The sequence below is a fragment of the Luteolibacter rhizosphaerae genome (assembly GCF_025950095.1).
Classification (GTDB): domain Bacteria; phylum Verrucomicrobiota; class Verrucomicrobiia; order Verrucomicrobiales; family Akkermansiaceae; genus Haloferula; species Haloferula rhizosphaerae.
In genome coordinates this window covers 172,262-227,700 of record NZ_JAPDDR010000009.1, presented here as the reverse complement: position 1 = coordinate 227,700, position 55,439 = coordinate 172,262, and the positions used below count along the sequence as shown (strand labels likewise).

Below are 55,439 nucleotides of genomic sequence, written 5' to 3'. Positions count from 1 at the left end.
GGCATCGCAGAGGGCCTCGCGGGCGAGATAGCGGTTGGTTTCCCGCGAGCGGCTCTCCTGGCACTTGGTCTGGAGCCCGCTGGGCAAGTGCTTCAGGAAGACGCAGGAGTTGGTCTTGTTGATCTTCTGTCCGCCGGAGCCTGAGCCGAGGATGAAGCTTTCATGCAGGTCCTCTTCCTCGATGCCGAGGCGGGCCATGCGCTCTTCCAGCGCGGCTTGTTTCTCCGGGCTGCTCATGCCTGCGACGGGGAAGAGGGGTAAAAGGAGGTTTCGAAATCCACGCCCAATTTGCCGAGGTAGGCGCATTGACCTGCCGAAAGCTTCACCGAGCGACAGAAGGTATCCGGATCGCCGAAGACGCCGATATCCATGGAGCATCCCTGCAGCGAATGGCCGGTGGTGGCGAGTCCTTCGTTCAGGTCGTCGAGTTCGTAGAGCGCTTCTTCCAAGCATTCGGTCAGAAGGCTTTCATCCCTGTCCGACACGAGGCATAGATTGAAGCCGTAGGTTTCGTGCGTCCGGCTTTTGAGATAGCGATCGCCCGGAGCCCACTTGCGCTCCAACTCGTAGCCCAAGGACTCGACGGCGGCGATCAACCGATCCGAATCGCTGGAGTGGCGCAGAACGATGTTTGGCATGCCCCTCTAGCCGGGATGGGAGATCGGAACGCTCTGGACCCGCCGGCAATAGGCAGCGGCGGCGGCGGTGATCTGAGGTGCAAGATTGGCCTCCGGCTTGGCGAAGGGAGGCACGAACCAGGGAAAGGTGCCGATGAGGTCGGTCGCTACGGCCACTTCGCCATCGCAGGTGTGCTCACCGCTGCCGATGCCGATGGTGGGGATGCCGATCTGCGAGGTGATCCATTCCGCGGCGGAGGGCACCACGCTTTCCAGAACGATGGCGAAGGCGCCTGCTTGTTCGAGCGCGCGGGCGCCCTCCAGAATGGCGGCGCTTTGCTCGGGAGTCTTGCCCTTCTTTTTGTAGCCACCCTCCTCCAGAACGCGTTGGGGGAGCATGCCGAGATGCCCGCAGACGGGAATGCCGGCCTCGACGATTGCGCGGACCTTGGCTGCCTGGCGGACGCCGCCTTCCAGCTTCACGGCCTCCGCTCCGGCTGCAACGAGGCGGCGGGCGTTGGCCAGTGCGGTTTCGGGATCGGGATAGGTGCCGATGGAGAGGTCACCAATGACCAGCGCCCGTGGCTTGGCCCGGGCCACGGCGGCCACGTGGTGGAGCATGTGGTCCATGGTCACGTGGGTGGTATCCGGAAAGCCGAGTACCACCATCCCTAGCGAATCGCCGACCAAGAGCATGTCCACCCCGGCATCATCGAAGAGGCGGGCGGTCGGGTAGTCGTAGGCCGTCAGCATGGTGAGCGGCGGGCCTGAGGCTTTCCGGCGGGCGAGGGCGGCGACTTTTTCGGGACCGGTCACGGCAGCTTGGAATTACCACGTCGCTTGGACAGTCACCAGCGGCGGTTCGCTAGAGTCAAGGTGGCGGAGGTGTTCCGCAATCGAAACCTGATCGCCGGGCAAAATCAGGTCCGGCCGGATATCGGCGAGGGGCTGAAGTACAAAGCGCCGCGAAGTGAGGCGGGGGTGGGGGAGATCGAGGATTCCGCCGTCGTCGATCCGCTCATCCCCGAAGTAGAGGATGTCCACATCGATCACACGGGGCGCGTTCCGCTCCGGGACGGCGGAGCGACCGAGATGGAACTCGATCGCCTGGGTGGCATCCAGCAGATCATGAGGGCTGCCGGAGTAGGCGATCTCCACCACGGTGTTGTAGAAGTCCGGGGAGTCCGGCGGGCAATCGACGGGCTCGGTCTGGTAGATGGGGGCCTGGCGCAGGGTGTCCGGGGCCCCCAGCTTGCGGAGCATGTTACGGGCGTCCTGAAGGTGCTTCAGGCGATTGCCAACATTCGAGCCGAGCGCAATGCCGACGCGCGTTTCGCCGGTGGTCTTCACTTCAGGCCAAGCACGTCCTGCATGTCGTAGATGCCGGGCGGCTTGTCGTAGAGCCAGACGGCGGCACGCACGGCACCGGCGGCGAAGGTGAGGCGGGAGCTGGCCTTGTGGGTCAGTTCGACGCGCTCGCCATCGGCGGCGAACATCACGGTGTGGTCGCCCACGACATCGCCACCGCGCAGGGTGTGCATTCCGATCTCACGGGGCGGACGCGGGCCCACGTTGCCGAAGCGGCCGTGGGCGATGTCTTGATCGTATTTCGTCCCGGTTTCCTCATTGAGGATCTCCAGCAGGCGGCGGGCGGTGCCGGAGGGGGCGTCGATCTTGTGGCGGTGGTGCATCTCCGTGACCTCGATGTCGAAGCGATCCTGAGTGAGGATCTGCGCCGCGCGCTGGGTGAGCCAGAAGAGGGTGTTCACACCGACCGAGAAGTTCGGAGCATAGACGATCGGCAGGGTCTTGGAGGCCTCGCGGATCATCTCGCGCTCTTCATCGGTGTGGCCGGTGGTGCCGATCACGAGGTGTGTTTTGTTCACGAGGGCCGCTTCGATGAGCTCCTTTGTGAACTTGTGCATGGTGAAATCGATCACCGTGTTCGCTTCGGCGATGGCGGCGGCGAGGTTTTCGCCGGCGTCATGCGTGGAGGCGACGGTGACGGCCGGTTCCTGGCTGGCGGCTTGGAGGACGGCCTGGCCCATGCGGCCGGACTTGCCGGTGACGAGAAGTTGGATCATGGTGCGTTGCTGTCGGGCCGGTATTGGCCGTTGATGCCGGGTTCGTAAAGCTTGATGCCCAAAATCGGAGCCATCAGGGTGAAATGCCGGTCGGTGGCATAGATTCGGCAGGAGTGCTCACGGGCTACGGTAGCGATGAGGATATCATTCCAAGGTGCCGTTATAGCGTTAGAGCTGAGAAGCCGGTAGTTGGAAGCTGCGAGCTGCCATACTTGTTCTCCTCCCCGCAGATAGGGGAGCATCAAGAAGTCCGCCCTGAGTTGCTTGAGGTCTGGCTCGCGAGCTCCACCGAATATCTCCATTGTCACCGGTCCACAAACCGCTGCCATCATTTCGTCGCGCAAGTTTGCAACGGCGAGCTTTGCTCTGAGATCCCCGGTCTTGCGGAAAAACTCGATCCAAGCGCTGGTATCAATCAGCACCATGACGGTTCATGTCCGCGATTTCAGCGGCCTCAAGTTCGTCGTTGGTAACCGGGTAATCGAATTCCCCGGCCATGACGCGCCGGGTGAACTCCCTCACCTTCTCGCGCCGGACGAATTCCAAGGCCGCTTTCAGAACGGCTGGCCCTTTCTTTTTCTCGCCCGTCAGATCCATCAATTCCTTCAAATCCTCTTCTGCAACATCGATGGTGAGGCGCATGAAGGGATTCTAAAGTAGATTTGATGAAAATTCCAGGCGGGAAATCATCTTTCCCCCTCAGGATAGGAGTGAAAAGTCTGTCAAAAGAGTCTTGAGTTGAGCCTTGGCGGTGTCGGGAAGCGGGGTCAGCGGTAGGCGGAACTCATTGGTGCAATGACCTTGGAGCGCGACGGCTTCCTTGATCGGGACCGGATTGACCTCAAGCGACATCAGGCCGCGGAAGAGGGGATACCACTGCTTCTGCTGGGCGAGGGCGCCGACGAAATCGCCATCGAGGCAAGTCTGCACGAGCTTCACCAAGACCTCGGGGACGAGGTTCGAGGCGACGGAGACGAGGCCGACCGCGCCGCAGGACATGAAGGGCAAGGTGAGCGGGTCATCTCCAGAGAGAATCGAGAAGTCCGCGGGCAGGGCTTGGAAGAGCTGGTTCACGCGCTCGACGGAGCCGCCGGCTTCCTTGATCGAGACGATGTTCTTGCAGTCCGCGGCGAGGCGGGCGGCGGTGTCCACGCCGATCTCCACGCCGCTCCGTCCGGGCACGCTGTAGAGCATGACCGGGAGATTGGTGTTCTCCGCGACGGTGCGGAAGTGGCGGTAGATGCCTTCCTGCGGCGGCTTGTTGTAGTAAGGGCAGACCTGAAGGGTGCCGGTGGCGCCGACCTTCTCGGCGGCTTGGGTGAGCTCGATCGCTTCCTTGGTGGCATTCGCCCCGGTGCCGGCCACGACTTGGCAGCGACCGGCGGCGAATTCCACGGCGAGGCGGATTACCTCGATGTGCTCATCCGTATCGACGGTAGGAGACTCCCCGGTGGTGCCGACGGGCACGATACCGGTGATACCCGCAGCCACCTGACGATCGATCAAGGCTTTGAAAGCCGCAGTATCGATACGGTCGTCGCGGAACGGGGTAATCAGTGCGGTGTAGGTGCCTCGGAATGTCATGGCGCGCGGAGAATGAACATCCGCCGCCGCTCTTCAACCCCGTAACCGGTGATTGTGAAAATTCCCGTCACATTCGGTAGGGGAGGTGCACGTCGGCGGAATCCGCCGGAAAGTCCCGGGAATTTCGGGTGATGAGGCGCGTGCCCATCAGTCGTGCGGATGAGAGGATGATGGCATCCGGAAGCTTGAGGCGCGGCACGTGATGCTTCCGCAGGGTCAGGGCTCCTTCGGCCACGTCTTCGGTCAGTTCCACAACATCGAACTGGGCGAGAAAGGTTCGAGCGATGTCCTCGCCCGGGGTGTCCTTCACCCCGGCCAGCACTTCCATCCAAGTGATCCGGCTGATGCAGCGTCTGCCGTAAGGAGCGGTGGCGACCTGCGCCTCGGGAACGCCGTTGAGGAAATCGATCAGGATGTTGGTATCGAAGAAGCCGGTCATTCCCACTCAGAGCGAAGTTGGTCCTGATACGCTTGGGCCTCGCCATAGTAGCCCTTCAGCGCGCCATAGCCGGTCAGCGGCTTGGGTGCGGCCGGGGCTTTGCTTTTGCGGGTCACATACTCGGCCACGGCTTCCCGGAGGACGCTCGCGCGGGATACGGACTGCTGCTCGGCGACTTCGTCCAGACGGGCGAGATCGTCGTCGGGGAGGTCGACGATGGTGCGCTTGTTCGTGGCGCGATAGTTCGACTTGGCCATGCCCCATGGTGGAGCATGGTCAGGATGATGTCAAATTTTGATATCGCGTGATGTCAAATTTCGATATCGCCTTCGAAAACGAAATCGGCGGGACCGGTGAGGGTCACATTCGTGAAGGTGGAGTCTCCGGTCTTTTCAAAACCGATCTCCAAGGTATCGCCGCCTTTCACGTCGACCTTGATCGGGGAGGGGGCTCCATCGAGGAGGTGGTGCATGAGGGCGGAGGCGACCATTCCGGTGCCGCAGGCGAGGGTCTCATCCTCCACGCCGCGCTCGTAGGTGCGGATGGCGATGTGGCCGGGGGCGAGCACGGTGGCGAAGTTCGCATTCGTCCCGGCGGGGGCGAAGGCCTGATGATAGCGGATGGTCGCACCGTGGCGGACGACTTCCGTGCCCGGCAGGTCGGCCACGAAGGCGACCACATGAGGGACGCCGGTGTTGATGAAGTGAAGGGTGGCGTTCAGGTCCGGGATCTTCACGCCGGTGTCGATCTTCAGATCCTTCGGCTCGGACATGGCGATGCGGACTTCGTCCTCGACGAGTTCGGCGGCGAGTTTACCCGCGATGGTCTCGAAGGTCACTTGGTCCGGGCTGCCGTCCATGAGCGCGGCGGTGAAACGGCCGAAGCAGCGGGCACCATTGCCGCACATCTCGGCCTCGCCGCCGTCCGCGTTGTAGTATCGGAATCTGAAGTCTGCGCCGTTTTCCGCCGGCTCCACGGCCAGCAGGCCGTCGGCTCCGATACCGCGGTGACGGTCGCAGAGATGCTCGATCTGGTCCTTGCTCAGGTTGGTGGCGAGGTCGCGGTTGTCGATGACAACGAAGTCGTTGCCAGCACCGTTCATCTTGTAGAAATGGAGCAACATAGGGCGGGAAGGTCAGGAAAATATCAGACGGACTTGGTGGCCTCGATGAGGGGCGTGACGAATTCGCGGACGGCCTGTGCGGCGCGGTCCGGGTTGAGTTCGATCTGCTTCACGATGGCGGAGCCGACAATCACCCCATCCGAGGTTTTCGCAACCATCTCGGCCTGGTCGGGACGAGTGATGCCGAAGCCGACGCAGACCGGAATGTTGGTATGGGCCTTGATCTTGGCGACTTGGGCTCCGATGCCCTCCGAGGGCACGCCGTGGGCACCGGTCACGCCGGTGCGGGAGAGCGCGTAGATGAATCCATCGCCGCTCCGGGCCAGGAGTTGGACGCGCTCGTCGGGAGTGGTCGGGGCGATCAAGCGGATGTGCTTGAGTCCTTCACCCTTGGCGAGGTCGGCATTCAGCTTCGCTTCGTCCGGCGGGAGGTCGAGCAGCAGGATGCCATCGGCACCGGCGGCGGCGGCATCGGCATGGAACTTCTCGAAGCCGTAGGTGAAGATCGGATTGAGGTAGGTGAAGAGGACGATCGGGGTCTCGTGGGTCTTGCGGAACTCGCGGATGAGTTCGAGCGAGCGCGGGGTGTTCATCCCGGCTTTGAGGGCACGGTCGGCGGCCATCTGGTTCACGATCCCGTCGGCGAGCGGATCGGAGAAGGGCAGGCCGAGTTCGATCACATCGGCCCCGGCATCGGCGAGGGCTTTCACCACTTCCAAGGAGGCCTCGAAGGAGGGATCGCCTGCGGCGACGTAGGCGACAAAGGCCTTTTTGCCTTCCGAGCGGAGCCGTTCAAACGCGGCGTCGATGCGATTCATGGGGCGCGGAGATTCCGCGCTTCCCCCCGCCGTGACAAGAGCGGGTTTGGGAATGTGGGGGGAGTGATGGATGGGGTCAGGGGGACGGCGCGGTATCGAAGAGCGGGTCGGCCGGCGGCGCGGAGAGGACGCCGGCATTCGCGAAAGCATAGGGTTTGATAGCGATGATGCTGTCGGATCTCTCGGGCAGCAGGAGGAACCGCATCTCGGCATTCTTGACCCACTCCGGCAGCGAGTCGCGGTTGGTGAATTCGATCTCGTAGCTGGTTTTCGGGATTTTCTGCCCGTCCAGCATGATGGTGGTGGGGTCTTCCTCGAGCACCTTGACCATGCCCTCGAATCGCGCTCCCCAAGTATGGATGACTACTTGCCCGTTTTCTTGGGCCGTCATCAGGGCCACCCAGTGGCCCCCGTCGTGCCCATTTTTCCTGCGGGTGGTGAGGTTCAGCATCGTCGCCGTTTCCCCGCGGGCGTATCGGGCCAGGTTTGCGGGGCGGACGTCGTAGTCCACCTTGAAGCGGAAGGTGGCCAGTTCACCGGCGTCTTTCCTGAAATACTCAGTGATCCCTTCGAGCGCTTCCGAGATGCCGGTGCCCGAGGTGTTGCGCGTGCCGCAGTAGCGGCCCAGCCGGGTATGGACCCACTCCGCCTTATCTTCGAAGTCTCCCCGCTTGGGGATCGGGAGGATGCCCTCTTGATCCCACCAAAGGAGGAAATTGCAGAACGAGCTCGGCACGCAATCGCTCTGTTTCTGGCCATATTCGCCTTGGCTCAGCAGAGGGAGCCGGGTGCGGTCTACCGGTCCCGGAGCCTTGAAATCGGCCGGATTGCCCGAGGCCGGTGCTTTTGGGTGGGCGGGCTTGTCCTTGGCCGCTGCGTGGATGAATTCCTGGTCTTCTTGGCTCAGGTTGGCGATGGCGATGCGTTGGAACTTGCCCATGACCAGCACGTCGATGGCGAGTCCGTCGGGGGTCACCATAGCGTCGGAACCCCGGATTTTTCTTCCGTTCTTGCCCGTCCAGATCCGCTCGCCGTTGATGGGATACGCGACGGCATTTGCAGCCAGCGCGAGCCAGAGAAGCAGCCGGAGACGGGCCATCCGGGAGCCCAGCGTAAACCGGGGCTCGCCGCAAGGCTTGAGCGCACCGGCCTGGGGCGCTTGTGAAAAATTTCACAAACGGGGCTTGAGAGCGGGGCGGGGGAGGGGCATCGTCCCGCCGCAGCCTTATGGTCAGCGATTCCACCCAGACCGCCCACGCCGCCTACGATTCAAAGATCGAGGGCAACATCATCTTCACCCGCGTGGACGCGGCGATGAACTGGATGCGCAAGAACTCCATGTGGCCGATGCCGATGGGACTCGCCTGCTGCGCGATCGAGATGATGGCCGCCGCTTGCAGCCGCTTCGACCTCAGCCGTTTCGGCGCCGAGGTGATGCGTTTCTCGCCCCGCCAGGCCGACGTGATGATCGTGGCCGGCACGGTGACCTACAAGATGGCGCTGGCGGTGAAGCGGATCTGGGACCAGATGCCGGAGCCGAAGTGGTGCATCGCGATGGGTGCCTGTGCTTCTTCCGGCGGCATGTATCGCTCTTACGCAGTGCTGCAGGGGATCGACCGCCTGATCCCGGTGGACGTTTATATTTCCGGCTGCCCGCCGCGGCCCGAGGCCCTGATCGAGGGGCTGATGAAGCTTCAGGCCAAGATCGAAGCCGATCCGGCCCTGCAGAATCAGAAGAAGGAGTTCATCGAAGACCTCGCCTGATATTTTCCCATGTCCGCCGCCCAGGATATCGAAACCTTGTCCGCCAAGTTCGGCGCGGATGTCGTCGGGACCAAGGAGTTCCGCGGCGAGCACACCATCTCGGTGAAGCTCGGCGTGCTGCATGATCTGCTGGCCACCGCGAAGACGGACCTTGGCTATGAGATGATCATCGACATCTCCAGCCTCGACCACTTCGGTGAGGAGCCGCGCTTCGAGATGGTTTACGAGCTGGTGACGGTGGACGACTCCAAGCACCTGCGGGTGAAGTCCAAGGTCTCCGAGGACGAGGAAGTGCCCACGGCGACGGACATCTGGCTCGGTGCCGATTGGCACGAGCGCGAGGTCTACGACATGATGGGCATCCGCTTCAGCGGTCACCCCGATCTGCGCCGGATCCTGATGTGGGAGGGCTATCCCTTCTACCCGCTGCGCAAGGATTTCCCGCTGGCCGGTCGTCCGAGCGAGATGCCGGATGTGGCGTTCACCGGTATCGCCCCGCTTGAGGGCGGCCCCTTCGTGACCTCCCCGGGCACGAGCGATGTGGTGAAGCGCGAGCCGCGCGCCCGCGTGGTGAAGTAAGGCGAAGCTGGAGTGGTGGGATCGTTTCCTGCTTGGAGCAGCTCTTACCGATAGAAAGACTGCGGCAATGGAAAGGAGCCGCTGGCAACGCATGGGCAGGGATCTGCTTGGCGAACTGGTGACCCGATATTTGGCTCTTGTGCTTATCGCGGTTCAAGCCGGAGTGACGGTCGCGGGACAGCCCGACTGGATCTACGACATCTTCGGGCTATCCTGGGATGGAATTCTCGCTGGCAGACTGTGGCAGCCATTCACCCACGCGCTGGTTCATGGTCCATGGTGGACCTATTGGTGGCATCTGGCGCTGAACCTGATTTGCCTGATGATGGTAGGGGGGCGAGTAGAACGGATCGGCGGCGCAAGGATCCTTCTGAAAACACTAGGTGCAGGAGTTCTCGGCGGGGCGGTCCTGCAAATGCTCTCGTCATCCGTTCCGTTTCCGCTGATCGGTGCTTCGGGCGGACTTTTCGCGGCGATGTTCTGGCTGCTCACCATCCATGCCGACGACCGAATGTGGCCTGTTCGACTAAAGGGGCGGAATCTGGCTATCGGAATATTCATTGCCGAGGCCGGGATCCTTGCTGCCGCTTGGATGCTGCCGGGATCGGGTTTGGAGAAAATCGGTAGCGGATGTCATCTGGGCGGAGCAGCGGCGGGCTGGTATTTGGGGCGAAAGAGCTTGGGCCCGCGGTTGACCAAGGAAGATCTGATGAGGGAAAGGGAGCGTCGCGAAGGAGCGTCTTAGGAAAAAGAGAAGGGCCCGTCCGCGCATGGCGAACGAGCCCCGTGAATTGATATCCGGCAGGATCAGAAGCCGCCGCGCTGGCGCTGCTCGATCTGCCTCTGGCGTCCGCCGCCGCCGCCTTGCTGCTGAGGCTGCGGTTGGCGGGCAGCGCGTTGCTGCATGGCAGCCTCGCGTTGTGCCTGCTGAGCGGCAGCGCGACCGGCTCCCGGATTGCGGCCAGCGGTGTTCACCGGTTGGTCATAGGGATTCCTCTGCTGCCGCTGGATCTGCTGGCGCTGCTGTGGATAGCCACGCTGCGGGTTCGGCTGTTGGCGAAGCTGCTGTTGTCGCGGCTGCTGCTGCGGTTGGGGGCGGCCCCATGCGTTCTGGTTGAACTGCTGCTGGCGGTCGCGGAGGTTATCCATGCGCTGGGCCTGGTTGGCGCGCATGTTCTGGTTCCGCTCCTTCTGGTAATACTGGGCGTCCTTGAACTTCGCAGCGGCGCGGGCGCGCTGGTTGCGAAGGGCATCGGCAGCGCGGTCGTTCTGCTCGCGGACATTGTTCGCCCAGCGGTAGTTCCGGTCCTTCAACTGCTGGACCCGGTTCTGGTAGTTGCTCAGGAAGCGGTCCCGGAAACCGGTGGGCGGAGCCAGAGTGCCATGGCCCGGGCGCCAGCCGTGCGGGTGGTAGGCACCGTAGAGCGGGCGCGGGCAGTAGCCAGCAGGGTAGTAGCCGTAGAGGTAGGGATCGTAGTAGCAGCCGCGATAGCGGTCGTAGTAGCAATAGACGAGCGGGTCGTAGAGCCAGCGATCATTGCTGGTGTAAACGAAGGTGGTGCTGATTCCGCCTCCGCCGCCGGAGTAATATCCGCCGCCAGCGTAGCCGCCACCACCCCCTCCGTAATAGGGATCATAGTAGCAGGAAGTGGCTCCGAGAGTGAGGGCTGCGAGTGCGGCAGCTTGAATCCAACGTTTTGTCCGGATCATGGCGATGTGACGGTTGCTAGAGAGGATTATTCAACCGTTTCCCATGAAGTCCAGCGGCGGCTTGGATCCCACCGGCTCCTTCTTGTCCCATGTCGTGACGAGCCATGGATTACCTCCGGTCCACGCCAGACCTTAGGTTCCGGCATCCCTGCCGTTGACACGGCCCCACCAAATCCGTTTTCTCCCGGCATCACGCTGCCCCAACCTGATTTCATGAGTTTGCCTGTACTCGTCACCGGCGGAGCCGGTTATATCGGATCGCACACCGTTCGTTTTCTCGCCGCCCAAGGATACAAGGTGGTGGTGCTGGACAATCTGGTCTTTGGTCATCGCGATGCGATCGTGGATGCAGGGGTGGAATTGGTGGTCGGCGATATCGGAGACAAGGCGCTGATTTCGAAGCTTTTCGATCAATACGGCTTCGGTGCGGTGGTGCATTTCGCAGCCTACGCCTACGTCGGCGAGTCCGTGACCAACCCGCTGAAGTACTACCGCAACAACACCGCGGAACCGCTGGCCCTGCTGGAGGTGATGCAGGAGAAGGGCTGCAAGAACTTCGTCTTCTCCTCCACCTGCGCGACCTACGGGGTGCCGGAGAGCATCCCGATCGTGGAGAGCAATCCGCAAAATCCGATCAATCCCTACGGCCGCAGCAAGCTGATGCTGGAATGGGTGCTGAAGGATTGCGACACGGCCTGGGGCCTGAAAACTGTGGCGCTGCGCTATTTCAACGCCAGCGGCTCGTCCGAGGACGGGAAGATCGGCGAAGATCACAATCCGGAAACCCACCTGATTCCGCGCGTGCTGATGGCCGTGACCGGAGAAATCTCTCATCTCGACGTCTTCGGCACCGACTATCCGACGCCGGACGGCACCTGCATCCGCGATTACATTCACGTGAACGATCTGGCCTCGGCCCACGCGAAGGCGATCGGTCACCTGAGTGCCGGAGGAGATTCTTTGGCCTGCAACCTCGGCACCGGGGTGGGGGTCTCCGTGAAGGAGATCATCACTGCCACGGAGGAAGTCACGGGGCGTCAGGTTCCGGTGAAATACAGCCCGAGACGTGCGGGCGATCCGCCGCAACTGCTTGCGGATCCGACTTTTGCCAAGGAAAACCTTGGTTGGGAGGCAGAGCACAAGGACGTCCGCGATATGGTTCGTTCGGCTTGGGCATGGATGTCCGGGCCCCGGAAAGGCCGATACGAATCGTAATCAGGAAATTGCCGGTAATTGCGATGTAAACACATTCTCGCTTGCATCGCGGCACAGGCAGGACCATAAATTCATAAACCAAAACCCCGTCATGATCCCGTCACAAAAACGCCACCTCGCAGGCTTCAGCCTGATCGAGTTGCTCGTGGTCATCCTGATCATTTCCATGCTGCTTACCCTCGGGGCCGTTGGCCTGCGGGGGATTTCCGGCGGGAATGGCATCGGTGCCGCCGTAGCGACCTCGGAAGCCCTCTTTGACGAAGCGCGAGCCATCGCAGTGGGCAAGGGCACGAAGTCCCGTGTCCTAGTCGATGTAAACGACCCGCAAGACGAAGAAAACTATCTGCGCCGCCTGCTGGTCGCTTATCAGGAACTGGACGAGGAAGGGGAGCCTACCGAGAAGTGGGCGCTTTCCAGCCGTGCCCTGACGCTTCCCGAGCGGATCTTCTTCAGCAAGGAGTATAGCAAGCGCGAGCACGAAGGTGGCGGTGGCGACATCGAGGAGGACAGCTTCGAATTCGGCAAAACCGCTTTCGACGGAAACTATCTCTACTACGAGTTCAACTCCGAAGGCATCTGCACGACGCCGGGAGCGAGCTTCGTGATGGGTTCCGGGGTCCGCCCGCAGGGGCAAGACCCGCGTGCCACGGCTGATGGCAAACGTGATTTCGGTGGTTTCGTGGTCTGGCGTAACGGGCGCACCTCGCTCTTCCGCGGTCCCGACCAGATCGGCATCCCTTCAACAGTCAACGAATTCTGATCCCGCACATGAAGTCCACTTTCAACCGCATGCGACGCGGCTTCACCCTGATGGAGACGGTCATCGCCATTGGCGTGCTGGCCCTGCTCCTCACGGCGTTCCTTGCCGTCTTCGGTCCTGCCACCACCGGTCTGCGCAAGGCCATCAGCGTGCAGGAGGCCGACCGTCTTGCCGCCGCCTTGGAGCGCGAGCTGGTGACCCTGCGCCCCGGCACGACCACGGAGTATAAGACCGGCTTCGACAAGGCCTACCAATGGATTGAAGAAGCCTCCTCGGACGCCGACGCATCCATTTTCCTCTACCAGTATCGCGGCACGCCGAACGAGATCCGCGAAGACGGTTCGATGGAGCCGTTTACCCAGGGCGGTGGAGTCGCCGGCAAGGATTTCATTGTCCAGCCTTCGGTGCGCAAGCGCGACGATCCGCTTTTCTTGGAAGACTTGGAGGCTCTCGATGGCCGGATCTTCACGACGAAGCTGACCCAACTCGAGTTTGCCAACGGCCAGCTCGTGAAGCGTGAAGACGAAGGCATCAACAATGATCCGAACGGGACCGATGAAAGCCTGGGCGGCACGGGCTCCGACGCCTACGTGGAGGCTGTGATTGCGTTCGCGGCCGAATTCTTCATCGTGCCGAACAGTGACCCCAACTACGTGAGGCCCGGTGGCAAGTTCAACCCGGAGAACCTTACGAAGCCCGTCTTCACACGAAATCTCGCCGTCCGCCGCTGATTGCGGCTAGAACCTGCCCTCAATGAAAACCCCGAAAACTTCCAAACACAGCGGTGGCTTCACGCTGATCGAGCTGATGGTCGCGATGGCCATCACGACGGTCATCGTCACCGTGCTGGTATCCATCACCGGCATTGCACTGGATTCGTGGCAGCGTGGCCGCTCCGAGATCCGTGCGTCCCGTCAGGCGAAGTCGATGCTCGACACCATGGCGAAGGACTTCGAGTCCCTCGTTTCGCGCCGCGGTAACAACTTCGAGTGGCTCTACGCGAAGGTGGCGGATAACCTGCCGGGTCCCTCTGCCAACCAGAGTTCGAATGCGGCTGACCTGATCTTCTTCACGGCTGCCACCGACCGCTATCTCGGCCAGATCGGCACTGCTTCCGATCTGGGCGGCGATGTATCCTGTGTGGCCTACAAGCTCGAGTATCAAGATCCGGTGACGGGTGAGGAAGAAGCCGAGGGCGACTCCTCGACCTTCGTCTTCTACCGTTATCTGGTCGATCCGAAAGAGACCTTCGACGATCTGCTCGGCCAAGCCGATCTGGATGACGCCTTCTCGAGCAAGGACGACAAGATCAAGGAGCCCGAGAACTTCGTCTGCGAGAATATCTATCAGTTCACGCTGACCTTCCAAGTGGAAGTGACCCAGCAGCAAACGGGTGGGACCACCACGACCGTTCCGGTCCGCGTGACCCTCGGCGAGAACGGTGCCGGCAAGGAGATGCGCCTGCGCGGCAATGGCATCGTGACCGATGCCTCCGGCAGCGCGCTGAAGCCCAGCGTCACGGAAGACGAGCTCAAGGCTGGCCGACTGACCGGAGTGGAGATCGGTGTGACCGTTCTCTCCGATTCGGCCGTGATCCGTCTCAACAACCAGCAACTGCCGGACGCAGCCCGTGAGAAGATTCTTGCGGCGGAGTCCTTCCAATATTCCCGCACGGTGGAGCTGCCGGGGATGTGATCCGGTTTCCGTGTCATAGCATCTCAAGGGCTGCTCGCTTGCTGCGAGCGGCCCTTTTCTTTTGGAGCGGGTCAGCGAGGCATGCGCAGGTGCTCGATGGCTGCCTCCATATCGGACGTGGTGACGGCATCGCTGACGAAGGCATCGCCGGCATCGCGGAGGAGGACGAAGCGGACCTTGCCGGCCTCGAACTTCTTATCGCGGCCAAGCTTGTGAAGAACCCGCCCGGTGGTGATGGCGGGATCAAGCACGAGGGGGAGGTGGAAGTGCGCGAGCAGGTCGAGGATCGACTTGCTGGCGGAGGGAGAAAGGCCGGAGTGCTTCTCCGAAAGGAGGAGGGCCGCGCGGAGGCCGAGGCCGATGGCCTCGCCATGGAGCATCTCGCCATAGGGTACGGCGGCCTCGATACCGTGGCCGATGGTGTGGCCGAAGTTCAGGAGGGCTCGGATGCCTTTGGTCTCGTGTTCGTCGGCTTCGACGATGCGGGCCTTGATGGCGATGTTGCGAGCGATGAGATCGGCGGGCACGTCGCGTGTGGCGGGGTCGAGCTTCGCGATCTCCGCGAGCATGGCGGCATCGCGGATGGCGGCGTGCTTGATGACCTCGGCAAAGCCCTCGTGGTACTCGCGGGCGGGGAGTGTGGCGAGGACCGATGGGTCCACGATCACGAGCTTGGGCTGGTGAAATGCGCCTAACAGATTTTTTCCCTCCGCGAGATTCACGCCGGTCTTGCCACCCACCGACGAGTCGACTTGGGCGACGATGGTGGTCGGAACCTGAACGAAGGGGATGCCGCGATAGAAGACCGAGGCGACGAAGCCCGCGAGATCGCCGACCACGCCGCCACCGAGAGCGACGACGAAGGAGCGACGATCGTGACCGGCGGCTGCGAGTGAGGAGCAGACCTCTTCCGCCCGCGACATCGACTTGGAGGCTTCGCCTGCGGGGACGAGATGAAGGGTGGGGTTGAAGCCGACGGCTTGGAGCGAGGCTTGCAGGGCCTCCGCGTGGTACTTGGCGACGGTCTCGTCGGAAACGATGGCGGCACGTCCCTTCAGGCCCGCTCGGGCGATGGTTTCACCGGCGCGCGCCAAGAGACCGGTTTCCACCAGAACCTCATAGGAGCGCTCACCCAAATCAACGTGCACCGTCGGCATGGCGCGGAGCATGGACAACGGCGCGGCAAGGTCCAACCCTGAAGCGTGGCTTGAGTGTCTGCTACTCCAGCATCTTCAGCAGGGCCGGGTAGTCGATCTTGGCATTGTGGCGACGGTCGAGCGGCAGGGCTGCGACGCGGAAGACCCGGGTGATGCCGAACTCGGCGGCGTCCTGCTCCAGACCCGCGGCAGCTGTGGCGAGGATGCGCTCGCCTCTCCAGCCGAGCGCGGCGGTGCGGGTGCCGGGGTGGCGGACGCGGAGGGCCGATTCGATCGCGAAGGGGTAGTCGAGTGCTCCTTCAGGGAGATCGGGTCGGGAGAGGGGGGCGGCGGGGAGCTTGGCGGCGCAGCGACCAAGGAGCCAGAGGCGGCCCTCGGTATCCAGCCATGCGGCATCGCCGGTGCGGTGCCAGACTTTTCCCGCGACATGGATCTTCGTTTCACTGTCGCCGATACCGCCGAGATAGCCGGAGAGGACGTGATCGCCGGTGACGACCACTTCACCGGGTTGGCCCGCCGGTTGGGCGAGGAGGTCGAACTCCTCGGGAGAGAGTTTCGTGAGAGCTTGGCCCCAGTGGTCGCGGATCACCCGGAGTTCCACTTCCGGAACCGGGGTGCCGGCGCAGAGACCGTGACCCGAGCCCGTGAGGGCGACGAGGGCTTCGTCATACTCGCGCGCGCCGAGATGGCTCATCGGTTCGGCCTCGGTGGAGCCGAAGACGGCGGTGACTTCCGACTGTGGAAGAGAGGCTTGAAGACGGTCTAACAGATCGGGGAAAACCGGGGCTCCGCCGGTGTAGGCCTTCGCCAGCTCTGGCAGAGGGCCCGGTCCTGCGAGGAGGGCCTCGAAGAAGGCGGGTGAGGCGGCACAGCGGTTCACGCCGTGGCGTTTGCATTGGGCTCGGATTGCCGCAGCGTCGGCCTTTCCGGGCGAGCGCAAATCGGTATCCGCGAGCACGCTGGTGAGGCCCGAGGCAAGGTTCGCGAGGACGAAGACGGGAAGCGTGATGAGGTCGACCTCGCCGTCCTCGAAGTCGAGGGCCTTCTCAAGTGCATGATGCTGGGCGAGTAGGAAGCCGTGCGTTCTAACAGCGGCCTTGGGCACGCCGGTACTGCCGCTGGTGAAGGTGATCAACGCGGGCTCTTCATCGGGGAGATCGGCGAGAGGCGAGGGGCTATCGTCCGTTTGCCAGATGGACGTGCCGGGGAAGTAGCCGCTGGAGCGGATCGCGCGCGGGATGCGGCGGAGGCCGGTTACGGCGAGACGGAGAAGGTGGGCTTTCCACGGGCCGAAGAAGGCATCCGGTGGCAGGCGTTCGCAGCAGAGGGAGAGGAATGTACGACCGGCGGAGGGATCGGCGAGCATGACCCGCAGGCCGCCGTGGAAGGCGGCGAGGAGAATCTCGTAGAGTTCGATCGAGACCGGCTGGAAGACAAGGATGGTGCTGCCGCGGGTGAGGCCGAGTTTCTTCAGGCGGGTGTTTCCGCTTTGGACCCGCTGCTGGAGTTCGGCGAAGCTGACGCTGCGGTCGCGGCCCTTGTGTCGGTCGATGAGGGCGGGTCGGTCCGGATGAAGAGCGGCGCGCTCGCGGAGAAGTGCCACCAGGTTCATAGCGATTTCGAGAACAGGGCGTAGCGGCGGATGGGTGTGCCTTGATGGCGGCCGGTGATTTTGAGCGACGTATTCGTCTCGTGCTGCAGCGCGTGGATTGCCTCGGTGAAGCCTTTCTCGCGGCCGAGGCGGTGGACTTCGTCGACGAGAAGACTGCCAAGACCGGCGCAGCGCGATTCGGGGTCGACGGCGAGGGTCTTGACGATGAGCGCGGGTTTCTCGCCGCGGGCTGCGGCTTCGAGATCGGCGATGGCGAAGACGAAGCCGCAAGGCTTGCTATCCTTCTCGGCGATGCGGACCAGATCCGGATCCACGCGGTCCTTCACCTTGCGATAGGCGTCGAGGAAACCCTCCTCTTCGAGCGGAGTGTAGAGGAAGTTGTTCGCGAAGCTGCGGAGGCTGATGGCGTGGATGGCGCGGAGTTCGTCGTCGTAACGATCCGCGTGGAGGGGGCGGATGATGAGGCCGGAGCGCTCCAATCTCGCTTTAAGGGCGGGAGCGACGACCGAAGAACCATCGAGCGGCATGGCGGAGGATGAGTAGCGCGAGAGTTCGCGATAGCCGGAGGCGCGCCACCAGCCGGGATAGTTTACGGGATTGCGCGGCTCCAAGAGGAAAGGGCCGCGGGCGCTGCTTTCGATCACGTAGCGGTGGCGTCGCCAGGTGTTTCCGTTCATCGGACCGATGGCGAGGGTGCAGCCGGCCTCGCGCAGACGCTGCTCCGCGGCTTCTAACAGAATAGCAGTGGCTTTGCCATCGCGTGCCGCGAAGCCACCGATGCAGCCGACGCGCTCGCCTTCGAGCGGCGGTGCTTCGGTCCACCACAGGCTGGCGCAGGCGATGGTGCGGCCATCTTCGATGAGGGAAATCCTATCGTCCGGATGCTCGCTTTCGGGAGCGAGGGCGGCAGGAGATTCCAGGCCTTCGGCGAGTGTGATTTCCGGTAGGCCGGGGCCGTCATGATGGAGGATGGTGGCATTCATCGCGTGAAAAGGACGGTGCTGGAACAGATGAGGGAAAGTATCCCGCGGGCCATCCACAGCGAGGTTTCCGAAACAAGGCGGCGGCACTCGATGCGATGGCAGCACCATGCGACAAACGGAGTGAGGAGAAGCGCGGCGAGGGCTGGCAATGCGATGCGGTCGAAGCCATGCCAAAGCCAGAGGAGTCCGGGCAATCCGCCGATGATCCAGCCTTTCAGGATGGCTCGTGCGAAGCGCGGGTGGCCGGGATCGAGGTGATGGCGTGTGGCGACATCGGCGATGGTAAGCTGGATCGCCATGGCGAAGGAAAGTCCGGCCAGCGCGATGGAGGGTTCCAGCGAGCCGCGGTCGACGGCCAAACACCAAGGGAGGCTGCCGAGGGCGTGGGAGATCACTGTATCCAGACGATGGTCGAAGGTCTGGCCCAGACGATGGCGTCGAGTGGTGACGAGATGGCAGATGAAGATGGCGACCAGCGGCAGGGCGAAGCGGGGATCGGCGAGGATCGCACAGCCGTAGCCGAGCAGGGCGGCACCGATGAGCGCGCTACCGCTCAAGGTGCTCCAGCGCGCCCCGGCGCTCACCAGGCCGAGGAGCAAGGAGGCGGCGGCGAAGCGGACGATCATTTCGGCATCGCTGCTGGCGAGAAAGCGGGCAAGCAGGAGATGGCAACCGATGGGGATGACGAGGTTGTCGAAGCCCCGGTCCGAGATGCCCTCCGCCATCATCGAGACAATGGCGAGGGTGAGTGCGATGAGGACGGTCTGGAAGGGCTCGGTGCGACCACTGAGCCAGAGCGGAAGAAAGGTGCACAGGAAGGCAACGGCGAGGAAGGCTGCGGAGCCTTCCACGCTTTTGCGGGATGTGCCGCAGACATACATCCGATGGCCCCAGCGGGTGCCTGCGATGGCACCTGCTGCGTCCGCCACGGTGAGGATGCCGACGGGGATGGCATGCAGCAGCGCATCGCCATTCGAGAGATCGAAGACAGCGGCAACGGCGGGCGCGAAAAGGATCTCGCCGTAAGAGATGCGCTTCACGCCGTGAAGGGTGGAGCCGATGCCTGAGCGAAGTGCGGGAACCCAGCGCAGCAGGGCCAAAGGGAGTGTCGCAAGAGCGGCGAGAATCCAGACCGGTAGCGGTCGATCGAAAATCCATGGGAAGGCCGCGCAGGCGAGACCCATGGCGACGTGGACCGATTTGCGGGAGACCTCGGCGGAGGCACCGCAGCGCCGGCAGAGCCAACGGAATAGCGGAAGCCCGAGCAGGAGGGCTCCGAGCACCGCGGCCACTGCCAGCCACTCGGCGGATGTCATCCCCGCACCTCCTCCACGACGAAGCGGCTGTAGAAGAAGGCGCGGTCTTCATGGAAGAGCGCGGTGGATTCACTGGCGCGCGGTTGCAGGACTTGAGCCATGCTTTCCGGGCGGGAGCGCGGGGCCAGCATGTTCCAGTAAGCCAGACGGGCGCGGGGATTAGAGGCGGCGACGAGGCGGCGGAGCAGCGCTTCCGTGTTCGCCTCGCTCATGTACTCGAAGATGTCGCTCAGATTGAAGGCATCGTAGCGCTTCTCCGGTTCTGATTCTAACAAGGCCTCGATGGACGAGCCGTGGACGCGGAAGCGCTCCTGCTGGAGACCGACCCGGATCATCTCGAAGTTCTCCTCTTCGAGCGCATGCGGGAGATGCTCGCCATGCGTGCCTGTGAGAATCCAGTGGAGGTAGGGATTGGCCGAGGGATCGAGAACGGCGAGGGCGTGCTCGGTGCGGGAGAGGATGCGGTCGGCCACGGAGCCTTCCACATACTTGAAGAACTCGGGATCGCGACCGAGGGCACCCATCATGGTGCGGGAAAAGAAGACCTGGAAGATGGCGCGCCAGCGGCGGTTGTTCCAAACCTCATCGTAGAATCGGCGTCGCTCGGCGGCTGTGCGAGGTTCCAAGAGGGAGAGGACGCGCTTGCGGGAATGTGCGATCGGCAGCACCCGGCTGCGGAAGAGCCGGAAGTAGTTCTCGAACTTACCGCAGCCGCCGATGCCGGTGGCGATGGATTCGGGACGAGTATCCCAGAAGGTGCGGGCTTCGTCTGGGAGCAAGAGGCGACACTCGGCGTAGAGGGCGGGCCTGCGGGTGGAGGGCCGGGACCCGTGGAGCTCGAGGAAGGCGGGATGATCAAGGGTCAGGTACGCCGCTTTGCGTAGTTCTATGCAAGCGACTTGGGTGGGGTTCATCTCCACCGCGGTGACGGAGGCTGCTCCGGCGGCGAGGAGGGAAAAGCTGTTATCTCCGGCCGAGCCGATGCTGAGGCAATGCCGGCCCGCGGGCTGGAGGGACTTCACGAGCAGTAGAGAGTCCTCCCAGCATTGGGCGTAGCGGACCTTGGAGAAATCGGCACGGTGCTGGATCTCGGATTTACTCATGGGGGGCTTCCAGAATGCGGACTTCGCCGGTCTTGCCATCCATCTCGACCAGGTCGCCGGTCTCGAGGATGGTGGTGATGCGGCTGAGGGAAACGATGCAGGGCAGGCGGAGTTCGCGGGAGACGATGGCGGAGTGAGAGAGCAAGCTGCCGCGTTCGACCAAGAGACCGGAGGCTGCGGGGAAGAGGACTACCCAGCCGGGGTCGGTTTGCTGGGCGACGAGGATCTCCCCGGGTTCGAGACGGGCATTGCGCGGATCCATCACCACGCGCACGCGACCGGTAACTTTTCCGGGGCAGGCACCGATACCCTTGATCCCGCTCGCATCCGCAGGGCCGGTTTCCTCCTGACGCGTGGACTCGAAGGCGGTGTAGCGATGGACCGGACCGTGGGTCTCGAAGCGATCGGGAGGGGCCTCTTCCTGACGATAGCCATCGAACTCCGCGCGGCGGAGAGCTGCCAGATCGGCCAAGCGGGCGGTGGTGCCGGTAGCCTCCCATGCGGACAGCACCTCGCCGAGCTCCAGATAGAAGACATCCTCCGGCGATTCCAAGCGGTCATCCGCATGCAGGCGTTTGCCAAGCTCGCGAAGGACGGAACGTACCCGCCCGAAAAGCCGTGTGCGCTCGAAGCGGAGATTCTCGCGGCAGCGGACGCGTTCGCGCGTTTGCTTGAGAACGTGGGTGAAGATGAGTTGCTGGAAGAATCCTTTGAGAGAGGGGGCTGGAGCCGGAAGCTGTTGCTGTTCCTCGTCAGGAAGATTGCCACGGAGGGCCAAGGCACCGATCGAGGACAGCAGGGTGGAGGCATCGTCCTTCACCGTGGGGCTTTCGAGCTTAAGCTCCTCCAGACAGCGATCGCCGAAGTCAGCGAGATAAAGTTCGAACTCCGCGCCGAGCGAGCCGTGGCGTTTCACCGCGGCGAGCTTCTCCTTTGCCGTGAGCTTAGGGTCCGCCAGCATGGCCGGAAGACCGGAAACCTCCATGGCGAGCCGGGCCATGCGGATGATGCGGCGGGGCGGCTCCGCGCTAACGATGCCACCGGTGTGGGCGAGCAGGTCGTTCTGCAGGGTGCCATCCGTATCTCCGGCCCACTTCGTGCACAAGCTACGGAGGACGCCGTAGTAGATCATGGCGAAGAAGTCGTTCACCAGAGGTGCGTCCCAGCGCTTAAGGAGCTTGCGCTCCAACTCGCGGTAGTGGGCGACGAGGTCTTCTCCGCTCATTTCGGAAAGCGGAATGGGAGTCGGAGCCAACGCGGTATCGAGTCGCACTTGGAAGGCTGCCACTTGCTTGCGAAGCCCGAGAAGCTGGCGGATCAAGCCGATGCAGGTGCCGACCAAGGCCCGCATGTCAGCGCTGCGGCTGACGGTCGATTCCGCGATGATCTTCTGCACCAGCGGTTCGGGCAGCGGTTCCTTCACGCCCATCATCTGCTCCATGAAAGAGCGGTTGAGCTGGAAGCCGGGCAGCAGGGCGAGCACGCGATACCAACTCGCAAGGTTGTAGTAGGTGCGGCCGCGGATGAGCCCCAGCATCTGCGGGAAGACATCATCGGCGCGCTCGATGCGGTCGGCGGGGACCGACATCAGGCGGCAGAACTCGCGATACACGGACTCATAGATCCGGCGGGCGAAGGAGAAGGTGAGGGGCGTGGTGACGCCACCGTAGCTCTCCGCGATGTTGCTGTTATCCCAGACCCGCAGGGTTTCATCCGGATCGGCGAGGTTTGCGAGAGTGGTGATGGGACGGGACTGCAGGAGCCAGAGCTTGCCGCCTGAATCGATGGCCCACTCGATGTCCTGCGGACGGCCGAAGTATTCGGCGCAATCGCGGGCGAGCTCCGCGATTTCGCGGGCTTCCTCTTCCTTGAGGAGCGCGTTGGCAGGCGGTTCAAGCGTTTCCACTCCGATCCGCCAGTTCTCGCCATCGACATCGCCGGATACCAGCTTCTCGCCGGTTCCTTCCACGGCGGATACCAGCGCGACACTGCGTCGGCCGGTCACGGGATCTGCGGAGAAGGCCACGCCCGCGGCGCGCGGCAGGACCATGTGCTGGACGAGCACGGTCGGTGGTTCAGGGAGCGGCAGGTTGCGTTCCCGGCAGTAGGTGAGGACAGAGTCGTGCCGGGCCGAGTCGCGGACCGCGTTGATCTTCCCCGCAATCTGATCCGCAGGGACCACAAGGAAGGTTTCAAACTGGCCGGCGAAAGAATGCCCCGCGCCATCCTCCATCGTGGCCGAGGACCGGACGGCGAAGGGGCCCTCGCCAAGCCGTGTGACAGCGGCGGCCAATTCCTCCTCGCTCCATGTGGCGGCAGGAGGCACGGCGAACCATGCGGGTACCTCGAATCCGGCCTCGCCGAGTTTGGCGAGTGCCGCGCCCTTGCCGCCGAGGCCCGGGATGTTGGAAGCGGGGAAGAGAAAGCTCATGAATCAGTGTTTCAGCCAGATCGGCACGAGGCCGAGAAGGAGGTAGAGAGCGAGGGTCCAGAGGGCGGAAACCGCCTCGATCTTCTTACCGGACATCCCGCGGTGAGCGTAGCCGAAGATCGCGGCCAAGGCGATCAGGAGCACCGCGCCAAGTCCGATGGCGACCGGCGTGATGAACTCGATCGAGCGGGCGGCCATGAGTGCGCAGGCGAGCGTGGCAAGCAGCGTGAAGAGCCACACGGTGACGCCGCGCCGCATGCCCCAGAGTGCGCTGTAGGTCTCCACACCCTCCTCTTCATCGGCGGGTTGCCGCAGCTTGCGTCCCAGCTCGATCACCACGCCATTGAAGAAGCTGGCCGCGAGGAACCATCCGAGGCCCTGCGGAGCGGTTCCCGCGCGCGGGAGCCATTCGCATGCGGTGCCGAAGAAGTCCACCAGGGGCATGATGCCCATGTGGCTGACGAGATAAACGATGGGGCGAGCCTTCAGCCATTCGCGACAGAAGAACTCCACGCTCATCAGCGCGAGGTAGGTCCACGCGATGCCGAGCACCCAGACGAGTCGCGGATCGAGCCACAGCACCAGGCCGAGCTGGATCGCAGCGGCGATGATGAAAAGGATGCGGAGTTCCGAAAGTTTTACCAGGCCCCGCGGGACCGGGCGGTAGGGTCGCCAGCGGGAGTCATCCTCGAAATCCTTGAACTCGTCCGCGATGCGGAGCTGGAGGAACATCAGGAGGCAGACGACGAAGGCGGTGAGATACATCTCCCAGCCGGGCAGGGGCGCGTGCCGGATCAGGGAAGAGAAGGAAACGGCGCAGGCGCTAAAGGCCGCAATCAAGGGGCCGTGTGCGAGCAGCGGGAAGCGCTCCTTCTGATAGATCCACCAACGGTTCATCCTCTCGCGTCTTATTTACGGTCCCGGGCCAGCTTGCGGTGAGCGCGTGCGAAATGTCCTGCGCTCAGAGCACCGATAATCGAGAGCTCACCGGCGAGCAGCAATCCTGCGCAGACCTCGGCCAGTGCTCGCGCTTTGCCGGCTCCGTGTAGTCCCATGAGTTGCAGGCAGGCCTTCTGGGTGGGCAGGCCGGTACCACCGCCCACAGTGCCGACCATGATTCCGGGCAGGGTGACGGTGGCGTAGAGATCGCCTTCCGCGGTGACCTCGAAGCGGGTCACCCCGGTGGCGGATTCGGCCACGCAGGCCGCGTCTTGGCCGGTGGCGAGATAGAGAGCGGTGAGGCCGTTGGCGAAGTGCCCGTGGATGCCAAGGGTGCCGCTGAGCACGCCGCCGATGGCGGACATCTGCCAGTACTGCTCCATCGCCCGCGGGGTGGTGTGCAGGTGCTTCTTCACCAGCTCGGCGGAGAGGAGGGCCTCCGCCGTCACCTTCTTGCCGCGGGTCGTGGTGTAGGCCTTGGTGCTGGCTTTCTTGTCGCCCGAGAGATTCGACTCCACATAGTGGCGGACGGGGCTGACCGGCGAGTTCTCGACGATGAAGTCGCAAATCGCTTGGCCGGCGATGGTCACCATGTTTTGTCCGGAAGCGTCTCCCGTGGTGAACTCGAAGTTCAGGTAAACGTGGTTGCCCTCCATGGTCACGCCCATGTCGATGAGCTTGCCGTGCGAAGTGGTCGTTGCCGCCACCTTCTGGAAATCTTCCAGCCGCTCCATCGCCCAGATGATGAACCGGCAGGCGTCGGGCGCCGTTTTGAAAACGAATGCAGGGGCACGGCTCAGGCTCTCGTAGAGCACCATGGCCGAGCAGCCTCCGGCAGCCGTGAGCAAACGGCAGCCGCGGTGATAGCTAGCCACCAGTGCGGCCTCCGTGGTGGCGAGGGGGATGTGATAGTCGCCCTTCGCCGAGACCCCGTTGATCCGCAAGGGCCCCGCCAGGCCCAGCGGCATTTTCATCAGACCGATGGCATTCTCGATATTGCCCTGATAGAGTGGGAGTTCTTCCGCTGCCGCTCCGTCCAGCAGCGTTTTCCGCGACTCCTGATCAAGGCCGGTCTCCTCCCACAAGGCCTCGGCACGTTCCCGTGTGACCTTCGCGCTGCCCGCCGGGACATCCGGGAGATTCGCGAGATCTGGGGCGAGCCGGGCGGCCACCACATCCGGGCTTTCACCGCCCAGAATCCGCATCACGTGTTGCTGCGTCAGCCCGCGTTTTCCCGTCATTGGAGACAGGAATTACACGGGTATGCGCACCACGCAAGGAATCCGGCGGGGAAGACAAGATATGGTGCAGGAGCTCAGACCAATCCTTTGCGGAGGGCCTTTGAGACGGCTTCCGTCTGGGTGCGGACGTGAAGCTTCCGGTAAACGCTGCGCAGATGCATGTCCACGGTGTGCTGGGAGATGTCGAGTTGATCTCCGATCTCCTTCTTGATGAAGCCCTTCACCAGCAGGCGCAGCACCTCCTCCTCGCGGGAAGTGAGCGGCTCGGTTTCCTCGACCGGGCCGTGCTTGGCAAAGCCTTCGAGAATCATGTTCGCGATTGGGCTGCTGAGTGCGGCGGAGCCCTTCATCACATCGCGGATGCCGGAAAGGATGTCATCCGGATCGGCGGTCTTGAGCAGGTAACCGGAGGCGCCGTTACAGATGGCGCGGTAGACGCGCTCGCGATCGTCGAAAGAGGTGAGGATGACGATCTTCTGTTCCGGGACCTTGGCCTTCACTTCGCGCAGGACCTGCAGGCCGTCCTTGCCGGGCAGGCCGAGGTCGAGCATCAGGAGATCCGGCGGTGCGGAGCAGTAGTTCAATTCGGCGAAGAGGTCGTCCGGATGCGAGAAAGCTTTCTCGCAGATCAGGTCATCCTCACCGGCGATGAGACGGGAGATCTGCTTCGCGAAGTTGGCGTGGTCTTCGCAGATCCAGATCCGGAGCGGGGTGGTGGCGGTGTTACTCATGGGCGTTTGCTCTTGTAGCCATCAGGCTGGTTCTTTTGACGGAGAGTCGGAGGGTGGTGCCTCGGCCCGGGGCTGATTCCACTTCGAGCGTGCCTTCCAGCACGCGGGCACGGTCGGAGAGTTTCTTCACCGCGGCCATCTGGTCGTCCTCATTGCGAGGCAGGCCGATGCCATTGTCGCAGACTTCGAGCACGAGGCGCTCGCGCACGTCGAAGAGCCGCACGGTGACGGTGGTGGCCTTGGAGTGCTTCACCACGTTGTGCAGGGCCTCCTTGTAGAAGAGGAAGAGGTGCCGCTTGGAATCGAGGGTCAGCTTTGCCGCCGTCTTCGAGGAGCGGCAAACGAGAGAATACTCGATTTCGCGCAGGAGGCGTGCGGCGCAATCCCGCATGCGCTGGACCAGATCGCCGATGGTGTCCTGGCGACGCTCCAGCAGCCAGACGATATCGCGCATGGCCAGCGAACTTTCGCGGGCGATCGTCTCCACCTCACCGAGGTCATTGGCCACGACGTCCGGCCCGTGAAGGCGCTCGAGATCGCGTTTCGCCGAGCGGGCGATCAGGGAAATACTTCCAAGGTTGCTGCCGATGTCGTCATGCAGGTCGGAGGCGATGCGCTTGCGCAGCTTGTCGAGCTGGGTGCGCGACACGAGGCGGCGTCGCTCGACGATGGCGACGGGGATGAGGAAGGTGAGCCCGAGCGCGACTGCGGCACCCCAGGTGGTGTTCAGTTCACTTTCCGACGCCATGGTCAGGTGCGAGGCGCGCAGGCCTTCCCACTCGCCGCGGATCTGGCTGCGTTCCACCAGTTGGGAGAGCCAGGTGTGAAGCGGCAGGATCTGGCCGCCTCCGCCCAAGCCGTCGCTGAGTTCCGCGGTGGGTTGGTCGATCCCGCCGTGACGTGCCACGATCTCGCGCCCGGCGGCGAGGTTGCGATCGCCCGTCCAGACTTCCATTTCGCCCAGTGCTTGCAGGCGCCGGTTGCCGAGTTGCCATGCCTTGTCCGCAATCACGCGCAGGTAACGCCCGGGCACGGCATCCGTGGGCATGACGACGGGCGTCGTGAGATCCACCGGCAAGTCGCGTTCGCCGTTGGAGGCGATCTGTTTTGCTCCTTTGAATTCAGGATTGTCGGCGATCTCCACGCGGATGCGAGGTGGTATCACGCCGGGCCCCGAAAGTTCGGGCAGGGCGTAGGGGAAGAAGACCATGCGATCGACCGGAGTGGTTTCACCCAGATCGACGATCCATTCCACATGCTGATTCTCCAAGGGCACTTCCAGGCAATCGCCGTGAGAGATGGTCCAAGTCGTCATACCGCCCTGCCACACGCCGAGAGGCGTCCGCCCATCCACCAGGAATTCCGGGTCCCAGACACCCGGGACTTCCACGGATTGATTCGCGCTCACCTTGGCGCCCAGCGAAACCGGGGTGTGATCGGAAAAGACGAACATCTCCGAGAGGGCGCACACGTCTTGCAGGCCGCGGCGGTAGCCCTCCTCAAGGGTCAGGCGCACATGCCGGGCGGCGAGCTTATCCCCGTTCACCCGCACCGGGTATCCCTGCGGGGAAGGCTGGGGCAATTGGCCGGTCCGGTAGATCGTCCGGGCATCCGAGAAATCCGCGGAGCAGGCCGCCTCGATCGAGAAGCGACGGGGAAAAAGGTCATTCGGATCGCCGGCCTGCTGCTGCGCAGGCACCAGGAAAATCTGGCCAAGCGGCACCTCCCGGCCGAGATCGAGCGCGATCCACGGCTTGCCACCCGTTTCCTCGATACGCCCGCAACGCCACCCGACGTTCTCTTTGAGAGGCTTCTCGCCAAATGCAGCCAGGTTATCCGCGCGGCTTTCCAGCCAGCGGATCCTGTTTTCTACCTCGACCAGCTTGCGGTTGAAGAGCCTGGCCACCCGACCAATCGGGTTACTTGTCTGAGCCACATCGGCGGCAGGCAAGGGCGTGGGGAGCAGGGCAACAAGGGCAAGCAGGCCAACGCGGAGGCGGGGCAACCTCGGGTGTTGGTTTTTCATGTTTTACGGGCGACAGCGAGCAAGTGCTTAACATATTTTAAAAATCTCGGCAATTATTTTTACCGGACTTTTGAACATGTCGACCTTGCCGTTGTCTCCCGCCGGGGAGGATCCCGTATGAGCCCGGATTTCAGGGCGCCAATCCGTCGACAATCGTGCTGACATTGTGGCGGATCATCGCCTCGTAGCTTTCGACCCCCGATCCGTCGGCATACAGGGCTTGCCCGAGCTTGATGCCGGTGTCCTTGGTGAGGGCCTGGAGGACTTTCGGATTGGATTCCTTTTCGGGGAAGATCGCTCCGGCCTCGTGCTCCTTGAGCTCGGCGATGAGAGCTGCCAGTTTTTTCGGTGAGGGCATTTGCTCGCGATTCAGGCCTTGGACGGGGATCGCGTCGAAGCCGTGGTCCTTGCAAAAGTATCCGAAAGCCGCATGGGCCGTGGCGAGATGGCGCTTGTCCCGGGGGATGCGGGCGATCTCCTTGCGGGTCCAGCGCTCCAGTTCGTCGAGCTTCGCGCGGTAGGCGGCAGCATTTTTGGCGTAAGTCTCCGCACCGGCGGGATCGGCCTTCGAGAGGGTTTCCGCCATGATGGTGGTGGCGCGGCGGAAGAGGTCGATGGAGTGCCACCAGTGGGGATCGATTTCGTGCTCGTGGGCATGATCGTGGCCCTCGTGGTCGTGATCGCATTCGCCTTCGATTGAAGGTAGGTCCTTGCCGATTTCCACGATCGGCGCTTTGTCCGCGATGATCTCACGCAAAGAAGGGAGGTAGGATTCCAGCCCCATACCGGATGCCAGGTAGAGCTTGGCTTTGGCGGCCTTCTCAAGGTCCGCCGGAGCAGGCTCAAAGTGGTGGGGATCGCCATTTCTGCCGATGAGGTCGATAACTTCAACCCGCTCGCCACCTACTTGGCGGGTCAGATCGGCAATCAAGGGATGAAGACTGGCCACCTGAAGCTCGGCGGCGGCCAAGGGGAATGCCAGAGCGGATAGAAGCAGAGCTGCAAGGCGCATGGCCGGAATCTTGCATTCAGAACGGCTTATGCAAATAAATTGCGATAATTTTGAATCTCACGATTTCGCGCGGACGAGACAGGGGTGATAGTTGGCAAAGCAGCGGGAGGGTTTTAATGAGCCGCCCGTGAAAGTCATCCTCGCTTCCAGTTCACCCCGCCGCCGCGAACTTTTGAGCGAGGCGGGCTTGGACTTCGAGGTGGTGGCATCCCCTGCGGAAGAAATCCACGATGCCTCGATCCCGCTGGCCGAACTCTGCGAGAAGAATGCCGAACTGAAAGCTGCGGCGGTGGCGGTGGATTGCCGTGAGGCGATTGTGATCGGTGCGGACACCTTGGTGTGGATCGATGGGGATCCGCTCGGCAAGCCGAAGGACATGGAGGAGGCCCGTGCCATGCTGCGACGTCTTTCAGGCCGCATCCACACGGTCTGCACCGGTGTTTGTGTCGTGTTCCCCGGGGGCGAGGTCCGTCGGTTCCACGATCTTACCCAGGTGCATTTCCGGGTGCTCGATGACGAGGCGATTGCAGCCTATTTCCGGGAGGCTAACCCGCTCGATAAGGCGGGGGCGTATGGGATCCAAGAGAGCGGCGACCTGATCGTCCGGGGAATCGAGGGGAATTTCGACAACGTCATGGGCCTGCCCGTGGCCAAAGTGCTAGAGGCTCTGGGTATTAGGTAGGACGGAGGAGGAGAGGGGAGATGTTCGGGTTTCTTGGAACTTGATACTTCTTACTTGGAACTTCCCCGTGCCCGGTTTCCATTCAGGTCGTGACGGGGCTGGGGCGGTATCCGCTGATTTTTAATCCGAAGGCACGCAGTCAGAAGGGGCAGCGCGCCTTGCGTTTCCTCATGGACCACGCCACGCGTTTCGCCCTGCATGCCACGAGCAGCGCGGCAGAGGCCCGGGAGCTTGCGGCCATGTTCGCCCGGCAGGGCGCACCGGTGGTGATCGCCGCGGGGGGGGACGGCACCCTGAACGCGGTGGTGCAGGGACTGGCCGGTTCAGAGACCGCACTCGGGGTCTTGCCTGCCGGCACGATGAATGTTTTCGCCCGCGAGCTGGGCATTCCCTTCGACAATCTGCCCCGCGCCTTCGAGGTCATCGAGGCGGGTCTGGTGAAGGAGATCGATCTTTTCGAGGCGAACGGCCTTCCCTTCGTGCAGATGGCCGGAGTCGGCTTCGACGCCATGGTCATCGAGGAGACGACTTGGGAGAGCAAGAAGATGCTCGGACCGCTCGCCTATCTCCTCGCCGCAGTGAAGGTGCTGGGTGAGAAGCCGCCGCACATGGAAATCGTGTGCGACGATGGCAGGCGTGAGGAAGGAGTCGCCGTCTTGGCGGGGAACGGCTCGCTTTATGGCGGCCAGTTCAAGCTCTTCCACAAGGCTGACAACCGCGACAGCATGTTGGACGTGTTGGTCTTCAAGGAAGCCGGCTACAAGCTGGTGATGGATTCGCTGCGGGGCATCGCCTTGGGAGGTTTGGAGGAGCATAGCAGCACCGTGAGCTACCTGCAGGCGCGTTCGCTGACGGTGAATGCCGACCGCGAGGTGCCGGTGCAAGTGGATGGTGAATTGGCGGGGCGCTTCAATTCGGTGGAGTTCGGCAACAAGGATCCCGGCCGTTTGCGGGTGATCGCTCCCGCCGAGCCGATCGGTAGCCGCTTCGTCGAATCGGTGAAAGCGATGGTGGCGTGGACCAAATGGAAACCCGTGGAGCAGAAGGTGTGACGGAGCCGGCGAAGAAGAGTTTCTGGAAGCTTTGGCTCAAGCGGGTCCTGTGGATGATCGGAGCTGCCGTCGTTCTCGCCGCAGGCTTCGTGGCTTGGGCGAATTACGCGGCGGTGCATGCCAGCCGGGGGAAGCTATTCGATGATGTGACCAAGGTTCCGGTGAGCCGGGTGGGCTTGGTCTTCGGCACCACGGATCGGTTTCAGGATCGGGAGAACCTTTACTTCCGCTACCGCATCGATGCGGCGGAGAAGCTCTGGAGAGCGGGCAAGATCAAGATCATCCTCGTCTCCGGGGATAACCGGGAGAAGTATTACAACGAGCCCGAGAAGATGAAGCGCGCGCTCATCAACCGCGGAATCCCCGAGGACCGGATCGCATGCGACTATGCCGGCCTGCGGACTTTGGATTCGGTGGTGAGGGCGAAGGAGGTCTTCGGGCTGAACGAAGCCGTCTTCATCTCGCAGCGCTTCCACAACGAGCGCGCGGTGTATCTGGCGGAAGCGAACGGGATGAACGTCACGGCTTTCAATGCCCAGGACGTGGCGACGCGCGGAGGCCTCAAGACCAAGCTCCGAGAAGTGGGTGCACGGGTGAAGATGTGGCTCGACGTGCGGGTGCTCGGGACCAGACCGAAGCACTTGGGAGAGAAAGAGACCTTGCCCGAGTAAACGGTCCCCGATTTTTACGGGAGCTGGTAGCGTACCTGAAAGCCGGCGCTGAATCCCGAGGGATCGACCTTGAAGGTGCTAGGGCCGGCTTGAGCGCGGAACTCACTTGCAGCATCGATCCTGAAAAAAGAGCCGAAGGAGAGGTGGTTGCCCGCGTCGTAGGTGAGGTCGCTCTGGAGATAGACCCCGGGCCGGAATTTGGTTCCCGAGTCGTGGTCCACCCATTTGGCGAGCGTGGTGGGTCCCCCTGAGTTCGTGCCTTGCAGGGACTCATACTGACGGCCTTCCCACTGATAGACGTTGAGGATCACCCCGGCTTGCACCGCGAGGCCGACCGGCCCCCAACTGCGTGTCAATGTCGGGCCGAGGGTGATGCTGGACACATCCATGTCGATGGAGGTGATAGCGGAGTTCGAGAAGCCCGCGGTGTCCGTGAAGAGGAGCACGTGCGTGATCAACCGGTTGATCGGAAGGTTGCTTATGAGTGGGCCGGGACCGGCGTAGGTGCCATTGTAGGGAGCCGAAGGCGGGATGATGCCTCCCAGCGCGTAAGTGTCCACGTAGTCCAAGCGGTAGTCATCGCGGAACTGGCTCGCGGCGAAATCCGAGAATGCCAGCGACTGGTCCACTTGGGTGTAGTCGAAACCGGCGCTGAATCCGATTCGAAAGCCCGCGAAGCTCCGCGGGCCCACGCCATCCAACTGCAGGTGCGGGGAGAAGCCCCGCAGGCTGTCGCGACTGTAGGCACCGCTGCGCGAGGAATCGATGTCGCCGCGCAGCACGCTCTGAGAACCGGTTGCAGTGTAGACGAGGTTATCGCCTTGGACTTGGGAGGGGGACTCATAACCCCAGTTCCAAGTGGAGCCGTCGAGCGCAGTCCCGGCATCCTGGCGCACGTAACCGTCATCGTAGGTCCGATCCGCGGGGACTTCGGGGTCGCCTACCGATGGAGTCACCAGTGACGAGCTTCCCACCAAGGAAGGGAGCGCGAAGGCTGAACTGCGCGAAGCGGCATTGATCTTCAGCGTGCCGATGTTACGGACCGAGGGGCCTGCGGAAAGCGTCCATTCCCAGTTGCCGGTGGAGACGGTTTGTTTGGGTTCTCCGGCAGTGACGGGAATGACCAGGGCGAGATAGGGAGAAAGCAGCTTCACGGGCAGGGGGGAGTTTATTCGGCAGGGAGCAGGCGCATGCGATAGAGCCGCGACGGGGAGGTGGACGGATGACTGGAGGTGTAGGGTGGCCCGCGGTCGATCCACTGTGTGCGATTCGTTGCTGCCATGATGACGACGGGCGAGACCTGCCATGGTCCTCCCACCGCGCAATACTCGATGGCGTACCGGCTGCCGGGTGTGCTGGTGAATTCGATCAGCACGGAGGAATCCGCGAGGATCTCGACGCGGTCGATCGCGAAGCCCGAACTGCCCGCTTCGGGGCTTCGAGGCAGTGCGGGGATGGCGGTCACCAGCGGCTGGCCTCCGCCGACCCGGCCCGGGACCGAGTATTCGAGGGTCAAGGTAACGCTTTCTCCGATCCCCAGCGGTGTAAGGTAGTCGAAACCGTTTTCGCTGCTGCCGTTGCGGAGAATCGCGCCATCGGGAAGATTCGAGATGTCCAGACGGAAGCCGCCCAAGGCGCGGGCGCCATTGTTGGTGACGGTGATCGTCAGTTCGTAGAGGCCGGTCTGGCGATTGAGTGAGATCGTGCCGACCGACTGCAGTGCCGGAGGTGGAAGTTCGGGCAGGGTAACACTCAGATCCTGGCTCACCGATCTGCCGGTCTGGTCGGTCGCGGTGATCTGAAGCGTGGTGCTGCCGGACACATAGGGGGCGAAGGATAGCGTCAGTTGCCCGGCGCTCTCGCTCACGGCTGCATTGGCGAGTATTCCGGGGTTTGTGTTACCGGTCAGGGAGTATCGGAGGATGTCCCCCTCGTCGGGATCGGTGAACCATCCACCGACAGGAACTTGCACCGGCATGGCCGCAGCATCGGCCACGAGCGGCGCGGGAGTTCCGACCGTACGGGGCGCATCGGGGACTGCGGCTACTTCGAAGGAAACCTCGATTTCCGCGTAGAGCCCCGCAGGATCGGTGGCTCTTATGACGGCCTTGGCCAAGCCGTTCAGATCGGGATTGGAGCGGATCTCCAGGCGGGGCGGGCCGGCTTGAACCGAGATCGAGCTGAGGATCTGGGTGCCTTGGCTGCTCCTGAGACTATAGGTGAGCGAACTTGTCGCCGTATCGGCATCGGCAAAAAGCGGAGGAAGCGGAAGCGACTGCTGGCCGAAGTCCTCAGCGAGCGGGATCACGGGCCGGTAGTCCGCGGCGGTAGGCCGTGCCGCCGGTCGATAAAGGTTCTCGATCCAGACTGCGACATCGTTATTGGCCACCGCAATATCCGGATCGCCATCACGGTCGACATCTCCCACCGTCATGGAATCCGGATCGAAGGCGAATGCGGGAACCTCGAACTGATCCTTTACTGCGAAAACGTTTCCTCCCCGGTTCTCGATGAAGAGCATCGATCTTCCCGTCACGACAATGTCGAGGTCGCCATCGAGATCCAAGTCCACCATGCTGTAGTCGCGGATTCCGGCGCTCAGGTTGATGGTGCGGTTTACGGGAGACTGGAAGTTTCCGTTCTGGCCGTCCACCAGCACGAAGGAGGAGCCTCCGGTTTGGATCAGCACCTCGGGGAAGAGATCTCCATCCGTATCGCGAGCCGTGACTCCCAAGATGCGTTCACCGCCGGTGTAGATGGGAAAGCGATTGGTGAAGAGCCCGGCGTTGTTCTGGAACCAGTACACCTCGCCATCGAAGTCCTTGCCCGAGACAAGATCCAGATCGCCATCGCCGTCCATGTCCGCCATGTCGGTCTCGACGAAATCGATACTGCCATCGAAGTCATCGATAATCTGGGGTGTGCCGGTGCCCCCACCGGCGATGCCCGGGTAGAACCGCAGTTCGGAAGAAATGCCACCCGCAACATCCGGCATCCCGTCGCCATTGAAATCCGCGATAGCCATCGGACGGAAGACGCTGGAAGGAATTAGAGTGATGGCCGTGCTAAAGCTGGCGCCATTCTGGTTGTTCCGGTACCAGCGCATCGGACCATCTCCGCCGACGATGGGATCGAGATCACCGTCGCCATCCATGTCGTAGGCTTGCGGCACCCTGAGACGATTCGTGGAGGTCTGTAGGATCCTAGCCGTGCCGAAGGAGGTGCCGCCTGCAATGGCAGGCCGCCAGCTGAAGGTTGCATTCGTAAACGAAGAGGCCGTGGTTTGGAGGAGATCCTTCAAACCGTCGCCATTCAGATCCGCGAAATACACATCCAGGATCTCGTAGGGAGAATCGGAGAGAGGTTTGGGCGAGCGTGCAAGAAGGTTGCCGTTAACCGTGACCGTGACCGATCGTGAAGCGCTCCCGAACTCGTTGCTCACCGTCACGGTATAAGCTCGGGTGCTGGGGGGGATCACAGCGGTGGAGTTCCCCACCGGCACTTCTCCTAGTCCGCTTACGAACGAGGTGTCAGCGCCTTGGGAAGTCCAGCTCAGGTTTACGGGCTGATTGAGGGTCGCCGTCGAGGGTGTTGCGGTGAGAGTTGAAATGACCGGTGGATCTCCCGCCCTGACAGTGAGATCTGCGCGGGTCTCGCCGAATTCATTTGCAGCCGACAGCGTAAAGGTGGTCGTGGCCGAGATAAGCGGCCGGTACGAATTCCCGCTGACGATTCCGGGGCCGGGCAGGAGGTTCAAGGACTGGGCTCCGGCCACGTCCCATAGGAGATCCGCGTTCTGTCCGCGCGCTATGGTGTCGTCCAGCGCGGAGAAACTGCGGATGATGGGCGCTTGCCCCACGACCACGGTAAGGTTCGCCGTGGAAGTTCCTGCGGTATTTCGCGCGGTGAGCGTGAAGGTGGTGGTCGCATCCAAGGGCAGGGTGCGATTGCCGCCACCCGTAACGACGCCGATCTGCGGGCTGATCTCCACTTGAGTGGCGCCGTTCACCTGCCACCGGAGAGTCGCGTTCGCTGCCACGCTGGTATCGTCCGCGGTAAAGGAGATGATCTGGGGCGCTGGAATCACCGGTGGCGGCGTCGTGTTCTTGTACCAGACGAATTGATCGGTATCCCACTGGGCGGCGACGAGGTCCGGGTCGCCATCTCCGTCGAAGTCGCCGTGGACCATATCGCGCATTCCATCCCCGCCTTGGCTGATCTCTTTTCGCGCGGAGAATACTCCCGGGCTTTGCTGCTCGAACCAGACTACGGGCCCGAAGTAACCTGCGATCACGACATCCATGTCCCCATCGCGATCGAAGTCGGCGATCACCGCGGAACGCGCGTTCTGGAGAGATGGATCCAGGACCCTTGCGGTACTGAAAGTGCCCGACCCGAGGTTTCGGAACCACACCACGCGGCGATCATCGAAGCCACCGCCGGCGGTTACCACGTCGCGCAACCCGTCGCCGTCGAGATCTCCTGAGTCCAGAGCTTCCGCTTCCGGAATGCCGAGGTTGACCGCGGTGGCGAAGGTGCCATTGCCGTTGTTGCGGCAAAAAATCAGACGGTCGGCCGATGCGAAGGAGAAGACCAGGTCGATATCTCCATCCCCATCGAAGTCGTGGGCTTCGCACTTGTGCTGTTCCGGGAAAGATCCGGAAACGGTGGCGATCGAGACCGGGGTAGCAAATCCTCCGGAGGAAAGTCGTCTCAACCATTGTGGTCCGGAGGATGTGGAAATGATGATGTCCTTACGATTGTCGCGGTTGAGATCGGCCACCGTCACATCTTCCATCCTATAGATCGGGGACTGGATCGTTTGGACCGGCGCAAAGTTGCCTCCGCCTTGCCCCCTGAACCACACCACGCCGTCTCCGAGTCGCAGGCCTACGACCAGATCGGTGATGCCGTCGCCATCAAGGTCCGCCACGTCAAGGGAGGAGGGTCCGCGGAGTCCGCTTGCAAGAATTCGGCGGACCCAACTGCTGCCGTTTCCCGTGTTTTCGAACCATCCTACTTCGGTCGGCTTGCCGGTGGTTTCGCTGCCGTCCACATAGAAGATATCCATGTCGCCATCACCATCGACATCGTGGGGGGTGGGATCACGAGGCAGCGCAGCACTGCCTACAACTTTCACGACGCTTTCAAATGAGGCGTGCAGCGGTTGAATGCAGATGATCGCGAGATGGAGGGCGAGAATGACTCGTCGGAGGGGAGACATAGGGGCTCGACGTGTGGGTTAGGGCAGGGAAGCTGGCTATGATTGGTGCTCCCTGTCTACCTAACAGTATTTCACGGCAGCGCAGGTGCCTTCCTTTCAAAAAGGGGGCTCCGCGTTTCTGAGGCTCCAATCACCGGCTCCTACCCGTAGGAAGTTCGCAGCGCTTCTAATACGACCCTCCGGTAATGTACCCCGGGTCTTCTTCCAGATCCCGGTTAACCTCCCGCGGCGATGGTCACGATCTCCACCGAGGATCCGTCGCGCAGGGCGGTCCCGGCATAGTCGGCGGGGAAAACCGCCTCGAGATCCACCTCCACGACCACGGGTCTACCTGCCAGACCGACTTCTGCCAGCAGGCCTTCCACGGTGAGGGTGGCGGCATCGAAGCCGCGTGGCTGTCCGTTCAGAGTGATGGTCATGATCAGGCCCCGGCGATGGCTTCTTGGGAAAGGATGGCTTCATCCCAGTCTTTCCACACCGCTTCGATTTGTTTCGATCGCAGCATCTCGGCCACCTCGGCGGGCGAGCGGCTGTCATCGATCTTGAACTGTTCGGTAGCCTTCTCGCAGCCGGTGGTTTGAGCCAGCTCGACGCGACGGCCTTTCACGGTCAGGTGGAGGTCATCGCTACCGGCTCCGGTGTAGCCGCCCGGTTCGGTGCGGGCACCGGCGGACATCGAGGTCACGCCGAGCTGCACGAGAGAGTCGCGGAATTTGGCGGGCTCGCGGGTGGAGAGGACGATGCCCACCTGCGGGAAGCAAACGCGGAAGGCGCAGAGTACCTGCACGAGCGCCCGGTCCGATAAGTAGAGATCGGCATCCGGCTCGTACTGGTAGTTTCCCGCATAGGGGCGCATGCGGGGGAAGGCGACGGTGAACTGGGCCTTCCAGCAGTGCTTGTAGAGATACTCCAGATGCGCGGCCAGCGCCGTGGCCTCGAAGCGCCATTCGGCGAGGCCGAAGAGTGCGCCAATGCCGATCCGGCGGAAGCCGCCCGCGTAGGCGCGCTCCGGGCAGTCGAGCCGCCAGTCGAAGTTCTTCTTCGGGCCGGCGGTATGCAGGCGCTGGTAGGTTTCGCGGTGATAGGTCTCCTGATACACCACCAAGCCCTCGGCACCGTGGCGCACGATCTCGGCATACTGGTCGTCTTCCATCGGGCCCACCTCGATGCCGATGGTGGGGAACATGCCTTTCAGCGCATCGATGCATTCCTGCAGGTATCCTTCCGAAACGAACTTCGGGTGCTCGCCCGCGACCAAGAGGATATTGCGGAAGCCCATATCATGCAGGTAGCGGGCTTCCCGCAGCACCTGATCGACCGTCAGGGTCACGCGGAAGATTCCGTTATCCCGCGAGAAGCCGCAGTAAGAGCAATTGTTCACACACTCGTTCGAAAGATACAGCGGTGCGAAAAGTCGCATCGTGCGGCCGAAATGGTGGCGGGTCAGGCGCTGGCTTTCGCGGGCAAGAGCTTCCAAATCGCGGTCGGAAACCGGTGCGATCAATTGCTCGAAGCGGCGGAGCAGGGGCGACTTGCGCTCGAGGGCGGGGACAAAATGGGCAGAAAAACTCACGGACGGGGGGAGCATGCAGTGGGGAGGGGGGCTCGTCAAAGCGTGATCCCCCGGAGCTTGCCATAAGGGCCTTGGCCGGTTTTGCTCCCGTCGCTGCCCCTAACCCATGAGCGAACGAATCGTCTGCAAGCCTACTTCCTGGTTCCTGCTCCGCGCGGTCGCCATGCTGCTTATGTTCGGGGTCTTCGCCGCCATGTTCTACCGGGACGGCAGCACCGGCTACCGGGAGGAGAACTTGGCCTATTATCTCCAATCCGCCTTCAAGAAGGCCCGCGAGGAATTTCAGGCGAAGAAGGAGCTGAGCCCGGCAGAGTGGCGCGCCCATGCCGAGGCGCAGACTGTGCCCTTCCCCGAGGATCGCTCGGTCGTGCCGGTAGGAACGCAGGTGCCGATGCCCTGGCCCCCGGTCTTGCTCGATGCCGAGCGCATGAAGGCCTCGCTGTCGGAGCAGGAATCCAAGCTCTTCGACGATTACCGCGGGGAGCAGGGCGTCAAGAAGGAGGCTCCCGAAAAGCCCTTCGATTCACGCAAAATCCTGGAGCAGTGGGTGGTGTTCTGGATTTGTCTTACCCTCTTCATGGGAGCGCTTTTCGTGCTATTGCGGACGGTCCGCCGCAGTATCGCCGTGGATGGCGAGGCGCTTTATCCGGTCGATGGGGGGAGGGTTCCCTTCGCCGATCTGATCCGCTTGGATCTGCGGAAGTGGGAGACCAAGGGGCTGGCTTTCCTGTGGTCGAAGCGTGAGGGCGGCGAGCGGAAGATCCGGATCGATGGCCTGACCTACGGTGGATTCAAGAAGGAACAGGGCGAGCCTGCGGAAGCGCTGATGCGCCGGGTGCGCGAGAACTTCCGCGGTGAGATCATCGAGTTTGTCTCCGAAGACGCGGAAGCGGCCCGGCCTGCCTCACCGGAGTCCTGAAAATACTGGCAAGAAGCTGTATTTTTCGGGGTTGCCAAGGTCCGGCGGGGGCGGTAATCCCTCCGCAGCGTCAACTACCAAGAACACCCCAATGTCTGACAAGAGCATCGAAGACCGCGTTAAGGACATCATCGTCGACCAGCTCGGCGTCAACGCCGACCAGGTGACCCTGGAGGCCAAGTTCATCGAAGACCTCGGTGCCGACTCCCTTGACACGGTCGAACTCGTGATGGCCTTCGAAGAAGAGTTCGAGATCGAAGTGCCGGATGAGGAAGCCGAGAAGCTCCAGTCCGTGGGCGATGTCGTGACCTACATCAAGAGCCAGAGCTGAGCCCAGTTGCTCGCCCGAGCTATTTCAACGAAAGGGCGGACTCCACAAGAGTCTGCCTTTTTTTTGCACCGATCCGGCGTAGAAGTCCGCTGCTACCCGTAACATGCACTCGCCCGACAACATCCAGTACGCGATGGAAGTCACCAAGGTCCTGCTGGAGCCGGACCGTCGGATCGACACCTTCGGCGATACCCGCTTCGAGTTTCAACTCCTCAGCGAACTGATGGACGATGCCGGGCAGATCCGGGTGCGGACAGGGGAGGTGGAAGCGATGCGTCCGCGTATCCTGCGCCCGGACTCGATGCAGGAGATCGAGCTGGAAGGATTCGGCGACAAGGCCCGGGAGCGGATGGATGCCGTGATCGAGAAGTGGAAGGAGGAGGGCAAGGATCTCGCTTTCCTGCGCTACGGGTTCCGCTTCCGCAGCGGTCGGGTCCAGGAGGAGATCATCCATGACTCGATGGATGTGGTTCGCGAGCGCGTTTTGGAAGAAGCGCGTCGCGTCGGGAATCCGGCCCGTGCCGTGATCGAGGGCGTGGATGACGCGTGGGAGGTCTGCATTTTCAAGTTCGCCTTCGAGATGATCCGCCAATCGTGGCCGATCAACCGCTTCGACTTCCACAGGCGGGGATTGCTCTGATAGAACGCCGCCGCGGATGCGACTGTGGACTTTGATCAAGCTGGTAGCGGGAGTGGTGGTCCTTGTGGTCACCATTTTCACCCTCATGCTTGCGTGGCATGTCCAGCGGGAGCCCTTGGGCGGGGTTTTCACCGATCTGGTGCCGGTGCAGTTCGAGCCGAAGCCGATCGAAACGCTGCCGGAGGCGGATGCCTCGTTGCCGGAGATCGATCCGGGGGCCAAGGTTTTTGAGAAGGCCAAGGAGCTGATCGCAGTGGGAGATCTGCCTGCGGCGCGGGAACGGCTGCTGATGGTGGTGAATATCTACCCTCGCTCGAAGGCCGCTCCGGAGGCCCGCCGCATCGTCGGCGAAATGAACTTGGACGATCTCCTTTCTGCCGCGCGCATGGACGGCAAGGAGATCCACATCGTCCGGCCCGGCGAATCTTTCCTCGGGATCGCCGCCAAGCACAAAACGACGCTCGACTGCATCATGCATTTGAACGGGCTGATGGATCTGTCCGGCCTGAGACCGGGAGAGGAGCTGGTGGTGATGCCGCTGGAACTGCGGGTTCTGATCGAGCCTGCGCGGAAGACGCTTTCCCTCTGGGAGGGCGGGCGTTTCATCAAGGAGTATTCGCTTGTCTCGATGGATCTGGGCGGCCTGAAGGGAGCCCTGCGGACCAAGATTTCCTCGAAAGTCGGGATTTCCGGTGAGCGCAGGGTGACGCCCGGAATGAAAGATTACCGCGAATCGGAGAAATCCTTCGCCTTGGAGAAGTCCTCGCTCCGGATCGGCTCGGTGGATCCCGCCGCGGAGGCTCAGCCCGGAGAAGATCTCTCGCCCGACCCGGGCTTCCATTTGGCGGTGGAAGATGCGGAAGAACTCGCCCTGCTGCTACGGCCGGGGAATGAGGTGGAAATCCGCGCGATCACTCCCTAGATTTTCCCCGCGCCCCGGCCAGATCCCATTTTCCCACACGCATGCAATTGCTGGAATTCGAAAAGCCCATCGCCGAACTCGAACGCGAGCTGGACAAGCTCCGTTCCAAGGCTGCCTCGCAGAACATCGACATGTCCGATGAAATCGCGAGGATGGAAGAGAAACTGGCCGAAACCAGGATGAGCATTTATGAGAATCTGACACCTTGGCAACGCGTGCAGATCGCCCGTCATACCCAGCGGCCATTCATGCTCGATTATCTGGCCCACGCCTTCACGGATTTCTGCGAACTCCACGGGGATCGCCGGATCGGGGACGACCATGCCATGCCCGGAGGTTTCGCCACGATCGGCGGCAAGCGGGTAGTGGTGATCGGCCACCAGAAGGGCCGGGACACGAAAGAGAATCTCAAGCGCAACTTCGGCAGCGCCCATCCGGAAGGCTACCGCAAGGCGCTCCGCCTGATGAAGCTGGCGGAGAAGTTCGGCCTGCCGGTCATCACCCTGATCGACACCCCGGGTGCCTACCCCGGCATCGGTGCGGAAGAGCGGAACATCGCCGAGGCGATCGCTTACAATCTCCGCGAGATGATGCTGCTGAAGGTGCCGGTGATCGCGATCGTGCTCGGCGAGGGAGGCTCCGGCGGTGCCCTCGGCATCGGTGTGGCGGACCGGGTGCTGATGATGGAGAATGCCTATTACTCCGTGATCAGCCCGGAAGGCTGCGCCGCGATTCTCTGGAAGCATCGCAAGCACGCTCCGGAAGCAGCTGAAGCGATGAAGCTGGCTGCCCCGGACTTGCAAAAGCTGGGCCTGATCGATGGCTTCATCCCGGAGCCGACCGGCGGTGCCCACCATGATCATGCCGCCACGGCGAAGGCTCTGCGCGATACGATCCTCTCCAATCTCGAGGAACTTTCGAAGCTCTCGACCACCGAACTGCTGGACGCGCGTTATGCGAAGTTCCGGGCCTTCGGCGAGTGGGAGGGGAAGTGAGCATGCCTTAGAGCCCGGCGGCCCAGAGGCTGGCGTGGATCTTGAAATCCACAAGGTAGCCTTCGGCTTCCTTTGCCTTTAGCCAGGTCCGGAGTTCTGCCCGGGGCACGAGGTGCACCTTGATGTCCTCGTGCTCGTTGCCGCCGCCTTCGGTTTCCTTCACCAGTTCGCTGGCGTGGAAGAGGTGGGTGAGCTCGGGAGTCATGCCCGCGGAGGTAGGGCTGGCGATTAGGAGTTCCACCTTTCCGGCGCGGTAGCCGGTTTCCTCCAAAAGCTCGCGCGCGGCGGTGGCGGCCAGTGCCTCGCCCCGGAATTCGTCCTCGTCGCCGACCAATCCGGCGGGGATTTCGATTACCTTTTGCTGCACCGGGATCCGGAATTGCTCGATCAGCACCACCTCGTCCGCCGGGGTGGTGGCGAGGATTCCCACACAGGCATCGGCATTCGGCCGTTTCGCGAAGTCCCAGTGGCCGATCCGGTAAAGTCCCAGCCAGCGGGTTTCAAACAAGGTTTCCGGCTCGTTCATTGGCATGAAGAATGGTTGGCTCCCGGGCGTATCAGAGGCACTTTCACCCGCAAGCGATGTCGCGACACGATTTCCAGATTCCCGTCACCTTCAAGCACCGCGTTTGTTTCACCCGCGATGCCTTCGGTGCCGGCAACACCTTGTTAGGAGAAATTCTCACCGAAGGCGAGGGTCGCCGGGTCCTCGTCACCCTTGAGGAGAGCGTGGCCAAGGCTTGGCCGGAGCTGGCCCGGAAGATTGAGGGATACTTTGCCGACCTCGGATTCGACTGGCACGGCGTCCACATTCTCCCCGGCGGCGAGGCGGTGAAGCGCGACGACGGATTGGTGCGCAAGATCTGGGAGACCATCGATCGCGAGCACATCGACCGTCACTCCTACCTGTTGGTGATCGGCGGCGGTGCCTTCCTTGATGCCGTCGGCTATGCCGCGGCGACCGCCCATCGCGGCGTGCGTCTGGTGCGCTTCCCGACCACGACCTTGTCTCAGGACGACAGCGGGGTGGGGGTGAAGTGCGCGATCAACGGTTTCGGGAAGAAGAATTGGATCGGTGCCTTCGCGGTGCCTTTCGCGGTGATCAACGATTTCAACTTCCTGCAGAGCCAAGACGAGGAAACCTGCCGTGCGGGTCTGATTGAGGCGGTGAAGGTCTCGCTGGTGAAGGACGGCGAGTTCTTCCGCTGGATTGAGGCGAACGTCGAGAAGCTGGAAGCGCTCCAGTCACCCGCGCTGGAAGAATGCGTGGAGCGCAGCGCGCTGCTGCATGCCCGCCACATCGCGCAAGGGGGCGATCCCTTTGAGACCGGCAGCAGCCGCCCGCTGGATTTCGGTCACTGGTCTGCGCACAAGCTTGAACAGCTTAGTGGCTTCACCGTGAGCCACGCGCACGCCGTCGCGATCGGTGCGGCGCTGGATACACTCTACTCTTCCCGTTGCGGTCTGCTGCGCGATTGCGTGGCGGAACGGGTGATCGATGTTGTTGCAGGCCTGCGCTTGCCACTATGGCATCCGGCGCTCGATTTGCGCGACGCGAACGGTCGCCGCCTCGTCCATGCTGGCTTGGAAGAATTCCGCGAGCACCTTGGGGGCGAACTCACGGTGCTCCTGCTGCGCGATGCCGGGATCGGCCAAGACGTGCACGCCCTCGATGAGGGTTTGGTCGATGCTTGCCTGGATCACCTGCGCGACCGGCAGGCGATGCTTGATGTAGCCCGCCCGCCATTAAGCGCGAAGGAGCAACCTTAGTCCTCGGCCCGCGAGAGCGGGCTGAGTCCGCGGCGTTGCAGCTCGGCGTCGACCCGCTTGGAGTCGGCTTCGTCGAGGTTCACGGTGAACTTCTCCTCGTCGAACTCGATCGCGTGCAAGCCGTCGCCATTGCCTGCTTCGAAGGCGGCGATGAGTGACTTGATATCCTTGATCTCCTTGCCGTTGACCTTCGTCACGATGAGGTCCCGGAGCGACTCGTAGCCGACGGTTGCCGGCGTGGCGATCACGCCTGCCAGCACCACGATGCGGCGGCCGCGGGATTCATACTTCTGCGGGTTTTCGTAGACATCGAGCAGGTTCAGCGGCGCGCGGGCCATCCATTCCTCACCATAGGTTTCGAGGAAGGGTCGGGTGAGTTCTTGGAAGACCAAACCGCCCTTGACCAGATAGGAAGGACCCTTGCCGAAAGTGTAGGCAGGCACCAGTTGGTCCTTCTCGTCGCGGCGGTCGAGCACGGCTTCCAGCTTCGTCTTCTGACCCTCGCGGATCACGTCCATGCTCACCTTGTCCCCGCTGCTCTTCGCGCCGCGGACCAAGTGGCTCCAGTAGAGGCGGCCGTAATGGGAGTCGTCGAAGTATCCGAGGCGATCGATGGGATGGCCGTCGATGCTGTCGATCACATCGCCCTTCCTGAGGCCGGCCTTTTCGGCGGCGCTGCCAGGACGAACAGTCGAAACGTAGAGTCCGCCGCCATCTTCCGGCAGCTTCAGCCAAGCACGGAAGTTCGCGTCCTCGGTGCGGCTGGTCGCGATGCCGAGGGCGGGGAAGCCATCATACTGACCGTCCGAGCCTTCACGCACGAATCGTGCGATGATGTCGGTGGCGGTCACGTCGCTCAATTGATCCTTCGAGTCATAGCTGGTCAGGATGCCGGCCAGCTTGCCATTCCGGAGCACCGGCAGCGAGAAGCTGTTGGCGGCGCTCTGCATGGACGCTTTCACCTCGTAGGTGAGGAAAAACTGTCCGGGCAGGAAGTTCGAGACCACGTCGATGCTCTGGATCCCGCCGGAGGTGATGAGCGGGGTTCCATTCTCCTCCACCTGCAGGATGTCCAGCTTGTCGCCGGGCTTCGGTCTCGCGGCGATCTGAAGCGGCTTGGTGCCTGTGAAGAATGCGGCGTCGTCGGCACTCTGCAGGCCGAGGAGGGCGAGGTTCGCCTCGTAGTCCACGGCCACGACCTTGGCCGGAGCCAAGCGCTTGCCATCGGGAGACTCGAGTTCGATGTAGGTGGCATCCACCGCCATCTCGGCCGTGGTGACGACCTTTTCTCCCGCCACGATCACGCCGAGCGAGCGGCGCTTGCCGGGCGAGCCTTTTTCCCAAGGCTGGCGCTGGTTCCAGGATTGCTGGGTGGTGGAGATCCGCGCGACCGAGCGAAGGAGGTCCTTCGGGGCTGGCACGGCGGTATCGGAAACTTCCACGATGACCTTCGCCTCATCCTTGTCGGAAGCGCGGTCGACCGTGCCCGGGATCCTTTCGGGAGCTTCCTCGGGCGAGCGGCCGGGAGCTGATGGCTCCTGCGCGAGCACCGGCAGGACGAGTGGCAGAAGCAGCAGGGGACGCATGGCGGGTGTCATCACTCGGTGAAGTTGGAAAGGCGTTCGATGGCGTAGGTCTCGCGGACGCGTTCATTTGCGGCTTCCACGGCATTGGCAGGCATCACGAGCGGGCGGGAAGCTCCGAAGAGCTCGACCACATGGAACTCGGGCAGTGTGGGCGGATTCAGCAGCTCGTGGGCATGCTTGAGGCTCTTCACGGTGACGCCGTTGATCTTATCCACGGCCAGACCGGAGAAGCCGCCCAACTGGCTGTTCACCGGGTCGCTCTCCACCCGGGTCAGCACCACGATGTCTTCGCGTTCGGTGAAAATGCCCTTGGGCAGATAGTCGTTGTAGAGGCGACGGACGTTCACGTCGTCGAATTTCACCGAGGCGAAGAGATTGGTATCGAGCGGCTGGAAGACCAGACCTGCGAAGACGAAGTAACGCGGCTTTTTCTCGTATTGGATGGCATACATCCGGGCGGGCGGAAGGGTCTTGAGCGTGATCTCCTGATTCTCCTCCTTGCCGTCGCGTAGCCACTTCAGGGCCACCTTGTCCCCGGCGAACTTGCGCTCGACAACTTCGTTCATGTCCACCTTCTCGCCATCGAGCAGGATCTGGCCGCCGCTATCCACCTCATGGCCGTCCATCGAGAGGATCACGTCGCCGGGTTTCAGGACACCTTCGCAGGCACCGGTCGGGGTCACGTCGGTGACCAGCACGCCCAAGCCGTTGTCCTCCATCTTGAGGGCCTTGCGCATCGCCGGATTGAAGAGCGGGAAAGTCGCGGCGCCGAGATCGACATAGAAGTCGTAGGTCCCGTCCTCGATGTCCTTCAGGAAGCGGCGGATCACCGGGGTCGGGATGATGTAGCCGGTATTGTCCGCCTGGCGCAGGCCTTGGAAGGCCACGCCTACCACCTTGTTATCCTGCACCACCGGGCCGCCGGAGTTGCCGGGGTTGATGGCGGCATCGATCTGAACGATCAGGTGGGAATCCGCGCGGGAGTGGGAGTAGGAGGAAAAGTCGATCCGCGAGACGACGCCGCGGGTCACCGAGAGCCGCTCGCCGCCGATCGGGTAGCCGATCACGCGGACCTGGCTTTCGAGTTGCGGCACTTCGCCGAAGGAGAGTTTGGGGAAGTCCTTGAAGTCGGTGAAGTCTTCCACCTCCAGCAGGGCCAGATCGCAGTCGTGGGCGACGAACTTCACCTTGGCCGGATACTTCCGCGGGCTGCCGTGCACCGTGATCAGGAGCCGGCGCTCGTTGGAGACGACGTGGGCGTTGGTGAGGAACTTGTTCTCGCCGATCAGGAAGCCGGTGCCGATACCGCCGCCGAAGCGCCCGCTATTCCACGGCGTGGCGTAATCCGGGGTCTGCACCGCCGCCTCGATCCTCACCACCGAGCGGTAGATGTCGGATGGGGCGCCGGGTGGCTTCTGGGGAATCGGCGGGGTTTCCACGGCCACCGCCGCGGTTTCCTGGGCAGCCAGTTGGCCCGCGATAAGGAGCAAGGCAAGGGGGGCGAATGATCGCGCACGCATTGCCCGCAGGCTACGGGGGAACGGCCACGGTGCAAGGGGAATGGCTGGCGGACCGACGCTTCGTGGTCCGCCCTCCGCTTAGCCCTCGAAGTAGGTGTAGCCGCTCAGACCGGTCCTGAACAGATCGAGTACCTCGCGGCGTTCCTTGGGCGAGATCCGGCCTTGCGTCACGGCGCGTTCGGCGAAGGCGCGGAAGCGGGTGACCAACTCCTTCGGATCGTACTCCACGTAGCTCAGCACGTCGGCCACGGTGTCGCCTTCGACCTCGTGGGTGTAGACGGGTTTGCCGTCTTCCAAGTGCACGCCCACCACGTTGGTGTCGCCGAGGAGGTTGTGCAGATCGCCGAGGGTTTCCTGATAGGCTCCGACCAGGAAGGTGGCGATGTAGTAAGGTTCGCCCGGCTTGATGTCATGCAGGGGCAGAACCTTCGCCACGTCCTCGCGATCGATGAAGCGGTCGATCTTGCCGTCGCAATCGCAGGTGATATCGGCGATCACGGCGCGCTGCTTCGGGCGCTCGTTCAGGCGGTGGATCGGCAGGACCGGGAAAAGCTGCTTGATCGCCCACGAGTCGGGCAGGCTCTGGAAAAGGCTGAAGTTCCCGTAGTAGAAATCGACCAAGGTGTCGGAGAGTTCGCGCAGATCTTCGGGCACGATCTCCAACTCGAGGATCAGCTTCGAGATCCGGGTCATGATGTGCCAGAACCAGGCCTCGGCGAGGCCGCGGTCGCGCAGGGTGGCGGCGCCGTAGAAGAACTGCGCGCGCACCTGGTCGCGGTAGTAGACGGCGTCGTTGAAGCACTCCTGCAGGTTGCGCTTGCTGAGGTCCTTCGCCACCGCGATCAGGTTGAAGAGATTCTGAGGCGCGTTCTCCGGAGTGGCGGGAGCCTTCTCCGTGGTTTGAACGGTCGAAACATCCAGGATGTTGAAGACCAGTACCGAGTAGTAGGCCACGATCGCCCGGCCCGATTCGGAGATCAGGTTGGGATGCGCCACGCCGACCTTGTCGCAGATCTGCATGATCGTCTCGATCACGTCGGTGCAGTACTCAAGGATCGAGTAGTTGCAGGAGGAGTGGAAATTGGTGTGCGAGCCGTCGTAGTCCACGGCCATGCCGCCGCCGATGTCGAGCACGCCCATTGGCGCGCCCTCCTTGACGAGGTCGCAGTACATGCGGGCCACTTCCGTGGCGCCCTCACGGATCGCCGCGATGTTCGGGATCTGGCTGCCTTGGTGGTAGTGCAGCATGCGCAGGCAGCCGAGGTAACCGGCTTCCTTGAGGCGGTCGACCACGTCGATGACTTGGGTGGCGCTGAGGCCGAAGACCGACTTGTCCCCGGCGCTTTCCGCCCAGTGGCCGGAGCCGCGGGTGGAGAGGCGGACGCGCACGCCGAGATTCGGCAGCACGCCGAGCTTGCGCGAGCGCTCTAGCACGAGGTCCAGCTCGGAGGGCATCTCCAGGACCAGCATGATCTTGAGACCCATCTTCTGCGCATGCAGGGCGAGGTCGATGAACTCCTCATCCTTGTAGCCATTGCAGACGATGTAGGCCTCCGTGTCGTGCATGTGCGCGAGCGCGGCGATCAGCTCGGGCTTCGAGCCGGCTTCGAGGCCGTAGTGGTACTGCTTGCCGAATTCGGAGATCTCTTCGATGACCTGCCGCTGCTGGTTCACCTTGATCGGGTAGACGCCGCGGTATTCACCTTTGTAGCCGGTATCCTTGATCGCTTGGCGGAAGGATTCGTTCAGCTCGCGGATGCGGGAATGCAGCAGGTCGCGGAAGCGCAGCAGCACGGGCAGGTCGGTGCCGCGGTCCCGCAGGCCCTCGATGACCTCATGCAGGGAGACTTCGGAACTGGTCGCGCCATCGGTGAGCTTCACCGTGACATGGCCGTTCTTATTCACGCCGAAGAAGCCGTGGCCCCACTGGTCCACGCCATACAACTCGGCGGATTGGGCGGCGGACCATCCGTTTTCTTTCTTCGGCTTCGAACCCTTGGCGGCGGCAGGCGGAACCATGGGCGGAAGGAAGGGGCAAACCGCCGGAAAATAAAGCGGTAATGCGAGGAATTTACGACTTAATCAGCCCCCGGAAGCCCCCGGGCAAATGCACGGCCGCCACCGCCAGCCCGATCCGGGCCAGCAGCGTGCCCGGCGGATAGGCCAGATAGCGGCCCTGCCAAGCCGGATGATACTTCCGCTTGAAGTTGAAAAGCGACTTGTAGCCGTAGAAACGGTCGAACTTTTCGAACAGCAGCTTGACCTGTTTTTCCTCCTTCGAGAAACGCGCGGGGTCGGTCTCGGTGTTTGCCAGCGGGGCGCAGCCGAGGCTGATCTCCTCCACGCCGAGATTCTTGAAGTGGTCGAGGCTTTCCAGGATCAGGAAGTCCATGATTCCGCCCGATGAACCCCGGCCTCGCATCAGGTCGAGGGCGCGGCCCTTTTCCCCGGCATAAGGCCGCCAGGTGGCGAAGCAGTCCACCTGCCCGTCGGCACGGATTGCCACCGCGCAGCCGCTGCGATGGATATCCGCCAGCGAGAAGCTGCCGAGATCGAAGGTCATTTCGCCGCCGCTCTTCGAGCGGAGCCATGCATCGGAAAGCAGGGTGAGCTGCGCCTCCAAGCCGTGATCGACTCCTTGTGAGGGCTCATACCAGCGGAAGCTCATCTCGTCCTTCTTGGCCTTGTTCTTGGCGGTGCGGAGATTTTGGAACTTGCCGCCCTGCAGGTTGAATTCAGACAGGAGAATCCGCGCATCCTCCGCGACCTTGAAGGTGATCAAGCCGCACCGTTCGTAAAGTGAGCGGGTATCCTGGCGGGTGCCGTAGAAGACCGGCGTCCAGTCCTGCCTCCGGCAGAAGCGAACGAAGTGCTCGATCAGGCCGACGCGGATTTCATCCGGGCAGACCGGATCGGCGAGGATCACAGCGATGTCCCGCCAGCAAACATAGGCGACGAAACCCTCGCCGGACTCGTGGAAGAAGTAATGTTTGTCCGTCAGGAGCGTGTAGGGATCGCTGGGGTCGTTCCCGTGCTTGGCCAGAATCGCCTCGGCGCGGAGCCGGTCCTCGGCCACCGAACCCGATTGCCGCGCGGCCAGCACCGGGCGCAGCAGGAGTGCTAGGACCACGGCACCACAACCGATGCTAGCCAGCCTGAGCCGGTCCAGCAGGCGCGACACCTCCGGGATGGACGAGTCCATGGAGTCCGGCAGACCGGCCACCGCGGTGGCGGAAGAGCCGAAGGCGCGCGACCAATCCAGTGGTTCCTTCAGTTTCCCTGACTCCCCGATCGAGTGCAGACTGATGCTGCCGTAGAGGATGAGTGCCAGCGCGATGCAGGGCGCCACCCAGAGCCCCAAGCGCAGGGACGGGGCATCCGAGCGGGCGATGAATTCTTTCCGCCAACGGATCAGTGGGACCATCAGGATCACCGCCGCCACGGCATGGTGCCAGTCGAAGGCCCGGACCAGGTGCAGCAACGCAGAGGTGGCCAGTAGGCCAATGGCCAACCACCAGGCCACCCGCTTCCGCCGGGAGAGCCCGCGTGCTAGAGCCAGCAGGGAGAAACCCGAAAGCAGGAGAAGCAGTCGGCTATCTTCGCTCACACCGAGCGGGAACCACTGCTCCATCCAATCGATCACTTCCGGAGGCTTCGGCAGCAGGGCCTCCAGCAGATTGATCAGGCCGATCAGGATGACGGCGGCGACAAGCAGGCGGATCGCGTGGCGGCGCACGAAGAGGAAGATGACCACCAGCAGGCTGCTCAAGGCTGCCGCGGGCCAGAGCGGGGAGAGACCGTAAGGCAGAAGCTGGCTGGCCGAGGCCGGGGCCAGCGAATCATCTCCGAGCAGCCAGCCTAGCCCGCGCTGCAGCTCCGGCTTGAACTTCGGATCGGGCCCGTCGAAGCCGTGATTGTAGCCCGGCATCATGTAGAGCCCGGTTCGTTCCGGCAGGCTCTTGATCCACTCGGTGCTGGAGATCAGATCGCCGGAGCCGTGGAATTGGGCGATGCTCAGGTCTTTCATTCCGGCATCGAAGTCGTGCAGTGCAAAGGTTCCTTCCCCGCTTGGCGCGATGCCCAATTCATCCTTCACCCGCAGGCCGTAGCGACCGCGGGAGCCGCAGGAGAAGAGGAGCAGGCCTTTGAGGTCGGGTGGCCGTTCGGCGCCAGCGGCGGCTACAGCTTGCACGCTCCCCATTGACCAGCCGCCGTAAAAGAGAGGCGTGCCCGCGGGCAGATCCATCGCTTTGGCCAGCGCGGTGAAGTCGTTGCCCAGCAGATCGCCATCGTAGTCCTTGGCGGCGTAGGACCGGCAGTTCAGGCCGGCCACACGCCAACCCGATTCTTCCAGCCAGCCGCAGAGCGTGTCCTCCCAGTCGGTCCAGCCGCCGTCACCGGAGGCGAAGACGATGCCTGCCACCGGCTTGTCCGGTCCTTTGAAGATATGAACGACACCGGTCCCGCGGGAGAGTTGCAGGTCCCGTGTCTCCTCCGCGGCCAAATTCAGGGAGATGCCGCCCAGAAACAGGAGCAGCGCGACGAGTCGGATGATGGCGCACCGGCGCAAAAACATGGTGCGGAGCGCAACGCCCCACCCATTTACCGCTTCATGGCCGGGGTTCTGTCTATCAGGATGTGACAGCGCGAACCTGCCTACGGCCCAAGGCCCTCCGCGCGGCAAGATCGCCGACCACGACACCCGCCAGATTGGCCAAGCCGTCGAGAAGATCCAAGCTCCGGGAGGGAAACATCGCCTGGGAGCATTCCTCCAAGCTCATGAAGATCGCGACGAGAAGAGACCCGAGCATGATTCCCGATAGCTTTCCCGGCGCACGTCGACCTCTTAAGGCGAGATTCAGCAGGAATGTCAGCGTTGCTACCAAGCCCAAGTGACCTAGCTTGTCGCCGCAAGGGAGATCCGTGATGAAACTCCACCAGTGGCCACCGCCGTGATTGGCAAGGTAGATGATGCCGCCGAGGAACAGCGCATAGCCCGCAAAAATGATCCTACTGGCACCCACGCTCATGCGGATCTGATAGAGCTGCCTGGGCTCCGTGGTCAACGCGGGGTGCTTGCTTCACTCCGATTTCACCGGCGCTTCATGGCGCATCGTTCCGGCTCATGCGCTCGTGCAAAATCGCTTCGAGTTCCGCGATGCGGCGCGTATTGCCATTACCACGCAGCGCGTAAAGCAGCAGGGAAACGTAGAAGACGAAACCACTCGCCATGCCGATGAAATTGCCGAGTTGGAACGCCTTCATCAGTTGCTTATGCGCTTCCTCTCCTCGACCCCAGCCCCACCAATCCGCGGCGAATCCCCACATCAGAAACTGAGGCGCCAAGGCCGAAAGCGAACCCGCCAGCCCTGAGATAAACAAGGCCCACGCCAGACCGCCGCGCTGTCTCAGAAAGACAATCCCGCAAGCCATCAGAAGCGCACTCATCGCCAAACTGTAGAAGCCCCAGAATTGAGCCATGTAAGCACTGGACATGGTCAGGGTTGGGTTTTGCGCTCGAGGTGATCGGCAAGGATGGCTTCGAGTTCCGCGATGCGCTTGGCCTCGCTGAGCCTCCGCAATCCGTAAAGGAGCAGGGCGAGGTGAAATACCAAACTTGCCAGAGCGGAAGCCGCTCCGCTGGATTCCAGAATAGTGAAAAGCTCTCTGCTGCCACTCAGTCCTCCACCCCAGTTCAGCTGATAGACGCCGAGGCTCAGGATGCGGGAGACGCAGCAAGTGATCCCGAGCAACACTGCGGATGCCAACAGGGTTCCCGTGAGGCGGCTGCGCTCCCTGAAGAAGGCAATCCCGGCCCAGATCGTCACGATCATCATGACGACCTGGAAGAATGCCACGAAGAGGGAATAAGAGAAACTTTCAAACATAGGAGGGCATGAGAGATCCTTGGATAACCTCGCACGGATAGCGCTTCTTCCTGGTCTCCGCCAGTTTCTTCGTTCTCTGGTCTTAACTCAGGCGATCCCTGAAATCCTCGTAGCCGAACTCCCGGACGGTCTCCAGCCTGCCATCCTCGTGCTGGAAGACAATTGAGGGATGCGGCACGCCGTTGAAGGTCGTCGTCTTCACCATGGTGTAGTGCGCCATGTCGTCGAAGACGAGGATGTCGCCCGCCTTGAGAGGGCGGGGGAAGGCGAAGTCACCGGTGACATCTCCGGCCAGGCAGGTCGGCCCCCCCAGCCGGTAGAGGTGCTCGCCATCCTCCAGCGCCGGTTGATAGGACTCGCCCTCGAACACCACGGCTGGCTTCGCATCGGAAGTCGCGCCATCCACCAGGAACACATCCGGTCGGTACGGCATCTCTAGTACATCCGGCATGTGCGCCGTGGCGGAGATGTCCAGGATCGCGAGCTTGTGGCCGGCGGATTCGAAGACGTCCAGCACCTCGGCACGCAGCACGCCGGTGTGGATTGCACCCGCTTCGCCCGGTTCCAGCCAGACTTCCACGCCGTATTTCTCCCGGGTCTCGCGCACCAGTCGGATCAGCCGCTCGCGGTCGTAGAAGGGCTTGGTGATCCAGTGGCCGCCGCCCATGTTCAGGTAGGTGAATTGCTCCGAGCGCAGGAGGTGGCCGAACCTCTCGTCCAGCGCCGTCAGCGTCTTCTCCAGATCGTCGGAGTTCTGCTCGCAGAGCGTGTGGAAATGCAGGCCGGACAGTCCCGTGAGATCCACTCCCTCCAGCTTGTCCGCGGTGATGCCGAGACGGGAGCCAGGCACGCAAGGATCGTAGAGCGGGGTGTGGCCGGTCGAGCATTCCGGGTTCACGCGGAGTCCGCAGTGCAGCTCGCCGGATTTGAAGCGCGGGTGCGCCATCACCATGTCCCGGAAGCGGAACCACTGCGACAGCGAATTGAAATCGAGATGGTGCGTGAACTCGCAGAGCTGCCGGATGTCCTCTTCCACATACGCGGGCGAGTAGGTCACCACCTTCTTGCCGAAGTAATCGCGCGCCAGCAACGCCTCCCACAGACCCGAAGCACAGCATCCATCGAGATCCTCCCGGATATACGGGAAGGCCTTCCAACAGGAGAATCCCTTCAGGGCGAGCACGATCCGGCAGCCCGCCGCCGCGGCGGTTTCCCTGAGGATGGCGGAGTTGCGCTTGAGCGCTGCGATAGACACGACGAATGAAGCCACGCCCGAACCATGAACATTGATCGTCGTTCGTCCAATACCGAACCTTGCAGTTTCCATCCGGGGCGGAGATGGAAGGGCCCGTGAAAGTCACGATCTTCGGTCCGGGAAATGTGGGAATGGTGCTGGCGTACACGCTCATGCTGCGTGGCGCGGCACGGGAGATCGTGCTGGTGGGCGCAAACCGGGCCAAGGCGGAGGGCGAGGCCATGGACCTGATGCACGCGCAGGCCTTCCTGCAGGTGCCGGTGACGGTCCGCGCGGGGGATCTGGAGGACTGCGCGGGCAGCGAGGTCGTCGCGATGTGTGCTTCCGTCCCGACACCCGAAGGCCTGACCAGCCGCAATTCGCTCGCGGAAGGGAATGCCGCCCTGATGCGCGATCTCCTGCCGCGGATTGCCGCCGCCGCTCCGGACGCGAAACTCGTAATGGTGTCGAATCCCGTCGACGTCCTCACCTGGCAGGCGCTGGAGCTCACCGGCTTCCCGAAGGAGCGGGTGATGGGCACCGGCACCCTGGTGGATTCGATCCGCTTCCGCGAGATGCTCTCCGCCATGATCGGCATCCATCCGGATGACCTGCGCGCCTACATTCTCGGCGAGCACGGCGAGCATCAGTTCCCGGCGATGAGCGTTGCTCAAGCCGGGGGCGAGAAGATCGATGACACGCCCGAGCGCCGGGCTCTTTGTGACAAGGCCGCCCACGCCGGGATCGAGGTGTTCCGCAAGAAGCGCAATACCTGTTACGCCATCGGTCAGGCGGCCGCCTACATCATCGAGTCGATCCTGCTCAATGAGCGCCGAACTGTTCCTCTAAGCGTGAAGATTGATGGCTTTCTCGGGGTGGATGGCGTTTGCCTCAGCCTGCCGGTCGTTGTCGGCAGCCGCGGGATCGAGCGGATCCTGCATCCCGACCTGAACGCGATGGAGGCGGAGCAATTCCGCACGGCCGCCCGGGCGGTGCGGCAGATCATAGAGGAAGTGTGCTGATTGCACGCGGGCCGGGCCTCGTTTGGTAAGGTCAGGCTGTCATCCTGTCATCACAGGAACCGTAGCCTGCGGTCATTCCGTGATGGCTGGCGGAGATCGGTGGGCGATCTTCGGGAACCGATCCGGGCGCATCCGCTTGCCCCCGTGTTTCGCGGCGATTTTCTCGCGGCGGACTGCTTGAGCCGTGAGATGTTCGGATCGGTACGAACCCGCCTTGTCCGCAGCATCCGTTGTCGATGCCGCATCCTCAAACCCATCGCCCGTCTGCCATCGACCATGAGAATTTCTCTCCGAGGTGCTGTTTTCGCCGTGTCCGCGCTCGCCGCCCTGCCCGCGCTGGCGGAGAAGGTCCTTCTTTTCCCCAATTCCGATTTCGAAGCCGGCACTCTGGAGAACTGGACGGCTTCCGGCACGGCCTTCACCCGCCAGCCCACCTTTGGCGACAATACCGCTGCACGCGGGAACGTGTCT

Annotated in this window: 56 protein-coding genes (2 of these 56 running past the window's edge); 18 read left to right on the top strand and 38 right to left on the bottom strand. The window is 62.7% G+C overall.

Annotated features, from left to right (window positions below; translation table 11 throughout):
- The 13 genes from OJ996_RS18065 to OJ996_RS18005 all read right to left on the bottom strand — a co-directional run.
- A protein-coding gene (locus tag OJ996_RS18065; protein ID WP_264515046.1) for a peptide chain release factor family protein crosses the window boundary here: on the bottom strand, positions 1-237 show its 5' portion. Its footprint begins 168 nt before the window's first position; 237 of the gene's 405 nt are visible here — the first part of the coding sequence; the start codon lies at positions 235-237; its stop codon lies beyond the left edge, outside the window.
- Positions 234-638: a hypothetical protein gene (locus OJ996_RS18060; RefSeq protein WP_264515045.1), complete on the bottom strand. Its 405-nt coding sequence runs from the start codon at positions 636-638 to the stop codon at positions 234-236. The genes OJ996_RS18065 and OJ996_RS18060 overlap by 4 nt, the downstream gene beginning before the upstream one ends.
- 6 nt (positions 639-644) lie before the next feature.
- Positions 645-1,433 (bottom strand): 3-methyl-2-oxobutanoate hydroxymethyltransferase, encoded by a 789-nt coding sequence (panB, locus tag OJ996_RS18055; RefSeq protein WP_264515044.1) that lies wholly within the window; start codon positions 1,431-1,433, stop codon positions 645-647.
- A gap of 12 nt (positions 1,434-1,445) precedes the next feature.
- A complete protein-coding gene (gene folK / locus OJ996_RS18050) occupies positions 1,446-1,967 on the bottom strand; it encodes a 2-amino-4-hydroxy-6-hydroxymethyldihydropteridine diphosphokinase (RefSeq protein WP_264515043.1) in 522 nt (173 codons plus the stop codon).
- Complete coding sequence (gene dapB, locus OJ996_RS18045) at positions 1,964-2,701, bottom strand: 4-hydroxy-tetrahydrodipicolinate reductase (RefSeq protein ID WP_264515042.1); 738 nt, start codon at positions 2,699-2,701, stop codon at positions 1,964-1,966. The genes folK and dapB overlap by 4 nt, the downstream gene beginning before the upstream one ends.
- A complete protein-coding gene (locus OJ996_RS18040) occupies positions 2,698-3,126 on the bottom strand; it encodes a PIN domain-containing protein (protein WP_264515041.1) in 429 nt (142 codons plus the stop codon). The genes dapB and OJ996_RS18040 overlap by 4 nt, the downstream gene beginning before the upstream one ends.
- On the bottom strand, positions 3,113-3,343 hold the full coding sequence (locus OJ996_RS18035) for a hypothetical protein (RefSeq protein ID WP_264515040.1): 231 nt from the start codon (positions 3,341-3,343) through the stop codon (positions 3,113-3,115). The genes OJ996_RS18040 and OJ996_RS18035 overlap by 14 nt, the downstream gene beginning before the upstream one ends.
- Positions 3,344-3,400: 57 nt before the next feature.
- Positions 3,401-4,285, bottom strand: a complete 885-nt coding sequence (dapA, locus tag OJ996_RS18030) for a 4-hydroxy-tetrahydrodipicolinate synthase (protein ID WP_264515039.1) — start codon at positions 4,283-4,285, stop codon at positions 3,401-3,403.
- A 67-nt stretch (positions 4,286-4,352) separates the two neighbouring features.
- Positions 4,353-4,724 carry a type II toxin-antitoxin system VapC family toxin gene (locus tag OJ996_RS18025; protein ID WP_264515038.1) on the bottom strand — a complete coding sequence of 124 codons (372 nt, stop codon included), beginning with the start codon at positions 4,722-4,724 and terminating at the stop codon, positions 4,353-4,355.
- Positions 4,721-4,981, bottom strand: coding sequence for a ribbon-helix-helix domain-containing protein (locus OJ996_RS18020; RefSeq protein ID WP_264515036.1), 261 nt, complete (start codon positions 4,979-4,981; stop codon positions 4,721-4,723). Before OJ996_RS18020 ends, OJ996_RS18025 begins: the two co-directional genes overlap by 4 nt.
- A 53-nt stretch (positions 4,982-5,034) precedes the next feature.
- Positions 5,035-5,847: a diaminopimelate epimerase gene (gene dapF, locus OJ996_RS18015; RefSeq protein ID WP_264515035.1), complete on the bottom strand. Its 813-nt coding sequence runs from the start codon at positions 5,845-5,847 to the stop codon at positions 5,035-5,037.
- A 23-nt stretch (positions 5,848-5,870) separates the two neighbouring features.
- A complete protein-coding gene (trpA, locus tag OJ996_RS18010) occupies positions 5,871-6,665 on the bottom strand; it encodes a tryptophan synthase subunit alpha (protein WP_264515034.1) in 795 nt (264 codons plus the stop codon).
- Positions 6,666-6,741: 76 nt separating this feature from the next.
- Positions 6,742-7,764: a hypothetical protein gene (locus OJ996_RS18005; protein ID WP_264515033.1), complete on the bottom strand. Its 1,023-nt coding sequence runs from the start codon at positions 7,762-7,764 to the stop codon at positions 6,742-6,744.
- 128 nt (positions 7,765-7,892) lie between these two features.
- Here OJ996_RS18005 and nuoB point away from each other — a divergent pair, with 128 nt between their 5' ends.
- From nuoB to OJ996_RS17990, 3 genes are all read left to right on the top strand, one after another.
- Positions 7,893-8,429: an NADH-quinone oxidoreductase subunit NuoB gene (gene nuoB / locus OJ996_RS18000; protein ID WP_264515032.1), complete on the top strand. Its 537-nt coding sequence runs from the start codon at positions 7,893-7,895 to the stop codon at positions 8,427-8,429.
- 9 nt (positions 8,430-8,438) lie between these two features.
- Complete coding sequence (locus OJ996_RS17995; RefSeq protein WP_264515031.1) at positions 8,439-9,008, top strand: NADH-quinone oxidoreductase subunit C; 570 nt, start codon at positions 8,439-8,441, stop codon at positions 9,006-9,008.
- A 67-nt stretch (positions 9,009-9,075) separates the two neighbouring features.
- Positions 9,076-9,753: a rhomboid family intramembrane serine protease gene (locus tag OJ996_RS17990; protein ID WP_264515030.1), complete on the top strand. Its 678-nt coding sequence runs from the start codon at positions 9,076-9,078 to the stop codon at positions 9,751-9,753.
- A 62-nt stretch (positions 9,754-9,815) separates the two neighbouring features.
- Here OJ996_RS17990 and OJ996_RS17985 read toward each other — a convergent pair whose 3' ends face one another.
- Positions 9,816-10,718 (bottom strand): hypothetical protein, encoded by a 903-nt coding sequence (locus OJ996_RS17985; RefSeq protein ID WP_264515029.1) that lies wholly within the window; start codon positions 10,716-10,718, stop codon positions 9,816-9,818.
- Positions 10,719-10,931: 213 nt separating this feature from the next.
- On the opposite strand from OJ996_RS17985, the gene galE reads away from it, so the two are divergent.
- The 4 genes from galE (at position 10,932) to OJ996_RS17965 (ending at position 14,388) form a co-directional block, all read left to right on the top strand.
- A complete protein-coding gene (gene galE, locus OJ996_RS17980) occupies positions 10,932-11,933 on the top strand; it encodes a UDP-glucose 4-epimerase GalE (protein WP_264515028.1) in 1,002 nt (333 codons plus the stop codon).
- A gap of 91 nt (positions 11,934-12,024) precedes the next feature.
- Positions 12,025-12,693 carry a pilus assembly FimT family protein gene (locus OJ996_RS17975; protein WP_264515027.1) on the top strand — a complete coding sequence of 223 codons (669 nt, stop codon included), beginning with the start codon at positions 12,025-12,027 and terminating at the stop codon, positions 12,691-12,693.
- Positions 12,694-12,701: 8 nt separating this feature from the next.
- Positions 12,702-13,424: a prepilin-type N-terminal cleavage/methylation domain-containing protein gene (locus tag OJ996_RS17970; RefSeq protein ID WP_264515026.1), complete on the top strand. Its 723-nt coding sequence runs from the start codon at positions 12,702-12,704 to the stop codon at positions 13,422-13,424.
- 22 nt (positions 13,425-13,446) lie between these two features.
- On the top strand, positions 13,447-14,388 hold the full coding sequence (locus OJ996_RS17965; protein WP_264515025.1) for a PulJ/GspJ family protein: 942 nt from the start codon (positions 13,447-13,449) through the stop codon (positions 14,386-14,388).
- 71 nt (positions 14,389-14,459) lie between these two features.
- Here OJ996_RS17965 and aroB read toward each other — a convergent pair whose 3' ends face one another.
- The 11 genes from aroB to OJ996_RS17910 all read right to left on the bottom strand — a co-directional run bounded on the left by aroB (position 14,460) and on the right by OJ996_RS17910 (position 28,939).
- Positions 14,460-15,545 carry a 3-dehydroquinate synthase gene (gene aroB, locus OJ996_RS17960; RefSeq protein ID WP_264515024.1) on the bottom strand — a complete coding sequence of 362 codons (1,086 nt, stop codon included), beginning with the start codon at positions 15,543-15,545 and terminating at the stop codon, positions 14,460-14,462.
- A gap of 61 nt (positions 15,546-15,606) precedes the next feature.
- Positions 15,607-17,157: an AMP-binding protein gene (locus tag OJ996_RS17955; RefSeq protein WP_264515023.1), complete on the bottom strand. Its 1,551-nt coding sequence runs from the start codon at positions 17,155-17,157 to the stop codon at positions 15,607-15,609.
- Positions 17,154-18,140, bottom strand: a complete 987-nt coding sequence (locus OJ996_RS17950) for a GNAT family N-acetyltransferase (protein WP_264515022.1) — start codon at positions 18,138-18,140, stop codon at positions 17,154-17,156. The genes OJ996_RS17955 and OJ996_RS17950 overlap by 4 nt, the downstream gene beginning before the upstream one ends.
- The gene (locus OJ996_RS17945; RefSeq protein ID WP_264515021.1) at positions 18,137-19,456 is read right to left on the bottom strand and encodes a diacylglycerol/polyprenol kinase family protein; all 1,320 of its coding nucleotides are present in this window, start codon (positions 19,454-19,456) and stop codon (positions 18,137-18,139) included. The genes OJ996_RS17950 and OJ996_RS17945 overlap by 4 nt, the downstream gene beginning before the upstream one ends.
- Entirely contained in the window at positions 19,453-20,559 is a 1,107-nt protein-coding gene (locus tag OJ996_RS17940; protein ID WP_264515020.1) for a BtaA family protein, read from the bottom strand. The genes OJ996_RS17945 and OJ996_RS17940 overlap by 4 nt, the downstream gene beginning before the upstream one ends.
- A complete protein-coding gene (locus OJ996_RS17935; RefSeq protein WP_264515019.1) occupies positions 20,552-22,990 on the bottom strand; it encodes a PEP/pyruvate-binding domain-containing protein in 2,439 nt (812 codons plus the stop codon). Before OJ996_RS17935 ends, OJ996_RS17940 begins: the two co-directional genes overlap by 8 nt.
- A 3-nt stretch (positions 22,991-22,993) precedes the next feature.
- Complete coding sequence (locus OJ996_RS17930; protein WP_264515018.1) at positions 22,994-23,887, bottom strand: UbiA family prenyltransferase; 894 nt, start codon at positions 23,885-23,887, stop codon at positions 22,994-22,996.
- A gap of 11 nt (positions 23,888-23,898) precedes the next feature.
- Positions 23,899-25,170: a hydroxymethylglutaryl-CoA reductase gene (locus OJ996_RS17925; protein ID WP_264515017.1), complete on the bottom strand. Its 1,272-nt coding sequence runs from the start codon at positions 25,168-25,170 to the stop codon at positions 23,899-23,901.
- Positions 25,171-25,244: 74 nt separating this feature from the next.
- Positions 25,245-25,901 carry a response regulator gene (locus tag OJ996_RS17920; protein ID WP_264515016.1) on the bottom strand — a complete coding sequence of 219 codons (657 nt, stop codon included), beginning with the start codon at positions 25,899-25,901 and terminating at the stop codon, positions 25,245-25,247.
- A complete protein-coding gene (locus OJ996_RS17915) occupies positions 25,894-27,927 on the bottom strand; it encodes a sensor histidine kinase (protein WP_264515015.1) in 2,034 nt (677 codons plus the stop codon). Before OJ996_RS17915 ends, OJ996_RS17920 begins: the two co-directional genes overlap by 8 nt.
- A 130-nt stretch (positions 27,928-28,057) precedes the next feature.
- A complete protein-coding gene (locus OJ996_RS17910; protein WP_264515014.1) occupies positions 28,058-28,939 on the bottom strand; it encodes a metal ABC transporter substrate-binding protein in 882 nt (293 codons plus the stop codon).
- 127 nt (positions 28,940-29,066) lie between these two features.
- Between OJ996_RS17910 and OJ996_RS17905 the strand changes: the two genes are divergently transcribed.
- The 3 genes from OJ996_RS17905 (at position 29,067) to OJ996_RS17895 (ending at position 31,344) form a co-directional block, all read left to right on the top strand.
- Complete coding sequence (locus OJ996_RS17905) at positions 29,067-29,621, top strand: Maf family protein (RefSeq protein WP_264515013.1); 555 nt, start codon at positions 29,067-29,069, stop codon at positions 29,619-29,621.
- Between the two features lie 89 nt (positions 29,622-29,710).
- Positions 29,711-30,673, top strand: coding sequence for a diacylglycerol/lipid kinase family protein (locus OJ996_RS17900; protein WP_264515012.1), 963 nt, complete (start codon positions 29,711-29,713; stop codon positions 30,671-30,673).
- Entirely contained in the window at positions 30,646-31,344 is a 699-nt protein-coding gene (locus OJ996_RS17895) for a SanA/YdcF family protein (RefSeq protein WP_264515011.1), read from the top strand. The genes OJ996_RS17900 and OJ996_RS17895 overlap by 28 nt, the downstream gene beginning before the upstream one ends.
- A gap of 14 nt (positions 31,345-31,358) precedes the next feature.
- Here OJ996_RS17895 and OJ996_RS17890 read toward each other — a convergent pair whose 3' ends face one another.
- The 4 genes from OJ996_RS17890 to thiH form a co-directional block, all read right to left on the bottom strand.
- Complete coding sequence (locus OJ996_RS17890; RefSeq protein WP_264515010.1) at positions 31,359-32,498, bottom strand: hypothetical protein; 1,140 nt, start codon at positions 32,496-32,498, stop codon at positions 31,359-31,361.
- Positions 32,499-32,512: 14 nt separating this feature from the next.
- On the bottom strand, positions 32,513-36,568 hold the full coding sequence (locus OJ996_RS17885) for an FG-GAP repeat domain-containing protein (RefSeq protein ID WP_264515009.1): 4,056 nt from the start codon (positions 36,566-36,568) through the stop codon (positions 32,513-32,515).
- A gap of 215 nt (positions 36,569-36,783) precedes the next feature.
- The gene (thiS, locus tag OJ996_RS17880) at positions 36,784-36,987 is read right to left on the bottom strand and encodes a sulfur carrier protein ThiS (protein ID WP_264515008.1); all 204 of its coding nucleotides are present in this window, start codon (positions 36,985-36,987) and stop codon (positions 36,784-36,786) included.
- 2 nt (positions 36,988-36,989) lie between these two features.
- Complete coding sequence (thiH, locus tag OJ996_RS17875) at positions 36,990-38,141, bottom strand: 2-iminoacetate synthase ThiH (protein WP_264515007.1); 1,152 nt, start codon at positions 38,139-38,141, stop codon at positions 36,990-36,992.
- Positions 38,142-38,247: 106 nt separating this feature from the next.
- Between thiH and OJ996_RS17870 the strand changes: the two genes are divergently transcribed.
- The 5 genes from OJ996_RS17870 to OJ996_RS17850 all read left to right on the top strand — a co-directional run bounded on the left by OJ996_RS17870 (position 38,248) and on the right by OJ996_RS17850 (position 41,948).
- The gene (locus OJ996_RS17870) at positions 38,248-39,060 is read left to right on the top strand and encodes a hypothetical protein (RefSeq protein WP_264515006.1); all 813 of its coding nucleotides are present in this window, start codon (positions 38,248-38,250) and stop codon (positions 39,058-39,060) included.
- A 91-nt stretch (positions 39,061-39,151) separates the two neighbouring features.
- Entirely contained in the window at positions 39,152-39,391 is a 240-nt protein-coding gene (locus tag OJ996_RS17865) for an acyl carrier protein (protein WP_169452792.1), read from the top strand.
- A 103-nt stretch (positions 39,392-39,494) separates the two neighbouring features.
- Positions 39,495-40,031, top strand: coding sequence for a hypothetical protein (locus tag OJ996_RS17860; protein WP_264515005.1), 537 nt, complete (start codon positions 39,495-39,497; stop codon positions 40,029-40,031).
- Positions 40,032-40,047: 16 nt separating this feature from the next.
- A complete protein-coding gene (locus OJ996_RS17855) occupies positions 40,048-40,953 on the top strand; it encodes a LysM peptidoglycan-binding domain-containing protein (RefSeq protein ID WP_264515004.1) in 906 nt (301 codons plus the stop codon).
- Between the two features lie 41 nt (positions 40,954-40,994).
- Positions 40,995-41,948 carry an acetyl-CoA carboxylase carboxyltransferase subunit alpha gene (locus OJ996_RS17850; protein ID WP_264515003.1) on the top strand — a complete coding sequence of 318 codons (954 nt, stop codon included), beginning with the start codon at positions 40,995-40,997 and terminating at the stop codon, positions 41,946-41,948.
- A gap of 7 nt (positions 41,949-41,955) precedes the next feature.
- Here the strand turns inward: OJ996_RS17850 and OJ996_RS17845 are convergent, their stop codons facing one another.
- Positions 41,956-42,474 (bottom strand): NUDIX hydrolase, encoded by a 519-nt coding sequence (locus OJ996_RS17845; protein ID WP_264515002.1) that lies wholly within the window; start codon positions 42,472-42,474, stop codon positions 41,956-41,958.
- Between the two features lie 56 nt (positions 42,475-42,530).
- Between OJ996_RS17845 and OJ996_RS17840 the strand changes: the two genes are divergently transcribed.
- Positions 42,531-43,718, top strand: a complete 1,188-nt coding sequence (locus tag OJ996_RS17840) for a 3-dehydroquinate synthase (RefSeq protein WP_264515001.1) — start codon at positions 42,531-42,533, stop codon at positions 43,716-43,718.
- On the opposite strand, the gene OJ996_RS17835 is transcribed toward OJ996_RS17840, so the two are convergent.
- The 8 genes from OJ996_RS17835 to nspC all read right to left on the bottom strand — a co-directional run bounded on the left by OJ996_RS17835 (position 43,715) and on the right by nspC (position 54,003).
- Positions 43,715-45,304, bottom strand: coding sequence for a PDZ domain-containing protein (locus OJ996_RS17835; protein WP_264515000.1), 1,590 nt, complete (start codon positions 45,302-45,304; stop codon positions 43,715-43,717). The two genes, OJ996_RS17840 and OJ996_RS17835, sit on opposite strands and share 4 nt — an antisense overlap.
- 11 nt (positions 45,305-45,315) lie before the next feature.
- Entirely contained in the window at positions 45,316-46,824 is a 1,509-nt protein-coding gene (locus OJ996_RS17830) for a S1C family serine protease (protein WP_264514999.1), read from the bottom strand.
- Positions 46,825-46,902: 78 nt separating this feature from the next.
- A complete protein-coding gene (gene speA / locus OJ996_RS17825) occupies positions 46,903-48,843 on the bottom strand; it encodes a biosynthetic arginine decarboxylase (RefSeq protein WP_264514998.1) in 1,941 nt (646 codons plus the stop codon).
- A 52-nt stretch (positions 48,844-48,895) separates the two neighbouring features.
- Positions 48,896-51,400, bottom strand: a complete 2,505-nt coding sequence (locus OJ996_RS17820) for a phosphatidylglycerol lysyltransferase domain-containing protein (RefSeq protein WP_264514997.1) — start codon at positions 51,398-51,400, stop codon at positions 48,896-48,898.
- A 55-nt stretch (positions 51,401-51,455) separates the two neighbouring features.
- Positions 51,456-51,890, bottom strand: a complete 435-nt coding sequence (locus OJ996_RS17815; protein ID WP_264514996.1) for a VanZ family protein — start codon at positions 51,888-51,890, stop codon at positions 51,456-51,458.
- Positions 51,891-51,927: 37 nt separating this feature from the next.
- Positions 51,928-52,320, bottom strand: a complete 393-nt coding sequence (locus OJ996_RS17810; RefSeq protein ID WP_264514995.1) for a hypothetical protein — start codon at positions 52,318-52,320, stop codon at positions 51,928-51,930.
- 2 nt (positions 52,321-52,322) lie between these two features.
- Positions 52,323-52,712, bottom strand: a complete 390-nt coding sequence (locus OJ996_RS17805; protein ID WP_264514994.1) for a hypothetical protein — start codon at positions 52,710-52,712, stop codon at positions 52,323-52,325.
- Between the two features lie 82 nt (positions 52,713-52,794).
- Positions 52,795-54,003, bottom strand: a complete 1,209-nt coding sequence (gene nspC / locus OJ996_RS17800; RefSeq protein ID WP_425605568.1) for a carboxynorspermidine decarboxylase — start codon at positions 54,001-54,003, stop codon at positions 52,795-52,797.
- A 23-nt stretch (positions 54,004-54,026) separates the two neighbouring features.
- Between nspC and OJ996_RS17795 the strand changes: the two genes are divergently transcribed.
- Positions 54,027-54,968: a malate dehydrogenase gene (locus tag OJ996_RS17795; protein ID WP_264514992.1), complete on the top strand. Its 942-nt coding sequence runs from the start codon at positions 54,027-54,029 to the stop codon at positions 54,966-54,968.
- A gap of 276 nt (positions 54,969-55,244) precedes the next feature.
- Positions 55,245-55,439, top strand: partial view of a glycoside hydrolase family 32 protein gene (locus tag OJ996_RS17790; RefSeq protein WP_264514991.1) — the start only. 3,603 nt of this gene lie beyond the right edge of the window; only the first 195 of its 3,798 coding nucleotides appear in the window; the start codon lies at positions 55,245-55,247; its stop codon lies beyond the right edge, outside the window.

Excerpts from the sequence above, each read along its gene's own strand:
- OJ996_RS17820 (WP_264514997.1), bottom strand. The coding sequence starts at position 51,400 with ATGTTTTTGCGCCGGTGCGCCATCATCCGACTCGTCGCGCTGCTCCTG.
- dapF (WP_264515035.1), bottom strand. The coding sequence starts at position 5,847 with ATGTTGCTCCATTTCTACAAGATGAACGGTGCTGGCAACGACTTCGTT.
- OJ996_RS17955 (WP_264515023.1), bottom strand. The coding sequence starts at position 17,157 with ATGAACCTGGTGGCACTTCTCCGCGAGCGCGCCGCTCTTCATCCGGAC.
- OJ996_RS17840 (WP_264515001.1), top strand. The coding sequence starts at position 42,531 with ATGTCGCGACACGATTTCCAGATTCCCGTCACCTTCAAGCACCGCGTT.
- OJ996_RS17935 (WP_264515019.1), bottom strand. The coding sequence starts at position 22,990 with ATGAGCTTTCTCTTCCCCGCTTCCAACATCCCGGGCCTCGGCGGCAAG.
- OJ996_RS17945 (WP_264515021.1), bottom strand. The coding sequence starts at position 19,456 with ATGACATCCGCCGAGTGGCTGGCAGTGGCCGCGGTGCTCGGAGCCCTC.
- aroB (WP_264515024.1), bottom strand. The coding sequence starts at position 15,545 with ATGCCGACGGTGCACGTTGATTTGGGTGAGCGCTCCTATGAGGTTCTG.
- OJ996_RS17850 (WP_264515003.1), top strand. The coding sequence starts at position 40,995 with ATGCAATTGCTGGAATTCGAAAAGCCCATCGCCGAACTCGAACGCGAG.
- OJ996_RS17885 (WP_264515009.1), bottom strand. The coding sequence starts at position 36,568 with ATGTCTCCCCTCCGACGAGTCATTCTCGCCCTCCATCTCGCGATCATC.
- OJ996_RS17940 (WP_264515020.1), bottom strand. The coding sequence starts at position 20,559 with ATGAGTAAATCCGAGATCCAGCACCGTGCCGATTTCTCCAAGGTCCGC.
- OJ996_RS18060 (WP_264515045.1), bottom strand. The coding sequence starts at position 638 with ATGCCAAACATCGTTCTGCGCCACTCCAGCGATTCGGATCGGTTGATC.
- OJ996_RS18005 (WP_264515033.1), bottom strand. The coding sequence starts at position 7,764 with ATGGCCCGTCTCCGGCTGCTTCTCTGGCTCGCGCTGGCTGCAAATGCC.
- OJ996_RS17835 (WP_264515000.1), bottom strand. The coding sequence starts at position 45,304 with ATGCGTCCCCTGCTGCTTCTGCCACTCGTCCTGCCGGTGCTCGCGCAG.
- OJ996_RS17990 (WP_264515030.1), top strand. The coding sequence starts at position 9,076 with ATGGAAAGGAGCCGCTGGCAACGCATGGGCAGGGATCTGCTTGGCGAA.
- OJ996_RS17870 (WP_264515006.1), top strand. The coding sequence starts at position 38,248 with ATGAGCGAACGAATCGTCTGCAAGCCTACTTCCTGGTTCCTGCTCCGC.
- OJ996_RS18040 (WP_264515041.1), bottom strand. The coding sequence starts at position 3,126 with ATGGTGCTGATTGATACCAGCGCTTGGATCGAGTTTTTCCGCAAGACC.
- OJ996_RS18025 (WP_264515038.1), bottom strand. The coding sequence starts at position 4,724 with ATGACCGGCTTCTTCGATACCAACATCCTGATCGATTTCCTCAACGGC.
- dapA (WP_264515039.1), bottom strand. The coding sequence starts at position 4,285 with ATGACATTCCGAGGCACCTACACCGCACTGATTACCCCGTTCCGCGAC.
- OJ996_RS17810 (WP_264514995.1), bottom strand. The coding sequence starts at position 52,320 with ATGTCCAGTGCTTACATGGCTCAATTCTGGGGCTTCTACAGTTTGGCG.
- OJ996_RS17920 (WP_264515016.1), bottom strand. The coding sequence starts at position 25,901 with ATGAGTAACACCGCCACCACCCCGCTCCGGATCTGGATCTGCGAAGAC.
- speA (WP_264514998.1), bottom strand. The coding sequence starts at position 48,843 with ATGGTTCCGCCTGCCGCCGCCAAGGGTTCGAAGCCGAAGAAAGAAAAC.
- OJ996_RS17860 (WP_264515005.1), top strand. The coding sequence starts at position 39,495 with ATGCACTCGCCCGACAACATCCAGTACGCGATGGAAGTCACCAAGGTC.
- OJ996_RS17925 (WP_264515017.1), bottom strand. The coding sequence starts at position 25,170 with ATGACGGGAAAACGCGGGCTGACGCAGCAACACGTGATGCGGATTCTG.
- OJ996_RS17845 (WP_264515002.1), bottom strand. The coding sequence starts at position 42,474 with ATGAACGAGCCGGAAACCTTGTTTGAAACCCGCTGGCTGGGACTTTAC.
- OJ996_RS17865 (WP_169452792.1), top strand. The coding sequence starts at position 39,152 with ATGTCTGACAAGAGCATCGAAGACCGCGTTAAGGACATCATCGTCGAC.
- trpA (WP_264515034.1), bottom strand. The coding sequence starts at position 6,665 with ATGAATCGCATCGACGCCGCGTTTGAACGGCTCCGCTCGGAAGGCAAA.
- OJ996_RS17965 (WP_264515025.1), top strand. The coding sequence starts at position 13,447 with ATGAAAACCCCGAAAACTTCCAAACACAGCGGTGGCTTCACGCTGATC.
- OJ996_RS17805 (WP_264514994.1), bottom strand. The coding sequence starts at position 52,712 with ATGTTTGAAAGTTTCTCTTATTCCCTCTTCGTGGCATTCTTCCAGGTC.
- OJ996_RS17930 (WP_264515018.1), bottom strand. The coding sequence starts at position 23,887 with ATGAACCGTTGGTGGATCTATCAGAAGGAGCGCTTCCCGCTGCTCGCA.
- OJ996_RS17895 (WP_264515011.1), top strand. The coding sequence starts at position 30,646 with ATGGAAACCCGTGGAGCAGAAGGTGTGACGGAGCCGGCGAAGAAGAGT.
- galE (WP_264515028.1), top strand. The coding sequence starts at position 10,932 with ATGAGTTTGCCTGTACTCGTCACCGGCGGAGCCGGTTATATCGGATCG.
- OJ996_RS17830 (WP_264514999.1), bottom strand. The coding sequence starts at position 46,824 with ATGCGTGCGCGATCATTCGCCCCCCTTGCCTTGCTCCTTATCGCGGGC.
- OJ996_RS17855 (WP_264515004.1), top strand. The coding sequence starts at position 40,048 with ATGCGACTGTGGACTTTGATCAAGCTGGTAGCGGGAGTGGTGGTCCTT.
- OJ996_RS17910 (WP_264515014.1), bottom strand. The coding sequence starts at position 28,939 with ATGCGCCTTGCAGCTCTGCTTCTATCCGCTCTGGCATTCCCCTTGGCC.
- OJ996_RS17995 (WP_264515031.1), top strand. The coding sequence starts at position 8,439 with ATGTCCGCCGCCCAGGATATCGAAACCTTGTCCGCCAAGTTCGGCGCG.
- OJ996_RS17950 (WP_264515022.1), bottom strand. The coding sequence starts at position 18,140 with ATGAATGCCACCATCCTCCATCATGACGGCCCCGGCCTACCGGAAATC.
- dapB (WP_264515042.1), bottom strand. The coding sequence starts at position 2,701 with ATGATCCAACTTCTCGTCACCGGCAAGTCCGGCCGCATGGGCCAGGCC.
- OJ996_RS18035 (WP_264515040.1), bottom strand. The coding sequence starts at position 3,343 with ATGCGCCTCACCATCGATGTTGCAGAAGAGGATTTGAAGGAATTGATG.
- nuoB (WP_264515032.1), top strand. The coding sequence starts at position 7,893 with ATGGTCAGCGATTCCACCCAGACCGCCCACGCCGCCTACGATTCAAAG.
- OJ996_RS17975 (WP_264515027.1), top strand. The coding sequence starts at position 12,025 with ATGATCCCGTCACAAAAACGCCACCTCGCAGGCTTCAGCCTGATCGAG.
- thiS (WP_264515008.1), bottom strand. The coding sequence starts at position 36,987 with ATGACCATCACTCTGAACGGACAGCCACGCGGCTTCGATGCCGCCACC.
- OJ996_RS17915 (WP_264515015.1), bottom strand. The coding sequence starts at position 27,927 with ATGAAAAACCAACACCCGAGGTTGCCCCGCCTCCGCGTTGGCCTGCTT.
- OJ996_RS17985 (WP_264515029.1), bottom strand. The coding sequence starts at position 10,718 with ATGATCCGGACAAAACGTTGGATTCAAGCTGCCGCACTCGCAGCCCTC.
- OJ996_RS17970 (WP_264515026.1), top strand. The coding sequence starts at position 12,702 with ATGAAGTCCACTTTCAACCGCATGCGACGCGGCTTCACCCTGATGGAG.
- OJ996_RS18020 (WP_264515036.1), bottom strand. The coding sequence starts at position 4,981 with ATGGCCAAGTCGAACTATCGCGCCACGAACAAGCGCACCATCGTCGAC.